60 protein-coding genes and 1 pseudogene (1 of these 61 running past the window's edge) are annotated in these 55,205 nt (G+C 67.7%); 25 read left to right on the top strand and 36 right to left on the bottom strand.

Annotation, left to right across the window (positions count from 1 at the left end; all coding sequences use genetic code 11):
- The 5 genes from H7J86_RS28960 to H7J86_RS28940 all read left to right on the top strand — a co-directional run.
- Positions 1-93: the 3' portion of a thiamine-binding protein gene (locus H7J86_RS28960; protein WP_187095590.1), read on the top strand. It extends 207 nt beyond the left edge of the window; 93 of the gene's 300 nt are visible here — the last part of the coding sequence; the start codon falls outside the window, past its left edge; the stop codon is at positions 91-93.
- A 4-nt stretch (positions 94-97) separates the two neighbouring features.
- Positions 98-706 carry a class I SAM-dependent methyltransferase gene (locus H7J86_RS28955; RefSeq protein WP_267295140.1) on the top strand — a complete coding sequence of 203 codons (609 nt, stop codon included), beginning with the start codon at positions 98-100 and terminating at the stop codon, positions 704-706.
- A gap of 151 nt (positions 707-857) precedes the next feature.
- Positions 858-1,358 carry a hypothetical protein gene (locus H7J86_RS28950; RefSeq protein WP_267295138.1) on the top strand — a complete coding sequence of 167 codons (501 nt, stop codon included), beginning with the start codon at positions 858-860 and terminating at the stop codon, positions 1,356-1,358.
- Entirely contained in the window at positions 1,355-2,350 is a 996-nt protein-coding gene (locus tag H7J86_RS28945) for an NAD(P)H-quinone oxidoreductase (protein ID WP_267295136.1), read from the top strand. The genes H7J86_RS28950 and H7J86_RS28945 overlap by 4 nt, the downstream gene beginning before the upstream one ends.
- Positions 2,351-2,481: 131 nt before the next feature.
- Positions 2,482-3,390 (top strand): MBL fold metallo-hydrolase, encoded by a 909-nt coding sequence (locus H7J86_RS28940; protein WP_090357425.1) that lies wholly within the window; start codon positions 2,482-2,484, stop codon positions 3,388-3,390.
- Positions 3,391-3,398: 8 nt separating this feature from the next.
- On the opposite strand, the gene H7J86_RS28935 is transcribed toward H7J86_RS28940, so the two are convergent.
- The gene (locus H7J86_RS28935; protein WP_090357423.1) at positions 3,399-4,091 is read right to left on the bottom strand and encodes a haloacid dehalogenase type II; all 693 of its coding nucleotides are present in this window, start codon (positions 4,089-4,091) and stop codon (positions 3,399-3,401) included.
- Positions 4,092-4,304: 213 nt separating this feature from the next.
- On the opposite strand from H7J86_RS28935, the pseudogene H7J86_RS28930 reads away from it, so the two are divergent.
- A pseudogene (locus H7J86_RS28930) lies at positions 4,305-5,054 on the top strand (L,D-transpeptidase); the annotation flags it as partial.
- A gap of 3 nt (positions 5,055-5,057) precedes the next feature.
- On the opposite strand, the gene H7J86_RS28925 reads toward H7J86_RS28930, so the two are convergent.
- From H7J86_RS28925 to H7J86_RS28910, 4 genes are all read right to left on the bottom strand, one after another.
- Complete coding sequence (locus tag H7J86_RS28925; RefSeq protein ID WP_090357419.1) at positions 5,058-5,486, bottom strand: type II toxin-antitoxin system Rv0910 family toxin; 429 nt, start codon at positions 5,484-5,486, stop codon at positions 5,058-5,060.
- A gap of 82 nt (positions 5,487-5,568) precedes the next feature.
- Positions 5,569-6,531 (bottom strand): hypothetical protein, encoded by a 963-nt coding sequence (locus tag H7J86_RS28920; protein WP_090357417.1) that lies wholly within the window; start codon positions 6,529-6,531, stop codon positions 5,569-5,571.
- A gap of 139 nt (positions 6,532-6,670) precedes the next feature.
- The gene (locus H7J86_RS28915) at positions 6,671-6,853 is read right to left on the bottom strand and encodes a hypothetical protein (RefSeq protein ID WP_139169945.1); all 183 of its coding nucleotides are present in this window, start codon (positions 6,851-6,853) and stop codon (positions 6,671-6,673) included.
- A gap of 179 nt (positions 6,854-7,032) precedes the next feature.
- A complete protein-coding gene (locus H7J86_RS28910) occupies positions 7,033-8,067 on the bottom strand; it encodes an acyl-CoA dehydrogenase family protein (RefSeq protein ID WP_267295134.1) in 1,035 nt (344 codons plus the stop codon).
- A gap of 98 nt (positions 8,068-8,165) precedes the next feature.
- Here H7J86_RS28910 and H7J86_RS28905 point away from each other — a divergent pair, with 98 nt between their 5' ends.
- Positions 8,166-8,798: an FKBP-type peptidyl-prolyl cis-trans isomerase gene (locus H7J86_RS28905; protein ID WP_170847239.1), complete on the top strand. Its 633-nt coding sequence runs from the start codon at positions 8,166-8,168 to the stop codon at positions 8,796-8,798.
- On the opposite strand, the gene H7J86_RS28900 is transcribed toward H7J86_RS28905, so the two are convergent.
- Positions 8,799-10,553 carry an MOSC and FAD-binding oxidoreductase domain-containing protein gene (locus H7J86_RS28900; RefSeq protein WP_267295131.1) on the bottom strand — a complete coding sequence of 585 codons (1,755 nt, stop codon included), beginning with the start codon at positions 10,551-10,553 and terminating at the stop codon, positions 8,799-8,801.
- A 156-nt stretch (positions 10,554-10,709) separates the two neighbouring features.
- On the opposite strand from H7J86_RS28900, the gene H7J86_RS28895 reads away from it, so the two are divergent.
- Together H7J86_RS28895 and H7J86_RS28890 are read left to right on the top strand one after the other, a co-directional pair.
- Complete coding sequence (locus tag H7J86_RS28895; protein ID WP_267295129.1) at positions 10,710-11,099, top strand: TA system antitoxin ParD family protein; 390 nt, start codon at positions 10,710-10,712, stop codon at positions 11,097-11,099.
- Between the two features lie 11 nt (positions 11,100-11,110).
- Positions 11,111-11,689 carry an ATPase gene (locus H7J86_RS28890; protein WP_267295127.1) on the top strand — a complete coding sequence of 193 codons (579 nt, stop codon included), beginning with the start codon at positions 11,111-11,113 and terminating at the stop codon, positions 11,687-11,689.
- A gap of 11 nt (positions 11,690-11,700) precedes the next feature.
- Here H7J86_RS28890 and H7J86_RS28885 read toward each other — a convergent pair whose 3' ends face one another.
- Positions 11,701-12,921 (bottom strand): oxygenase MpaB family protein, encoded by a 1,221-nt coding sequence (locus H7J86_RS28885; protein ID WP_267295125.1) that lies wholly within the window; start codon positions 12,919-12,921, stop codon positions 11,701-11,703.
- A 70-nt stretch (positions 12,922-12,991) separates the two neighbouring features.
- Here H7J86_RS28885 and H7J86_RS28880 point away from each other — a divergent pair, with 70 nt between their 5' ends.
- From H7J86_RS28880 to H7J86_RS28865, 4 genes are all read left to right on the top strand, one after another.
- Entirely contained in the window at positions 12,992-13,636 is a 645-nt protein-coding gene (locus H7J86_RS28880) for a TetR/AcrR family transcriptional regulator (RefSeq protein ID WP_090357406.1), read from the top strand.
- Positions 13,637-13,671: 35 nt separating this feature from the next.
- On the top strand, positions 13,672-14,547 hold the full coding sequence (locus H7J86_RS28875) for a sialate O-acetylesterase (protein ID WP_267295123.1): 876 nt from the start codon (positions 13,672-13,674) through the stop codon (positions 14,545-14,547).
- A 132-nt stretch (positions 14,548-14,679) separates the two neighbouring features.
- Positions 14,680-15,564 carry a cutinase family protein gene (locus H7J86_RS28870; protein ID WP_308204881.1) on the top strand — a complete coding sequence of 295 codons (885 nt, stop codon included), beginning with the start codon at positions 14,680-14,682 and terminating at the stop codon, positions 15,562-15,564.
- Between the two features lie 40 nt (positions 15,565-15,604).
- A complete protein-coding gene (locus H7J86_RS28865) occupies positions 15,605-15,970 on the top strand; it encodes an RNA-binding S4 domain-containing protein (protein WP_090357402.1) in 366 nt (121 codons plus the stop codon).
- A 10-nt stretch (positions 15,971-15,980) separates the two neighbouring features.
- On the opposite strand, the gene H7J86_RS28860 is transcribed toward H7J86_RS28865, so the two are convergent.
- From H7J86_RS28860 to H7J86_RS28825, 8 genes are all read right to left on the bottom strand, one after another.
- Entirely contained in the window at positions 15,981-17,165 is a 1,185-nt protein-coding gene (locus tag H7J86_RS28860; protein ID WP_267295121.1) for an acyltransferase family protein, read from the bottom strand.
- Positions 17,166-17,249: 84 nt separating this feature from the next.
- A complete protein-coding gene (locus H7J86_RS28855) occupies positions 17,250-18,332 on the bottom strand; it encodes a threonine aldolase family protein (protein ID WP_267295119.1) in 1,083 nt (360 codons plus the stop codon).
- 5 nt (positions 18,333-18,337) lie between these two features.
- A complete protein-coding gene (locus H7J86_RS28850) occupies positions 18,338-18,979 on the bottom strand; it encodes a hypothetical protein (RefSeq protein ID WP_267295117.1) in 642 nt (213 codons plus the stop codon).
- A gap of 111 nt (positions 18,980-19,090) precedes the next feature.
- Positions 19,091-19,972 carry a TIGR03854 family LLM class F420-dependent oxidoreductase gene (locus H7J86_RS28845; RefSeq protein WP_267295115.1) on the bottom strand — a complete coding sequence of 294 codons (882 nt, stop codon included), beginning with the start codon at positions 19,970-19,972 and terminating at the stop codon, positions 19,091-19,093.
- Positions 19,973-20,089: 117 nt separating this feature from the next.
- A complete protein-coding gene (locus tag H7J86_RS28840) occupies positions 20,090-21,148 on the bottom strand; it encodes an ABC transporter ATP-binding protein (RefSeq protein ID WP_267295113.1) in 1,059 nt (352 codons plus the stop codon).
- A complete protein-coding gene (locus tag H7J86_RS28835; protein WP_267295111.1) occupies positions 21,145-21,948 on the bottom strand; it encodes a carbohydrate ABC transporter permease in 804 nt (267 codons plus the stop codon). Before H7J86_RS28835 ends, H7J86_RS28840 begins: the two co-directional genes overlap by 4 nt.
- Complete coding sequence (locus tag H7J86_RS28830; RefSeq protein WP_090357390.1) at positions 21,945-22,817, bottom strand: carbohydrate ABC transporter permease; 873 nt, start codon at positions 22,815-22,817, stop codon at positions 21,945-21,947. The genes H7J86_RS28835 and H7J86_RS28830 overlap by 4 nt, the downstream gene beginning before the upstream one ends.
- Positions 22,814-24,163: an ABC transporter substrate-binding protein gene (locus H7J86_RS28825; RefSeq protein WP_267295109.1), complete on the bottom strand. Its 1,350-nt coding sequence runs from the start codon at positions 24,161-24,163 to the stop codon at positions 22,814-22,816. The genes H7J86_RS28830 and H7J86_RS28825 overlap by 4 nt, the downstream gene beginning before the upstream one ends.
- A gap of 114 nt (positions 24,164-24,277) precedes the next feature.
- Between H7J86_RS28825 and H7J86_RS28820 the strand changes: the two genes are divergently transcribed.
- On the top strand, positions 24,278-25,066 hold the full coding sequence (locus H7J86_RS28820; protein ID WP_308204888.1) for an MBL fold metallo-hydrolase: 789 nt from the start codon (positions 24,278-24,280) through the stop codon (positions 25,064-25,066).
- On the opposite strand, the gene H7J86_RS28815 is transcribed toward H7J86_RS28820, so the two are convergent.
- Positions 25,052-25,966 (bottom strand): extracellular catalytic domain type 1 short-chain-length polyhydroxyalkanoate depolymerase, encoded by a 915-nt coding sequence (locus tag H7J86_RS28815; protein ID WP_090357387.1) that lies wholly within the window; start codon positions 25,964-25,966, stop codon positions 25,052-25,054. The two genes, H7J86_RS28820 and H7J86_RS28815, sit on opposite strands and share 15 nt — an antisense overlap.
- A 544-nt stretch (positions 25,967-26,510) precedes the next feature.
- On the opposite strand from H7J86_RS28815, the gene H7J86_RS28810 reads away from it, so the two are divergent.
- Positions 26,511-27,344: a phytanoyl-CoA dioxygenase family protein gene (locus tag H7J86_RS28810; protein WP_267295105.1), complete on the top strand. Its 834-nt coding sequence runs from the start codon at positions 26,511-26,513 to the stop codon at positions 27,342-27,344.
- 11 nt (positions 27,345-27,355) lie between these two features.
- Here H7J86_RS28810 and H7J86_RS28805 read toward each other — a convergent pair whose 3' ends face one another.
- Positions 27,356-27,733, bottom strand: coding sequence for an NYN domain-containing protein (locus H7J86_RS28805; protein WP_090357383.1), 378 nt, complete (start codon positions 27,731-27,733; stop codon positions 27,356-27,358).
- A gap of 26 nt (positions 27,734-27,759) precedes the next feature.
- Here H7J86_RS28805 and H7J86_RS28800 point away from each other — a divergent pair, with 26 nt between their 5' ends.
- The 4 genes from H7J86_RS28800 to H7J86_RS28785 are packed head-to-tail and all read left to right on the top strand — an operon-like array spanning position 27,760 to position 31,181.
- The gene (locus H7J86_RS28800) at positions 27,760-28,209 is read left to right on the top strand and encodes a helix-turn-helix transcriptional regulator (protein ID WP_090357381.1); all 450 of its coding nucleotides are present in this window, start codon (positions 27,760-27,762) and stop codon (positions 28,207-28,209) included.
- Between the two features lie 14 nt (positions 28,210-28,223).
- Positions 28,224-28,634, top strand: coding sequence for a VOC family protein (locus tag H7J86_RS28795; RefSeq protein ID WP_220388632.1), 411 nt, complete (start codon positions 28,224-28,226; stop codon positions 28,632-28,634).
- 28 nt (positions 28,635-28,662) lie between these two features.
- A complete protein-coding gene (locus H7J86_RS28790) occupies positions 28,663-28,794 on the top strand; it encodes a hypothetical protein (protein ID WP_267295103.1) in 132 nt (43 codons plus the stop codon).
- A complete protein-coding gene (locus H7J86_RS28785; protein WP_187095609.1) occupies positions 28,791-31,181 on the top strand; it encodes an ATP-binding cassette domain-containing protein in 2,391 nt (796 codons plus the stop codon). The genes H7J86_RS28790 and H7J86_RS28785 overlap by 4 nt, the downstream gene beginning before the upstream one ends.
- On the opposite strand, the gene H7J86_RS28780 is transcribed toward H7J86_RS28785, so the two are convergent.
- On the bottom strand, positions 31,182-32,639 hold the full coding sequence (locus H7J86_RS28780; protein WP_267295101.1) for an FAD-dependent oxidoreductase: 1,458 nt from the start codon (positions 32,637-32,639) through the stop codon (positions 31,182-31,184). It lies immediately after the preceding gene.
- 68 nt (positions 32,640-32,707) lie between these two features.
- Here H7J86_RS28780 and H7J86_RS28775 point away from each other — a divergent pair, with 68 nt between their 5' ends.
- Positions 32,708-33,262 (top strand): DUF4334 domain-containing protein, encoded by a 555-nt coding sequence (locus tag H7J86_RS28775; RefSeq protein ID WP_267295099.1) that lies wholly within the window; start codon positions 32,708-32,710, stop codon positions 33,260-33,262.
- Here H7J86_RS28775 and H7J86_RS28770 read toward each other — a convergent pair.
- The 5 genes from H7J86_RS28770 to tpx all read right to left on the bottom strand — a co-directional run bounded on the left by H7J86_RS28770 (position 33,245) and on the right by tpx (position 37,443).
- A complete protein-coding gene (locus H7J86_RS28770) occupies positions 33,245-34,081 on the bottom strand; it encodes an SAM-dependent methyltransferase (protein ID WP_267295097.1) in 837 nt (278 codons plus the stop codon). The genes H7J86_RS28775 and H7J86_RS28770 overlap by 18 nt on opposite strands.
- Before the next feature lie 4 nt (positions 34,082-34,085).
- Entirely contained in the window at positions 34,086-34,943 is an 858-nt protein-coding gene (locus H7J86_RS28765; RefSeq protein ID WP_267295755.1) for a helix-turn-helix transcriptional regulator, read from the bottom strand.
- Positions 34,940-35,992 (bottom strand): M48 family metallopeptidase, encoded by a 1,053-nt coding sequence (locus tag H7J86_RS28760; RefSeq protein WP_267295095.1) that lies wholly within the window; start codon positions 35,990-35,992, stop codon positions 34,940-34,942. The genes H7J86_RS28765 and H7J86_RS28760 overlap by 4 nt, the downstream gene beginning before the upstream one ends.
- Positions 35,993-36,098: 106 nt before the next feature.
- On the bottom strand, positions 36,099-36,725 hold the full coding sequence (ripD, locus tag H7J86_RS28755; RefSeq protein ID WP_267295093.1) for an NlpC/P60 family peptidoglycan-binding protein RipD: 627 nt from the start codon (positions 36,723-36,725) through the stop codon (positions 36,099-36,101).
- Positions 36,726-36,948: 223 nt separating this feature from the next.
- Positions 36,949-37,443 (bottom strand): thiol peroxidase, encoded by a 495-nt coding sequence (gene tpx, locus H7J86_RS28750; RefSeq protein WP_090357370.1) that lies wholly within the window; start codon positions 37,441-37,443, stop codon positions 36,949-36,951.
- Positions 37,444-37,561: 118 nt separating this feature from the next.
- On the opposite strand from tpx, the gene H7J86_RS28745 reads away from it, so the two are divergent.
- Positions 37,562-38,425, top strand: coding sequence for an aminoglycoside phosphotransferase family protein (locus H7J86_RS28745; protein WP_276065909.1), 864 nt, complete (start codon positions 37,562-37,564; stop codon positions 38,423-38,425).
- A gap of 12 nt (positions 38,426-38,437) precedes the next feature.
- Here H7J86_RS28745 and H7J86_RS28740 read toward each other — a convergent pair whose 3' ends face one another.
- The 3 genes from H7J86_RS28740 to H7J86_RS28730 are packed head-to-tail and all read right to left on the bottom strand — an operon-like array spanning position 38,438 to position 41,813.
- Positions 38,438-39,694 carry a cytochrome P450 gene (locus tag H7J86_RS28740; protein ID WP_267295091.1) on the bottom strand — a complete coding sequence of 419 codons (1,257 nt, stop codon included), beginning with the start codon at positions 39,692-39,694 and terminating at the stop codon, positions 38,438-38,440.
- Positions 39,695-39,698: 4 nt separating this feature from the next.
- The gene (locus tag H7J86_RS28735; RefSeq protein ID WP_187095615.1) at positions 39,699-40,658 is read right to left on the bottom strand and encodes an enolase C-terminal domain-like protein; all 960 of its coding nucleotides are present in this window, start codon (positions 40,656-40,658) and stop codon (positions 39,699-39,701) included.
- 12 nt (positions 40,659-40,670) lie between these two features.
- Positions 40,671-41,813, bottom strand: a complete 1,143-nt coding sequence (locus H7J86_RS28730) for an alkaline phosphatase family protein (protein WP_170847236.1) — start codon at positions 41,811-41,813, stop codon at positions 40,671-40,673.
- 90 nt (positions 41,814-41,903) lie between these two features.
- Between H7J86_RS28730 and H7J86_RS28725 the strand changes: the two genes are divergently transcribed.
- The gene (locus H7J86_RS28725; RefSeq protein WP_267295089.1) at positions 41,904-42,599 is read left to right on the top strand and encodes a cutinase family protein; all 696 of its coding nucleotides are present in this window, start codon (positions 41,904-41,906) and stop codon (positions 42,597-42,599) included.
- 4 nt (positions 42,600-42,603) lie between these two features.
- Here H7J86_RS28725 and H7J86_RS28720 read toward each other — a convergent pair whose 3' ends face one another.
- From H7J86_RS28720 to H7J86_RS28690, 7 genes are read right to left on the bottom strand one after another with little or no spacing between them, the layout of a single operon-like run.
- A complete protein-coding gene (locus H7J86_RS28720) occupies positions 42,604-43,242 on the bottom strand; it encodes a hypothetical protein (RefSeq protein WP_267295087.1) in 639 nt (212 codons plus the stop codon).
- 40 nt (positions 43,243-43,282) lie between these two features.
- A complete protein-coding gene (locus H7J86_RS28715; protein WP_267295086.1) occupies positions 43,283-43,615 on the bottom strand; it encodes a 4Fe-4S dicluster domain-containing protein in 333 nt (110 codons plus the stop codon).
- Complete coding sequence (locus tag H7J86_RS28710; protein WP_267295085.1) at positions 43,612-45,204, bottom strand: FAD-dependent oxidoreductase; 1,593 nt, start codon at positions 45,202-45,204, stop codon at positions 43,612-43,614. Before H7J86_RS28710 ends, H7J86_RS28715 begins: the two co-directional genes overlap by 4 nt.
- Positions 45,205-45,257: 53 nt before the next feature.
- Positions 45,258-46,595 carry an LLM class flavin-dependent oxidoreductase gene (locus tag H7J86_RS28705; RefSeq protein ID WP_090357358.1) on the bottom strand — a complete coding sequence of 446 codons (1,338 nt, stop codon included), beginning with the start codon at positions 46,593-46,595 and terminating at the stop codon, positions 45,258-45,260.
- The gene (locus H7J86_RS28700; RefSeq protein WP_267295084.1) at positions 46,592-47,632 is read right to left on the bottom strand and encodes an ABC transporter substrate-binding protein; all 1,041 of its coding nucleotides are present in this window, start codon (positions 47,630-47,632) and stop codon (positions 46,592-46,594) included. The genes H7J86_RS28705 and H7J86_RS28700 overlap by 4 nt, the downstream gene beginning before the upstream one ends.
- 31 nt (positions 47,633-47,663) lie before the next feature.
- Positions 47,664-48,395 carry an ABC transporter ATP-binding protein gene (locus tag H7J86_RS28695; protein WP_090357354.1) on the bottom strand — a complete coding sequence of 244 codons (732 nt, stop codon included), beginning with the start codon at positions 48,393-48,395 and terminating at the stop codon, positions 47,664-47,666.
- Entirely contained in the window at positions 48,392-49,288 is an 897-nt protein-coding gene (locus H7J86_RS28690) for an ABC transporter permease (RefSeq protein ID WP_267295082.1), read from the bottom strand. Before H7J86_RS28690 ends, H7J86_RS28695 begins: the two co-directional genes overlap by 4 nt.
- A gap of 82 nt (positions 49,289-49,370) precedes the next feature.
- Between H7J86_RS28690 and H7J86_RS28685 the strand changes: the two genes are divergently transcribed.
- Complete coding sequence (locus tag H7J86_RS28685) at positions 49,371-50,036, top strand: MOSC domain-containing protein (RefSeq protein WP_267295080.1); 666 nt, start codon at positions 49,371-49,373, stop codon at positions 50,034-50,036.
- A gap of 23 nt (positions 50,037-50,059) precedes the next feature.
- On the opposite strand, the gene H7J86_RS28680 is transcribed toward H7J86_RS28685, so the two are convergent.
- The 3 genes from H7J86_RS28680 to H7J86_RS28670 form a co-directional block, all read right to left on the bottom strand.
- Positions 50,060-50,743, bottom strand: a complete 684-nt coding sequence (locus H7J86_RS28680; protein ID WP_372517347.1) for an Rv0518 family GDSL lipase — start codon at positions 50,741-50,743, stop codon at positions 50,060-50,062.
- A 109-nt stretch (positions 50,744-50,852) separates the two neighbouring features.
- A complete protein-coding gene (locus H7J86_RS28675) occupies positions 50,853-52,034 on the bottom strand; it encodes an acyltransferase family protein (RefSeq protein WP_267295078.1) in 1,182 nt (393 codons plus the stop codon).
- Positions 52,035-52,138: 104 nt separating this feature from the next.
- The gene (locus H7J86_RS28670; protein ID WP_267295076.1) at positions 52,139-52,693 is read right to left on the bottom strand and encodes an Rv1352/Rv1906c domain-containing protein; all 555 of its coding nucleotides are present in this window, start codon (positions 52,691-52,693) and stop codon (positions 52,139-52,141) included.
- Between the two features lie 321 nt (positions 52,694-53,014).
- On the opposite strand from H7J86_RS28670, the gene H7J86_RS28665 reads away from it, so the two are divergent.
- Both H7J86_RS28665 and H7J86_RS28660 read left to right on the top strand, forming a co-directional pair.
- Positions 53,015-53,443, top strand: coding sequence for an MmpS family transport accessory protein (locus tag H7J86_RS28665; protein ID WP_090357346.1), 429 nt, complete (start codon positions 53,015-53,017; stop codon positions 53,441-53,443).
- Positions 53,440-55,205, top strand: a 1,766-nt coding sequence (locus H7J86_RS28660) for an MMPL/RND family transporter (RefSeq protein ID WP_267295074.1), incomplete at its 3' end; no start/stop codon positions are given. The genes H7J86_RS28665 and H7J86_RS28660, both read left to right, overlap by 4 nt.

The following is a 55,205-nucleotide window of genomic DNA, read 5'->3' as shown; positions in this document are numbered from 1 at the left end:
GTGAGCCTGGTGTTGAAAGCGGACATCCGGCCCGGTCACGTGGGCCAGCTCACCGCGAAGGTACAACGCATCGAGGATGCGCTGCGCGAGTGAGCACATGACACAGCCGGGATACGACGCACTTGCCGCACGCTATGCGGCCGTGTTTCCCGGCCCGTATCAGGCACCGATCGAACAACACGCGGTGGCGGCCTTTGTGGACGATATTCGCACCGCGGGCGTCGTCATCGACGTGGGATGCGGGATCGGACATGTCACCGACGACCTCACGCGGCGCGGCCTCGACGTGATCGGCTGCGATCCCAGCCCCGCGATGCTGGCCATCGCCCGCCGGACCTACCCTCATCTCAGGTTCGTCGAGGACGACGCGGCCATCACCCGGGTGCAGGGACCTGTCGCGGCGATCATCGCTCGCTTCAGTCTGATCCACATTCCACCCGATCTGGTGCCCGGGATCCTCCGGCTGTGGACCCGCCGGCTCAGTCCTGGCGCACCCGTGCTGATCGCATCCCAGTCTTCCGACATACCCGGTCCGGCAACATCTTTCGACCATGCCGTGGCCCCGGCGTGGCGCTGGCATCCAGATGAACTCGCCAGTGTGCTCACCGAAGGTGGTTTCGACGAACAGTGGCGGATGGTCAGTCGGCCCGACGGTGTGCACCGCTTCCCGGAAGTCCACCTGCTTGCCCGCCGCAATGGAGGCTAGCGGTACCGCCGCGGTCACGCCAGCGTCATTGTTGCCCGCGTCGCGGGCCGACATGCTTGTCTGCATCCCCCGGCCACACCGGCCGACAGGGTTACGACAGGAGCGGTCAATGGGTAACGCGGTTCGCGACGATCTGGTTCTTTCACATGCAGTGGTCACCGCCGAGGTGGAGGCGAACTTCGATCGTGTCGATATTGCGCAATGGCTGAAAACCCTTCCCACACACGAGTATCAGCGTTGCGCGCCTGGTGATCACAAGGCTGCGGGCTACACCGTGGATGACGACGGTACGCCGATGTCGATCAACGTCGAAATGATCGGGACCGGCCTGGTGATCCAGCAATACCGTTTCGAGGTGGCCGAGGCGCATTATTGCAAGATGGTGTCGCTGTCGGACATTCTCACCCCGGCGGGATGGACGACGACGCAGGTCATCTGGGAGCTCCGGATGGAGCAGCTCGACGGCGACCGCTGCCGCTACACCAACACGGTGACCTCGCACCCCACCGAGGATTTCTTGACGTTCATCGCCAAGAACGGGCAGACGTTCGACGAGGCGGCACAAGCCCGGCAAGAGGCCTCGGGCAGGCATTGCCGGGTCGAGACACCGTTGTACGCCGAGAGCATCGCACGACGGGCCACTGCACGATGAGCTCCGCCATCGTCTTCGACCAGCCCGGCCCACCCGCTGTTCTGCAGTGGCAGGACGTACCACCGTTGCTTCCCCGCGCCCACGAAGTGGTCATCAGTGTCGAGGCGGCGGGGGTCAACAACGCCGACCTCATGCAGCGCCGCGGGCACTATCCCGTCCCGGCATGGGCGCCGCGCCCGCTTGGGCTGGAATGCGCCGGCACGATCACCGCCGTCGGAACCGACGTCGCCAGGTGGTCGGTCGGGGATCGCGTATGCGCGCTCCTGGACGGCGGCGGCTACGCGGACGAGGTGGCGGTCCCGGCCACCCAGGTCATGCCGATCCCGCGCGGTTTGACCGTGGTGCAAGCCGCGGCCGTGCCCGAGGTCGCAGCCACCGTGTACTCCAACCTCGCGATGACCGCAGGACTCACCGAAGGCCAGACCGTGCTGATCCACGGAGCGGGCGGCGGTATAGGCACCTTCGCCATCCAATGGGCCACCGCGATCGGGGCACATGTCATCACCACTGCCGGCAGCGATGCCAAGGTGCGTATCGGCTTGGAGCTCGGCGCCCATACCGCGATCAACTACCGCGACCACGACTTCGTGTCCGCCACCCTGAAAGCGACCAACGGCCGCGGGGTCGACGCGATCCTCGACGTCGTGGGTTCGGACTACCTTGCCCGCAATCTCGAATGTCTGGCCGCGGACGGGCATCTGGTGATCATCGGCGGCTCGACCACACCGACGCTGCTGGACATCGGACTGCTGATGTCCAAACGTGCCAGTGTCACCGCCACCATGCTGCGAGCTCGCCCGATTCATCAGAAGGCCGACATCATCGCCGGGGTGACCCGCGATGTCCTCCCCCTGTTCGAGAGTGGTGCTGTTCGGGTGGTCGTCGACACCATCGTTCCCATGGCCGAGGCAGCGCGGGCGCACCAACTCCTCGAGTCCAAGCAGACGGTGGGCAAGGTGATACTCGACAACCGGGGCCGTCGGGAGCTGTGAGCGGGTCCCGGCGGTGGTTCCGCGCCGGCGCACGCGATGTCGGGATGAATCCCCGCCACGGAGGGCGATCAACGCAGAGGACAGGTCACTACCACCGTGCCTTCGGGTACCGCCCTCAGGAGAACAGCAGCATGAGCTTGGACAACATTTCCCGCACCGGCGTTATCGGCGAGTTGGTCCCGTCGCGCTACGCGGTAGGCGTCGGCGATATCGAGGTGCTGGTGATCAGCGACGGCGTACTGCCGATCACTGCCTCGACGTTGGCCACCAATGTGGAATCAACAGAACTCGCCACCTGGCTGGACGACAATTTCCTGCCGCCCGAGGTGGTCGACTGGCCGCTGAACGTCGTTGTGGTGCGCAGCGGCGACCGGACCATCCTCGTCGATGCCGGGCTGGGACTGGAGTTCCCGGACTTCCCCCGGGCTGGGCAGACAGTCCAACGACTGGAAGCCGCCGGTGTCGATCTCGCCTCCGTGACCGATGTGGTACTCACCCACCTGCACATGGACCATGTAGGCGGGTTGCTCACCCAGGGACTGAAAGAACGGTTGCGTCCGGACCTGCGCGTGCACACCGCTACCGCCGAGGCCGAGTTCTGGGCGGCGCCCGACTTCTCGCACACCGTCATGCCCGCGCCCATACCGGACGTGCTTCGTCGGGTCGCCACGCAGTTCCTCGACGAATACCACGGCCGGCTGCGCACCTTCGAGACGGAATACGAAGTGGCACCAGGAGTGCTCATCAGCCGCACCGGCGGCCACACCCCAGGACACAGCGTGGTCCGTCTGGAGTCGCGCGGGGACAAGCTCACGTTCGCCGGCGATGCCGTGTTCGCGCCCGGGTTCGACAACCCGGAGTGGCAGAACGGTTTTGAGCACGATCCGCAAGAGGCGGCCCGCGTTCGAATCCAGCTTCTACGGGAGTTGGCGGCGACCGGGGAGTCGCTGGTCGCCACCCACCTTCCCTTCCCCTCGGTCTGCCACGTCGCCGTCGCCGGCGACGCCTTCCGGTGTGTGCCGGCAACCTGGGACTTCTGACCGGCGCATCACCGGATATCGCCGACGGCGCGGACGACCTGGTCGACACTCCCGGCAGCCATCTCGTGAGCGAAGTGCGGATCGCCGTACTCGTGGGGACGGCTCAGGAAGACGGTGCCCAACCCGAGCGACGTCGCCGCGTTCAAGTCATAGGGGTGACAGGCAACCATCGCCGTTTCGTGGGGCTGCACGCCGAGGTACCGCACCGCCCGCAGATAGGTTCTGGGGTCGGGTTTGAACGCGCCGACCAGTTCAGCGGTGAAGACCGCGTCGATGTCGATCGCCAGGTTCTTGAACAGCGAGACCATGGTGCTCATATCGGTATTCGACAACGTCGCGGTGAGCGCATCCCGGCGCAGACGCGCCATTCCGGCCCGCACGTCGGGCCAGGGCTCAAGCCGCTGCCAGCTGGACGCGACCGATTCCGCAGCGGCCCAGGTCGGCTCGGCCAGTCCGTGACTGACGCAGACCTCGCCGAACCCGGCGGCGTATTCGCGTTGCACCGGGTGCCACTGGTCGACGGACTGCGACAGTGTTCTCACCCGGTGGAAGTAGTTCGTCCGCCAGTCCCGGGTGAACTCCCCCGGATCCACCGTGGTGATCTGATTCGCGTCCAGGAAGTCCTTGACGGCACGGCTCACGGGCCCGAAGAAATCGAGAAGGGTGCCTTGTACATCGAAAAGGTAAGCGCGGAACCGCACACCACGACCCTACCGACCCGGGCGGCAGTCGGAGGCGTTCACAGCAACCACGGCTAGGATCCGGCTTCGACAAGCTCAGCACCGGGAGACGGAGTGTGGCCGATGGAACGTGCGCGCCGAAGTACTGCGCTGCTTGCGCTGACCGGCACGGTGCTCGCCGCCGTGCTGTACGGGCCGGCAGGGCTGTCTCGCGCCGATGATCCGCCGCCCGCCGTGTCGCTGACGTCCACCTCGGGTGCACCGGTGCAGAACGGCGGCACCTACGGAATCGGCATGGTCGTGGTGGCCCATTTCGCCGCGCCCGTGACCGATCGTGGCGCGGCCGAACAACAACTCGCGGTGACCACCGAACCTCCGGTCACCGGCGCCTGGCACTGGGTCAATGACACGACCGCACATTGGCGGCCGCCGCAGTACTACGCCCCCGGCACCGTCGTCACCGTCGGCAGGGACGCTCCGGTCACGTTCACCATCGGCGCGTCGCACGTGTCGATCGCCGATGACAAGACCAAACAGGTCACCGTGTACGACGGTGGGACGCTGGTGCGCACCATGCCGACGTCGATGGGCCGGGGCGGCACCGAAACCGTCGGCAACACGACATTGAGCTTCTGGACGCAACCGGGCGTCTACACCGTGATGGACAAGAGCAATCCGGTGATCATGGATTCGTCCACCTACGGTCTGCCGATCAACTCCCACCTCGGATACAAGGAGTCGATCCCCTATGCGGTGCGCGTCAGCACCGACGGTGTGTACCTGCACGAGCTGGATGCCACAGTGTGGGCGCAGGGCAAGACCGACACCAGCCACGGCTGCCTGAACCTCAACCACGACAATGCGCAGTGGTTCTACAACTTCTCCGTGCCCGGCGATGTCGTCGAGGTGCGCAATACCGGCGGCAAACCGTTGCAGCTCTGGCAGAACGGCGACTGGAGTGTGCCGTGGGAGCAGTGGGCCTGAGCCTCAACGCAGTTCGGCGAGGTTCTGCACCGACCGGCGGACGTCGGACTTCAATACCGCGGCGACCAGCGAGCCGACCGGCCCACCGAGAAGCCCACCGGACAGGTCGGCCACCAGATGGAACGCCGATCCAGGCTGCTCGTCGGCCACCGTCATCGCCAGGGCGATCTGCACCCCGCCACGTCCCCGACCGACAAGCCGAATTCTCTGCGGTTCTTCGTAATCGGTGACCCGCCAATGAATGGTATTGCGGAAACCTTTCACCTTGATCAGCGACGACACCTCGGTACCTGCCTCGATGGAAGCGGGCGGCGGACTGTGCCAGCCGGCAAAGATCGTCAGCCACTCCTCGAATCGCTGTAGGTCTGAGGCCAGTTTCCAGGCCTGATCCGGTGTCAGATCCGACGACACCGACACGTCGACTTTTGCCATGGCAGGTCGGTACTTTCTGTTCTGTGTGCGGACACGACACGGTGCCCCGCGGCTAGGGCACGGGGCACCGTCATCGGTCGGGTCAGCTGATCCCGACAACCTCTTGTGCGATCGCGGCCAGCCTGGTTTGCGCCGCCGAGACAACGCGTTGACGGTTCTTGTGCGCTTCCTCCCACGCCACGATGACCCGGATGTCGCTGGGATCGGTCAGTTCCTTGACGGCCGAGATCGCCTCGGCCACAGGAAGTTCGTCGTAGTCGGCGATGGGCAGCTCGGCGGGATCCAGCGCCCCGGACGCGCTGCGCAGCGCGTGCAGCGCGTCGGCGGCCTGGTCGGCGCCGTCACCTCGGGTGATGTCCTCGGCAGCGGCCAGTGCGGCATCACGCGAACCGGACAGCACTCGGCCGGCCAACTCCCCGGCGTGCGCGCCGCGGTCGATCAGCTGATCGACATTCGGGCGGATGTTGCGAAGGACCTCCAGCGCGCGGTCCACGCCGCGCGCGGTCCACAGCCCCGGCAGATTGGCCAATTTCACCGCCGCGCCGGTCGCCGCCTGCAGCGGCGTGCGACGAAGCGCGGCCGGGCCACCCAGCGCATCCTCGGCCAGCACGGTCGTCAACCACTCCACCGTCGCGGCGTGCGCGGTGATCAGCCGGTCGGCCAGCGCGATGATCTCGGGCTGTTTGGCAGCCACCGCCAGCGCCTTGATGTAACGCGAACGGTCGAGCAGTTGGTCCTCCAGCGCCAGGTCACCGAGCAGCGCCTCGTCGAACGGCTCGGCCTGCTCGGTCAGCGCCTTGACCGCAGCCGCGGCGCGGCCGAGGAACGGGCCGATGACATCGGGATAGCCGCCCAGGTCACGGATGGCCTGTTCGATGGCTGCGGCGCGATCGCGGCCGTTGGCGGCGTTCTGGGTCAGCTCACGCTTGACGGCCTCCGTGCGGGCCTGGACAACCCTGGTCTCGGCGATCTGGACCTCGGTGTTGGTCAGGTCCAATACGGTGCGCAGCTGTGCAAGCAGTGTGGTGGTGTCAGCGATAGACATGGAGTTCGCCCCTTTACGTTGGCGGATGTGTCGGCGCAAGTGCACCTTGATCTCCGGGTACCCGGCCGTATCGGGCCGTTACGCGCCCAACCGGAAATTGACCCCATGACATGGGTCACACAACCCGGACACCACCGGTTCAGTGGTGCAGCACGTCACCACGGCCGACCTCGACCTGAAAGTGCTTGTCACCCCAGGCGTCGGCCACCACGAACTGCACGCGCTTGGGCCGCCCGAAGACTGAGGTCGACACGACCGTACCCGTGGAACCGGCCGGCACCGCCGGAACATCCATGCCCTCGATCCGCCTGCGGGCAGTCACCACATCACCTTTTCGGCACGCCATTTTTGCAGTCCCCCCGGTTTCCCCTGACCGACACGGAAGCGGAGCATCCCCATGCTTCACCCGACTCCCGATTGCATCATGACCGATCGCTCACCGGGAGCGCAACCAATATTGTTGCGGCGCTTCGCTTCGCGCGGGCCATGTCCGAACCGAGGTCAGAACGAAAACCGGCCCACCAGAAGTTCTTTGAGCTCGGGACGACTTGCCGCGACCACGGTGAAGGTGGCGTTCCTGGCCAGCAGCTGCGCGGGTGAGGAGATGGTCAGCGCCGGTCCGCCGGTGGCGGCCACCAAAGCGCCGGCCGCCCGTACCGCCAACTCGGCCCCTTCGGCCCTCGCCGCCAGCAGCTCAGCCGAGTCGGTCATACCGGCATCCAGACGCGCGCGGACGGCCTCGGCCTTGGCCTGCAACGCCATTGCGGCATCACCATGGCCCAGCGCGTCGATCAGTCGGGTGCACCGCCCGGCGATACCCAGCGGTAACGTGCCGTTCAGGCGTGAGCCGAAGTTCTGATTCGCCATGAAATCTGGGCGACTGACCCGGCTCACGATGCGATCATCGCGAATCAGCAGGCCGTCGATGTCCAGCGACACCGTCCGCGTCGCGTCGGCGACGAACAGCGGAACGGCGCTCACGTTGGTGATTCCGGCTTGCGGTTTCGCCGGAATCACCCCCGCGACGATATCGCCGGTGGTGATATCGCCCGCGGATATCTGAAGCAGATCGATGATGCCCCAGCCACTCACGAACGGCGCATGACCAGACAGCCGCCATCCGCCGTCGACGCGCTCGGCGCGCACCCGCGGAGGAACGGGGACCGCACCGGCGTAGGCCACGCCACCCCGGATCCGCCCGGCCACGACCTCCGGCAGCACCTCGTCGCGCAGCGCGGTGTTCGGGGAGGCGGCCAGCGCCGCAACCATGCCGTGATGCTGAACCCAGGTGAACGTGGTGGCCAGGCATGCCCCGGCCAGCGTCTCGAGGATCTCCACCAGCTGTGGCAGCCCCAGGCCCGGTCCGCCCAGCTGGGCGGGCGCCGCGACGCCGTACAACCCGGACTCGGCAAGCCGCTGCCAGTGGCCCGTCGGCACGGTTCCCGTCCGGTCCACCTCCACCGATGCGGGAAACAACACGCCATCGGCGATATCGTGGGCCGCCGCGACCAGACGTGCCGTGTCGGTATCGGTCACGACGCCGACGGTAACCCAGCGGTGCCCGCGATGGTGGTCCACGCTCCGCGGCCGGGGCCAGCAGCAAGCCCGTGTCGCGCGGTTGTAGCGTGGCGGTCGTGAACTCTTCCCGTGTCTCTGCCTCTGTCGCACTCCTGGCCGGTGCCGCTTCCCTGGTCATGACGCTTTCCGCATGCGGCTCGGACTCGGACAAGTCGTCGAAACCCTCGGCGAGCTCGCCGTCGATCGCTCAGGTCGGGTCCTCGATTCCCGAGGCACCCCCGGCGACCCCCGGCTGCCCCACCGCGGCGCCTGCGAGCGTCGGGACACCCGAGTGGACGTTGGCAGGCACGACCGGCAACGTCGAGGTCAGTGGCTCCACCGACACGACGGCGCCGTATGTGAAGGTCGGCGGACCGTTCAGCGTCACCGAGACCCAGGTGCACACCCTCAAAGCCGGCGACGGACCTGTCGTGTCCCCGACGGCCACCGTGCTGGTCTGCTACATGGGCGTCAACGGTCGCGACGGCTCGGTGTTCGACAGCAGCTACGAGCGGGGCACCCCGGCCGATTTCCCGCTGAACGGCGTGGTGCCCGGCTTCCAGAAGGCCATCGCGGGCCAGAAGGTCGGGTCGACCGTCGCGGTCGCGATGAACTCGGCCGACGGCTACCCCAACGGGCAGCCGGCTGCCGGAATCCAGGCCGGTGACAGCCTCGTGTTCGCGATCAAGATCCTGGACGCGACCGCCTGATCACAGGTCGATGACCACGTCGTTCCGGGGCGTGGACACACACAACAGCACGTTTCCCGCCGCCGGTGGATCCAGCGGCTCGAGGGTGTAGTCGACGTCGCCGGCGAGCAGGGCTGTTTCGCAGTTGTGGCAGACGCCGGTGCGGCATGACCAACGGGTCGGCACATCACATGCCTCCGCGAACTCGAGCATGCTGCCGTACCCGGCGCCCCACGGCGCCGACAGCGCGCTGCGTGCGAATTGCACCATGGGTCCCGCACCGACGGGGCCGCGCGGCGGATGCGGTGCAACGGTCGCGGTTGGAATCAGCCCCGGCGTGAGTGCGGTATGGGCACCGAAAATCTCGGTGTTGATCTTGGTGGCATCGATACCGCACTCGACAAGCGCCTCGCCGACATCCCGCATGAACGCCTCCGGACCACAGACGAACACGGATGCGTCAACCGGGAGATCGAGCCGGCGCAGCGCATCCACCGATATCCGGCCCGGCTCGTCATAGTCGACGCCGATTCGGTCGGACTCCGCGGGCGCACTGAAGTAGACCCGAGATACGCTGCGCGGCAGCGTCTTCAACAGGTCACGTACTTCCGCGGCGAAGGCCTGCCGGGCACCGTCGCGCGCCCCGTGCAGCCACCACACCGAACGATCCCGGTGGGCGGCGGCGAGGGCGTGCAACATCGACAGCATCGGGGTCACTCCGACCCCGGCCGAGATCAGGATCACCGGGCCGGTATCGGTCCCGAGAACGAAAGTCCCACGCGGCGCGGCGATATCGAGTGCGGCGCCGACGGCGACGTGCTCGTGTATCCACCGGCTGACCGCGCCCTGCGATTCGCGTTTGACGCCGATGCGATATCTGCCCGAGGTGGGATCATTCGACAGCGAATAGTTCCGAATGAGACTGCCCGTGCCACCGTCGTCGGGTACCCGCACCGCAATCGACTGCCCCGCCTGCCATTCGGGCAGCGGCTGCGCGTCGGCCAGCGTGAACGAGGTGACCTCCAAGCCCTCGCGTTCGACCTCGACCACCCGCAGCGCGCGCCACCCGGACCACGCCGGCGGGCCCGCGGATGTCCCCGTCAACCCGCGATTCCCGGCTGCGGCAACGCTTTCCCCGGCATCGTCGAGCAGGGCGCGCAGCGAGGTCTTCCATCCCGGGCTCAACGCGTCGATACGCAGTGCGCGTTGCAGACCTGCGCGGGGATGGCCCGGCAGATAGAGCAACGCGTCGATCTCGGCCACGGTCACACCTTCCGGGCCGTCGGCGACCTTCACGATGTCATCGCCGGCCTGGACATGCCCTTCACGCAATACCCGGCAATAGAATCCGGGCCGACGGTGCGAGACCAGGAGGGCGGCCATACGCGGCTCGTCAAGGCGCAGACCCAGTCGATAGCACGTGACTCTGGGCTGCGTCACCTCGAGAAGGGTCTCGCCGATCTGGTACCGGTCACCGATACACACCTCGTCGTCGGGCAGTCCGTCGACGGTGAAGTTCTCCCCGAAGTCACCAGGGTGCAGGTCGCGATCGAGTTCGGTCATCCAATGCCGGTACGAGTCGAGTTGATAAACCAGCACCGCGCGGTTCTCTCCGCCGTGGCCGCCCAGATCGCCCTGGCCGTCGCCGTCGATATTGAGCCGGCGAACCATCCGCGGGCCCTCGACCGGCGTTTTCCAGGCGCCCGTATAGACGATGCGGTCCTTCCAGGACACCTCTGCCGGCAAGCCGACATTCACCGATGCGAGTGTCGCCATGGCCGTCGAGCCTAGTTCCACCAGACACTTTCCGGAGGGGTGTCGGCCACCGAACCCCGGCCAGCGCATCCGGCCGGGCTACGGCCGTTGGCGGAACCCCACCCAGCGCTGTAGCATATTGCTACATATCGTTGCACTCTGCTACAGGAGCCTATCGTGACTGACGTCGCCGACAAGCCGACCCGTATTGCCGCCGACCTGTTCGACAGCGCGGCAGCTGAAGGCCGCAGGCAGAGCCGCTCAGCCAAGCAGCAGCTCGACCACTGGGCCCGCGTGGGGCGGGCGGTGTCCGCACAGCAGACCGCCCCCCGCCGCCGGGTCGAGGCCGCCCTGTCCGGAACCCTGCCCCTGGCCGACCTCTGCGAAGAAGAAGGCGTGGTGTTCAACGCCGAGATCAGCGCCGCCATCGAAGAGAAGTTGGCACGCTCCGACTACGGTGCCGCCCTGGCGGCGCGCGGCATCACCACGGTGGCCATCGACGAGGAGGGCCGGCTGATCGAGTACCACCCCGACGGCACCTCCGTGGCGCTGGGCCCGGCGTCCTGACCTGAGCGGCGGTGAAACGTCTCGACCTCGTCGTCGGCCCCAACGGAGCGGGTAAATCCACCTTCGTCGAACTGACCCTCGCTCCCCTGCTGCCCGGCAGTGCCTTCGTCAACGCCGATGAGATCGCCAAGCGGCGCTGGCCCGACGATCCTACGGCGCATTCCTACGAGGCGGCGCGGATCGCCGCAACCACCCGCTCCGCATTGATCACGCGGGGCGACTCGTTCATCGCCGAGACCGTCTTCTCCCACCCGTCGAAACTCGATCTGCTCACCGAAGCCGCAACTGCCGGATACGTTGTCGCGCTTCATATCCTGATCATCCCCGAGGAGTTGGCCGTTCATCGGGTGCGGCTGCGTGTGTCGGCCGGCGGGCACAGCGTTCCCGAGGACAAGATCCGCGAACGCCACCGGCGGCTGTGGACCCTGGTCACGCGGGCCGCCCGAATCGCCGACACCACCACCGTGTACGACAATTCGGGCGTCCGGGGGCCACGTGTCGTGGCACAGATCAGTTCCGGCTTGCTGATCGGACAACCCGGTTGGCCGGACTGGGCCGCCGACGAGTTGACACGCCAGTGGCCGCAGTGATCGCGGGGCGGCTATGCCACCCGGCTCACGTGTACGGCGGATTCGCCGATGGCCGCCTCGCCGTCACCGATCATCGTCCGTAGCAACGCGAGCTGTTCCCGCTGTCCACGCAGGGCGGCGCGCTCCATCCCACCGGGAGCCGCCATGGCGATGACACTGCGAATCACATTGACCGGCAACCGCATCAGCGGGTACCACGGCGGCACGTGAGCGGGCAGCCCCAGCATTCTCATCCCGCGGGGGCCGAGGAACGCACTGGTCACCGACAGGTGCTGAAGTCGCGCCAGCCGCCTCCGTAGCCCACGCAGGCTGTCGTAGTGCCACCCCAGCGGGTCGTCCGCCATGGGCACGGCCAGCTGGCGGGTCGACTCGTCGGGGGTCGACAACGCCGTGAGCGTGTGGAACAGGATCCGGATGGCGTCACGGAAACTGTTCGGCAACCATTCGTCCTCGACACCGATGAGCCACCCCACGTAGCGCGTCAGGTGGGCGATGGCCTCCAGATCCTCTGGTGCGTTGAGGATTCCCATCCCGAGTCCACCCACCGGTGGCGCGATGAGCGCACCGACCAGCGTCGCCGCCATATCGGTCTGGTTGACCGGCACACCCCAGGCCTCGGCCTGCCAATCCGGCATCTGTCCGACATGCCTGCGTACGAAGGAGTGGATGAGCCGCACGCGGATCGTGGATCGGTACCCGATTCCCTGCGGTTGCAGCCCGTCCTCGGAGATGACGTCCATGGCCCACTGCATGGTCTCGGCGAAGCGCTTGTTGGAACCCTTCTCCAGCGCCCCGGTACGCAACAGCGTCTTGTTGAAACCGGCGAACTGATACCCGCCCAGCAGGGATACATCCCGCGCGACATACATGCCGTCCGCGCCGCCCCGGCATAACGCCCGCTGGCCGCGCCGCAGCACCGCGGGATCCACCCAGGCGGGTACCGCCTCGACCGTGAGGAAGAAATCGCGCAGCGGTTGCGGCGCCTCGGGAACGCTGGCGATGCCCTCGGCGAGAGCCCGGTCGAACAAGGGTCGGGTCTGCGCCAGGCCGGTGTCGATCATCCAGTCCAGCAGCCGATCCATGGGCTCGTCACCGACGGTGAGGCGCTCCCCCAGCCTGCGCCACTGGTCCGCGGATGGGGTGCGGATCCCGAGTGCGAGCGCCAGCAGCTTGATCATCCCGGGTACCGGACGGGGCGACTCGGGGTGGCGAGTCGGAATATGCGCGGACATCGGTGCTCCCCTTTGAGCCTTTTGGACTACATCTGTGATCAAAAATAGGCTCGGGGGTAAGGTGCTGTCAATGAAACGCGCGGAAGTGGTGCGCGACTACGGCGGCATCTCGGCAGCGGACCGTCGCGCCGAACGTCGCCGCAAGCTGATATCCGCCGGCCGAACGATCTGGGGTGAATCCGGCCTCAACGAGGTCACCGTGCGCGGCGTCTGCGCGTCCGCGGGCTTGATCACCCGCTATTTCTACGAACAGTTCGACAGCCGCGAGGCCCTCCTCTTCGCGATCGTCGATGAGGTGCGCGTGCAGCTGCTCGAAGCCATGCTCGTAGCGGGCATCGGCGAGAGCGGGGACCTGCGGGACAAACTCCGCGCGGCGCTGACGGCGTTCCTGAACATCGTCGCCGCGGACCCGCACCTGCACCGGATCGTCTCCGGCGACGTGACGGGTGTGCCCGGTCTACTCGAACACCGGATGCAGCTGCTCGACATGATCGTCGCCTCGATCATCGAACAGGCCCCCTCGGTACTGGGCGCGCGGCTGCCCGAACCGGCGATCCTGCGCCGCGGCGCCGTGTTCATGGTCGGCGGCGTCAACCAGATCATCGCGGAGTGGTTGCGCAATCCGTCGAACCCCGACACCGAGACGGTCGAGGAACTGGCCAACGCCTGCGCCCGCCTGTGCGTCGCGGTCGTTCAGGACACCGTCGAGCGGTAGCCGGCGCCCCGCGCCGCGGTTGTACTGTGCAAGGCATGCCGAACCGCCGGAACCCCGACGGCGATGTCCCCTTGTGGAAACGGGCGGCACGCGAACTCAAGAGCGCGGTCAAACGCCTCCTCGCCCCGAAGGGTATTTCCGTGACGCCTCCGGATGAGCCCTATCTGATCGTCCCGATCCTGGGGCAGTCGAACGCATTCGGCATGGGGTTGCCGCTCGACGCGGCCGACACACCCCACCCGCTGGTGCACCAGTGGGCCAACTGTGGGCGAGCCAAGAACACGGCGATCCTCGCCGTCGACCCGCTCCTGCATGAGACTCCTTCGCGGCGTGTCGGTTTCGGCGTGACATTCGGCAAGGCGCTTGCGGAGGCGACCAACCGCCCCGTACTCCTGGTGCCCTGCGCACGCGGCGACACCTCGTTCCACCCGAAGAACGGCTACACCTGGGATATCGGGAACACCACGACTCGGCGCAATCTGTACCGGGAAGCGGTGGCCTCGATCAACGCGGCGCTCGCTCGCTTTCCGGATGCCACTGTGGCCGTGGTGCTGTGGCACCAGGGCGAGTCCGATGTCCCGCTCCTGACAGCGCCGGACTATCAGCGCAGACTCGACGCGCTGTTCGAGGATCTGCGCGCCCGATACGGCCCCGGACTGCCGATCATCGTGGGCGGCATGGTTCCCGAGGAGATGGAGCACAGCGGCAAGGACTACCGGCCGATCAACGCCGTGCACGAGGACACCCCGCGCCGACTCCCGCGGACTGCCTTCGTCCCAGGCCACCGGAACGCGTTCAACAGCGACACCGATCGGCACTACAACGCCTCCGGTGTCCGCGCCATGGGCAGCGATATGTGGGACGCCTACCGGCAACTCGACGCCGACAGACTCGATAGCTACCGGCGCTGAGGGGGCGACCGCGGTCGGATGCCGGAGGCGGCGCCGCGGATGACCCCCAATTTCTAAAAAGACGTTGTGGCTTCGGTGATAGGACTCTGGCGGTACGACGCAGTCGGCCTCGCGCTGTGTCAGCATGAGTCCGTGACCTCCTGGCGCAACGTTGCTGCGGTCGGTGTCGCCGCCGCCGCAACAGCGATTCTGCAGAATGCGGCAATCCCGGCCGCCCACGCGGTGGGCTGCCCGGACGCCGAGGTGATCTTCGCCCGAGGGACCACCGAAGACCCCGGTCCCGGTCCCACCGGCGCCGACTTCATCGCCGCGCTCCGTGACCGGCTTCCGGGTAAGTCCGTGGGGACCTACGCGGTGGACTATCCGGCCACCCTCGATTTCGCCACCGCCGTCAGCGGTATCTCCGACGCGCGGGCGCGCATCCTGTCAACCGCAGCCACCTGCCCGGACACCAAGATGGTGCTGGGCGGGTTCTCCCAGGGCGCCGCGGTGATGGGATTCGTCACCTCCAGCACCATCCCCGACGGTGTGGACCCCGCCGCCGTGCCCGCACCGATGCCGCCCGAGATCGCCAATCACGTTGCCGCAGTTACCCTTTTCGGAAAACCTTCGGCCCGTTTCATGCGCGCCATCAACGATCCCACCGTTAACGTCGGCCCCAACTACCTGGCCAAGACCGTCGATCTGTGCGTCGACAACGATCTGGTGTGCGATCCGGCCGGGCGCAGTTTCTCCGCTCACAACACCTACTTCGACGCCGGGATGGTCGACCAGGCGGCGGCTTTCGCCGCCAATGCCCTGCAGGCAAGTTGGGCCGCCACGGCCCCCACGGCGCCGTCCACCGGGCCGGCCCCCGCGGCGCCGATTCCCGTGACCGCGCACCTGGGTGGCACGCCGCCCCCGGTCACCCTCACCCCCGCCGCCCCGCTCGGGCCGCCTCCCGGTCCCGTGATGGCGGCGGCGCCGGCGCCGGGTATCGCCCCGGGGACGGGCGCACCCACCGCACCGGTCCTCTAGTCCGAGCCGCACTGCGACACCGGCGGGTCATGATGGACCCATGGAGTCGACGCGCGTAGATCGCTGGCTGTGGGCCGTGCGATTGACCAAGACCCGACCGGACGCCGCGGAAGCCTGCCGCGCGGGACACGTGCGGGTCAACGACCGGACGGCGAAACCCGCCACCACGGTGGTCCCCGGTGACACGGTCCGCGCCCGCGTAGGCGACACCACCCGGACCGTCGAAGTGGTACGGGTGATCCAGAAGCGGGTCGGCGCCGCCGATGCCGTGACCTGCTACCTCGACCGGACACCTGCCGCGCCACCAGCCGTCGCCGCACCGGTGGCCATCCGCGACCGCGGGGCCGGCCGTCCGACCAAACGGGATCGGCGCGTCCTGGACAAATGGCGGGCCGGCCGGCTGTGACACCGTGGATTCAGGCGGCCCTGGTCCGGGTGCCGTCCTGTGCACCGGCGGAACCGGCGAGCGGCAGGACGGCGGCCTTCCGCCGAACCTCCCAGCGGTTCAGGGCCATTCGGCAGGGTTCCTCGATGAGGGCGTAGCTCACCGCGGCCATCGCCAGGCCGAAGAACAAGGTCAGCACGAGAACCCCGACGAACCCGCCGTCCGACGGATGCCGGTCCAGCATCGGAAACACCAGGCTCAACGCCGCCAGATGCCAGATGAACAAGCCGTAGGACCATTCACCCAAGGTGACCATCACCGGGCTGGCCAGCACCCGATGCGACGCCGACGGCCGGTCCAGAACCAGCGGCGCCAGCAGTGCCCAGGCGATGATGGCACCCATCGCCGTTCTGAAGACGAACTGCTCGACACTGGCATGTACCCCCACCGCCGGAATCGCCAGCGGCGACGCCGACAGCACATAGGCGACGAGTGCGAGGCCCGCCATGGGCACCGGGCGGCGGGCGAGCCGGTGCACACGGCCCTCGGGACGGCAGGTCAACTCGGCGAGCAGCATGCCGACGGCGAACCACGAGGCGTACGCAGGCGCCCAATTGAGCGGATTCGCCTCATAGGGAGCCGGGATGGGCAGGTAACCCCAGCCGAGGCTGGCCACCGCGACCGCCACGATGGCGGGCACCCGCATCCTGACCGGAAGTTTCGCCGCAGCCAACGCCAGCAATGGCAGCGCCAGATAGAACGTCACCTCGACCGACAGGCTCCACATCTGGGTCAGTCCGGCGACGAGCGTCTGCGGGACGTAGACCTGGGTGAGGGTCAGGTTGGCCAGCCACACCGAAAGGTCGGCGAAATGGACGTCGGGCAGCAACGCCAGGATGAGGACCACCGCGACCAGATAAGCGGGCATGATCCGCACCAGCCGCGAGCGCAGGTACGGTCCGGTGGCAGGCGCCGGCCGCAACCCGTGGGCCGCGGCGGCATGGCCGCGCCAGAGCAGGAACCCCGACAACGCGAAGAACACCGCCACCGCGAGATCCAGCCGGATCAGCAGGCGCCCGTGCAGTCCGTGGAACTCTCCGGTCTGCACCGCGACATGGGTGACCACGACCGCAAGCGCAGCGGCCGCGCGCAGGCCCTGCAGCGCCGGCAGGAACGTTCGCGTCCCGCCGGCGGGTTCCGGTAGCGAATCCCCCACAACTCCTCAGTGTGCCCGACCGGCACTACCCATGGTGCGCAGCGATCTGAATCCGATCCCCGCGGGCGTCGTCGACAGCAATGGTCACAGCGATGCGCGCGCGAATTCCTCTTCGATGACGGTGACGAAGTGGTCGACATCGGATTCGGTGGTGTCCCATGCGGCCATCCACCGCACCTCGCCTCGCGCCCGGTCCCAGTCGTAGAACCGCACCCGCTCACGGATCCGATCGGCGATCGCGATGGGCAAGGTGGCGAACACCGCGTTCGCCGATGTCTGCTGGGTGAACGACAGCCCCGGCAAGGTGCCCTCGGCGACGCCGGCCGCCAGTGCCGCCCGCAGCCTGGCCGCCATGGCGTTGGCATGGCCGGCACTGCGGATACCCAATCCACCATCGAACAGAGCCAGCAATTGCGCCGAGGCGAAACGCATCTTGCTCGCCAGTTGCATCGTCAGCTTGCGCAGATACACCAGGCCGACGGCACGATCGGGGTTGAGCACCACCACCGCTTCCGCACCGAGCAGACCGTTCTTCGTACCGCCGAGGCTCACGATGTCGATACCCGCGTCGGTGGTGAACGCACGCAACGGCACGTCGAGCGCCGCAGCCGCGTTCCACAACCGGGAACCGTCCATGTGCACCGTCATCCCGCGTGCGTGGGCGAAGTCGGTGAGGGCCCGCACCTCGTCCACGGTGTACACGGTGCCCATCTCGGTGGCTTGGGTGATGCTCACGGCCAACGGCTGGGCCCGGTGCTCGTCGCCCCAGCCCCACGCCTCACGGGCGGCCAGCTCGGGGTCGAGTTTGCCGTCCGCCGTCGGCACCGTCAGCAGCTTGATGCCGGTCATGCGCTCCGGGGCGCCGGCTTCGTCGGTGTTGATGTGAGCGGTGGACGCCGTGACCACCGCGCCCCAGCGCGGCAGCACACTGGTCAACGCGACGACGTTCGCGCCGGTGCCGTTGAAGATCGGGAACACCTCGGCCTGTGCACCAAAATGCTCCCGGATCACCTCTTGCAGGCGTGCGGTGTACACATCGCCTCCGTAGGCGACCTGGTGACCGCCATTGACGACGGCGATGGCCTCGAGGACCTCCGGGTGCACCCCGGCATAGTTGTCACTTGCGAACCCGCGCCAGGACGGGTCGTGCAGACGCGTTACCGGCACACCGGTTACGGCGTCGGCGCGCCGGGCGGAACGATCGGCGGTGCGGCCGGATCGGCCGGTGCCGCGGGGGCGGCGCCCGGAGCCGGATCGGTCACCCACGCCGGCGGGTGCGGATCGCTGAGCGCGACATATCCCGGCGGCAGCGCCGGGCCGCCGCCCGGGGTCCCGGCCGGCGGAAGAGCCACCGGCAGTGCGGGCGTCGACGAACTCGGATCGGTCAGCGACGTGTAGCCGGGCGGCAGCTTGGGCGCGGGGCCAGCGCCGGGAGGCGCTCCGGTCCCGACTCCTGCGTCTTCGGGCGCCATCGTCAGCTCGTCGATGGGGTTCGCGCTGTGGAAGGTGTGCCAGATATCGCGGAGGTAGCCGAGCTGCCCGGGCGTCTGGCCCTGGCCGTACTGCTGATTGGACACCTCGGGCACCGGCGGGGCGCCGGGCGGCGGCGGGGGCTGCGCACCGGCGGGTTCGCCGGCCACCAATACCGGTTGACCGGGGGCGGGCGCGGCGACCGCGTCGGGTGCCCCGGGAGCCGGGGTCGGAATCAGCGGCTCGGGATCGGCGCAGGCTTGACCGGCACCGGCCAATGCGCCGCCCACGAGGAAACCGCCGACGAGCGCGGCCTTCACCGCAGTGGAGATCCGCTCAAACATCACTACAGGTTGTCCTCTCCTAGACACGTGCCCGTAATCCTCCACGTCCGCCCGCTCCCGCGTCAACGCGAACGCACAGGGTCGGCCGGTCGGCGCACCCGGGTGAGGACCTCAGTTCTGCCGCGGAAGCAACTCCTTGGCGAATCTGTCCAGGAACTTCGCGTCATCGGAGGCATCGAGTGGCCGGACCACGAACTTCGTCAACCCGGCGGCGATGTACTCGTCGAGACGCCGGTGCAGGGTGGGCCAGTCGGGTGCGACCAGCTCGGACGGATCGAGGTCGGGCCGCCGCGCCCGGATCGCGTCGGCGATCGTAGGTGGCAGTTCGCCGTCACCGACCGCCAGGTTGATCCCGTAGTGGTCGGGTTCGATCGCCCGCCCGGCCCGCTCGGCGGCTTCGATGATGGCCACCCGCGCCCGGCCGGCTTCCTGCGGCGTCAGAAAGCTGCCCAGCCAACCGTCGGCCAGGGTGCCGATCCGCCGAAACGCCGCCGGCGATGATCCACCCACCCAGATGTCAAGCGGGACATTCGGTTTCGGGACGATGATGGCGTCGCGAACTCGGTGATAGTCCCCGGTGAACGTCACCTCATCCTCGCGGAGCACCCTCCGCAGCAGCCGCAGAGCTTCGTCGAACACCGCGGCGCGGCGACCGTCGGGCACCGGAAAGAGATCCCGTTCGGCCGGCGACGCCGAGCGCAGACCGAACACCGGAAGAACCCGTTTGGGCGCAAGCGCCGCCAGCGATACCAGCTCCTTGGCCACCAGCACCGGATGCCGGCCCGGCAGCACGGCCACGGAGGTGCCGACCTTGAGCCGCTTCGTCCGAGCCAGCGCGAACGCCATCCCGACGACCGGGTCGACGGCGGGCGAGTACACCAGCTCGGAGAACCAGAGCGAGTCGATGCCCGCACTCTCGAGATGGTCGACGATCGCCGGCAACCGCTCCGGGCCGACATCTGCTCCCAGCCCCACGCCGAATCGGATCTTCACAGGCACCACCCTTCGGCTGTCACAACACCACGGGGCGCGGTTTTGTGCCGGTCTTCGTCGCCGCCTGCGTGATTTGGGCGTGCTTACCCGCGCTGAGCGCGGGTAAGCACGCCCAAATCACAGGCGGGCTCCGGTGGCGGCGTCGAAGAGATGCTCGCGGCCGGGCCGCACCTGTACCCGCACCCGATCACCGGGCTGCGGCACGGCCGGCCAGGCGGCCACCACCGACGCCTCGATGACCGCGGTGAGCCTGCGCTCGCCCACCTTCACGATCACCACGTAACGCGGACCGAGCAGCTCGACCAGATCCACCCGCGCGTGCCCATCGGCATCGGGTGCCACGATCAGATCCTCGGGCCGCACCCCGAAGGTCACCGCGCCCGCGACCGCCGCCGGCACCGGCCACGACAGCCCATCGACTTCGAAGACCCCGTCGCGAGTTGTTCCGTCGACGAGATTGGTACCCGGTGATCCGATGAAGCCGGCGACGAACGTGTCGGCCGGCGTGCGGTACAACTCTTCGGGTGTCCCCCGCTGAGCGATTCTGCCGGCGTTGAGCACCACCAACTGGTCGGCGATCGTCATCGCTTCCTCTTGGTCGTGTGTCACGTACAGCGCGGTGATGCCGAGTTCCTGCTGTAGCCGCCGGATTTCGGAGCGCAACTCGACGCGCAGTTTCGCGTCCAGGTTGCTCAGCGGTTCGTCGAACAGGAACACCGACGGGGTGCGCACCAACGCTCTGGCGATGGCCACCCGCTGCTGCTGGCCTCCGGACAGCTGTCGCGGCTTGCGCGTCAACAGATCCTCGATCCCGACGCGGACGGCTGCGGCCCGAGCCCGCTGCGCGGCTTCGGCCTTGCCGACGCCGGCATTGCGCAACGGGAACGCGATATTGCCTGCCACGCTCAGCTGTGGGTACAGCGCATAGTTCTGGAAGACCATGGCCACATCGCGCTCCCGCGGCGCCGCACCGGTGACGTCGCGACCGTCGATACGGACCGTCCCGCCGTCGGCAGTCTCCAAACCGGCCGTGATGCGCAGGGTGGTGGACTTACCGCAGCCGGAGGGCCCGACGAGCACGGTCAGCGATCCATCCGGCAGCGTGAGATCGAGGCCGTCGACGACCGCCGTGCCGCCGTAGGTCTTGGTGATCCCGCTGAGCTCGACCGTGCTCATTTGGTGGCCCCGGCGGTGAGACCGCCGACCAGGAATCGCTGTGCGACCAGAGCCAGCACGTACACCGGCGCGATGCCCAGCAGACCCGCGGCGGCCTGCTGGCCGAACTGGACGTTGCGGTCCCCTTGGAACAGTGACAAACCGACGGTCAACGTCTGACTCTCCTTGGTGACGGCGAGATATACGGCGAACAGAAAATCGTTGTAGCTCAGGAAGAACACCACCAGCAGCGCGGCGATGATGCCCGGCCACAGCAGCGGCAGCACCGCCTTGCGGAAGGCCCCCGCAACGGTCAGCCCGTCGATCACCGCGGCCTCATCGATCTCGACCGGGATGCGCCGCACGAATCCGTCGAGCAGCCAGGCCGCCACGGGCACGTTCGCCACCCCGTTGACGACGACCAAGCCCAGCACGTGGTTGGTCAGGCCGAAGTCGCGCAGCAGGAAGAACAGCGGGATGATCGCCACCACCGGTGGCGCGCAGTAGCTCGCCAACAGCGCGGTCAGCAGGCGTTCGCCGTTGAACCGGCGCGCCGTGAAATACGCTGCAGGCGTGGCGATCGACACCGCGAGGAGGGCAGCGCCGACGGCCGAGATCCAGGAGTTCTGCAGCATCGATCCCAGCGAAATGGTGTCGAACACCGAGGTGAAGTTCGCCGACGTCCACTGGCTCGGTAACAGGCTGGAGTTCAGCACATCCCCGGGTGGCCGCAGCGACAGTGACACCAGATACCCGATCGGCACCAGGGCGACGATGACCGCGGCAACCACAGCGGCCGAAGCGATCCAACGCGTTCTCATGTCTGCTCAACCTTCACCACTCGGGCACGGGCCTTGGTGAGTACGGTCGCCACCGCTCCCACGACGACCGCGAACACGAGGGTCTGCGCGGCTGCGGTGCCCATGTCGAAACTGCCCCGCAGACCTGTCTGATAGATGACGTACGGCGTGAGCGTGGTCGCGAAACCCGGTCCCCCCGAAGTGATCACGACGATCAGATCGAACACCTTGTAGCCGATGACGAGTTCGAGGGTCGACACCGCCAATGCGGTCGGGGCGATGGCCGGCCAGGTCACCGTCGTGAAGGTGCGCCACCCACCGGCACCGTCGACGCGTGCGGACTCGAGCAGGTCTTGGCGTACCACGCCGAGCGCGGCGAACAGAATCAATACGGCGAACGGCGTCCATTGCCACACATGGATGATGAGCAGCACCGCGAACGCTCCGGGTCCGGAACCCAGTGGGTTGAATCCTCCCAACCCGACCGCGGCGAACGCAGCGGCCAGCCCGCCACCGACGGGTGCCAGTAACAGTTTCCATGACACGCCGATCAAGACCGGCGCCGTTACCAGGGGTAGCAGCAACAACGCGCCCACCGCGCCGAAGCGGGTGCCCCTGGCGCGAAGCAGCAGCGCCAGAGCCAGGCCCAGACCGGTGGTCAGTACCGTCGCGACCGCGGCGAACAGCGTCGACCGCCACAGCGACGGCGTGAATGATGGTGCGGCGAAAGCGGTCTGGAAGTTGTCGACGCCGGTGAACGCGCGCAACGGGTGCGCCAGCGACGAATCCGTGAGTGCCAGCGCCAGCAGATACCCGGTCGGATAGACCAGGAACAACACCAGTCCGGCGATGGCGGGCAGGGCCAGCCAGAGCGGGACGCGTCGCGTCATGTCGCGGCGCTCTCCCAGCTCTTCTGTGCATTCTCCAGTGACTGCTCCACGGTCTGGGTGCCCGCGATGGCCAAGGCCAGCTGGTCGACCAGGTCCTGCAGCAGCTTGGGTGCGCCCTTCTCCTTGGGCCACACCAGCGGATTGCCACCCAGTCCTTCGCGAATGGGGGCAATGGCCTTGGTCACCACCTTGGCGTAACCGTCCGAATTCAGGACATCGCCGCGCACCGGGTCGATACCCGCACCCGCCGTTGAGGACACTTTGAGGTTCTGGGCCGCCGCAGTGGCCCAATTCAGGAACGCGGCGGCAGCATCCTGGTGCTTGGAAGCCGCCGAGATGCCCAGGCCGAAGCCGGCGTCCAACGCGGCCCGCGGCGTGGTGTTGGCACCACCGACGGGCAGCGAGACCGCGCCCCATCGGCCGGCGATCTTGGACGCCGACGGATCTTCGGCACGCAACGCCATATCGGTCCAGGTGTCCAACAGCGCGCCCTGTCCGCTGAGGAACGCCGTGTTCGCCTGGTCGAAGCCGACCTGCAAGGGCGTCGGTAAAGCCACCGGTGCGACATCGACGAGATGCGTGAGTGCGGCGACCGACGCGTCGGAGGTCAGCGCGGGTTTACCACTGCCATCGACCAATTCGCCGCCGTACCCGGTCAGCCGGTTGATGTACGAGCAGCCGAGGATCATCGGGACCTGCTGGCCGGACACGATGGCGCCGTAGGCGGCACCGTGGGAATCCCTGGTGATCTTGGCAGCGATCGTGTCGTACTCGTCCCAGGTCTTGGGCGGCTCGAGTCCGTACCGCTCGAGCAGTTCGGCGTTGTAGAACAGGATGTGCACGTCGCCGTCGTAGGGCAGTCCGTAGCGTTTGCCGCCCAGCAGCGTGTACGGGTCGTAGATGGATTTCAGGTAGCCGTCCACACCGATCGCGGATTTGTTGGTGTTGATCCAGTCCGTCAGATCGACCAGTGCGCCGGCATCCACCAGGTCGCCCAGACCGAAGTAGAAGTAGTCGAATACGTCGAATTCACCGGTGCCGCTTTGCACGTCGAGGATCTGCTTGCTGGTCAGCTGGTCGTACGGCGCCGCCGTCACCTCCAGCGTGCCACCGGTCTGCTGCTTCCACGCCGGGGCCAGCACATCGCGGAAGGAAGTCACATGCGGCTGGTTGACCAACAATTTCAGCGTCACACCGTCGAACTTGCCCGACACCGCGGTGTTGGCGGCCAGTGCATTTCCGCCACCGGAGGAACCGCAGGCAGCGAGTGCGGGGGCCAGCAGTGCGGCTCCCCCGGCGAGTCCGAACAGTTGCAGCGCACGGCGGCGCGAGAGGGCAGAAGACATCACGCGGTGTGACGGTACGAAGAGGACCGGGGTCCGCGCGAGGGAAAAACTCACGGCGATCTTGAACGAGCACCTACCGGCACGCGGCTACGCTGACGTCTCGTGCCGGACTACATCGACGAACAGCGCCGCGAATTCGCCTTCAGCGTGCTCGGCGGGCCGACGACCGTCGTCGACATCGCCGGGCAGCGCATCGTCATCGACCCGACATTCGATCCACCCGGTGCGCACGCCTACCTCACCAAGACCGCCGGTCCCGCCGTGCCGACCGAGGCCCTCGGCCGGATCGATATCGTGCTGGTCAGCCACGACGAACATCCGGACAATCTGGACACCACAGGCCGGCAGCTGGCCCGCGACGCTCCCCTGGTGCTGAGTCACCCGCGTGCTGCGCCACGCCTCGGACCGTCCGCCCGCGGCCTGGCGGCCTGGGAGTCCGTGGAGTCGAAGGGCCTCACCATCCAGGCGGTGCCCGCGGTACACGGCCCGGCCGACGGGCAGCGCGACGAGCATGGCTTCGTCAATTGTGAGGTGACCGGATTCGTGCTCAGCGGTCCAGAGGTTCCCACCGTGTACCTCAGTGGCGACAACGCCTCACTCGACGCGGTACGGGCGATCAGGGACCGGGTCGGTGCGGTCGACATCGCCGTGCTGTTCGCCGGCGCAGCCCGGGTACCGACCAAGGAACGCAACCGCCCGCTGACGCTGACCGGCCAGCGTGCCGCGGCCGCCGCGGAAGTGCTGGGCGCCAAGGTCGTCATTCCCGCCCATCTGGACAGCTGGGCGCATTTCAGTGAAGGGCTGGACGAGTTCGTGGCGGCATTCGACGAAGCCGGACTGGGTCATCTGGTGGCCACCGCCCCGCACGGCCAGTGGATCGTGCCCGGCTCAGCGGCTGTGTGAGTCGAAGAACTGCCATGACTCCTCCGAGGCGTCGAACCCGCGGCTCGCCAAGCCCACGGCGTGCGCGGGCAACACCTCGGGTGCGCCGGGCCAGGTGTGCCCACCGCCGTTGACCCGCATGAACACCACCTCGCCGCCGGGTGCGCAGGGCGCGAAGTCGATCCGATCGGTCTGCGTTCCGTCGCCGCTGGGTGCGAGCTGCTGCTGCGCGGGCGTACCGGCACAGCCGTTGAGCCGGCCCCACCGTTGCACCATCGCCGGCGCCGACACGATGTCGCTGGCACCGCCGCGGCCCATCATCGGGCCGCCACCGAACGGGACGATCGGGTCGGCCGTGCCGTAGGTCGCCATCACCGCGACGGGGCGTGACGGCGCGCAACCCACATTCGAGCCGAGGGTGCCCGCGACGGGCGCGATGGCGGCGAACAGGTCGGCGCGGTCACAGGCCAGCCGATTGGCCATGAAGGCGCCGGCCGACAGCCCGGTGAGGAACACACGACCGGGGCTGATCCCATAGTCGGACACCAGCTTTGACACCAGTGTGGTGATGAAACCGACGTCGTCGACACCCTGGCGGTCCGGTTCGGAGGCACCACGACCGTCGGCCCAGCTCATATCGATGCCGTCGGGATAGACGACGGCGAAGCCGTGTGCGTCCGCCACGGCGTTGTAGTGGGTGAGCGCGGCCTGTTCGCGCCCGGACACACCCGCGGCGTGCAAATTCACCACCAATGCCGACGGATGAGTCACCCCGGCCGGCACGTGTATCTCATACGTCCTAGACAGTCCCCCGACGTCGATTGCCGCCGCTCGGGCCGGCACCGCTGAGACCGTCGCGGCACCGAACATCACGGTCGCCGCGGCGCACATCGCGCCGGCCCGTTTCAGGACGCTATGCATGGGCGCACCGTAGAGCGGTCCGGCGAACGTTTGCCGAACAGCAGGTGACCGGGGCCGGCCACAGCGTGCGCACAATGGGATCCAATATCGTGCTCAGAATTCGCGACACCTTTCCTGTTTAGCAAAATTCACAGCTTCTCGTTGCGCAATTTGCCGATACCGCCGAGGTTATTAACGCGAACGTCGGACGTGTTGACTTCACATGCACATTCGCCATCGATCGGCAGCGTTCGTCGATGCACGGCGAATTAACCTTGATTTGCGGGATAATTCGCGCCGCGCGGCGGGCGCCCGAACGTGCGGACCCGGGGCCACCGCGGTGTGCACGGCCCTGAACGCGGATCGTATGATGGTTTCGCACAACATTTTTCAGTACTTCACCGGCAGTACGCCGGCGACGTCTGTGCCGACAGAGAAGGGTTTGAGATTGAGTCGGTCACGACGCCGAGGGGATACTTGGCACGACCAATTCGCCGGCGGTATCAGGCTTCGCATTTCGGATATCACAGCCCGTCTGCTCAATTCACCGCCGTTCAATTCCATGGTGACGCGGAATTACGAATCGCGTCTGGCGCAATACCGTTCGGCACTTCCGCCGGTCAGTGCCGCAGATGCCGCGGTCGCCGCCGCGCTGAAATCGGGTCATATCGCCGGCCGCCGGGTTCGCCTGGACACCGACACCCAGGCCGCCGCCCAGCGCGCCGTCGACTGGCTGCGCGAACGCAGCCTCGCCGAGGCCGTCGAATACCTGCCGCTGCACCTGCTCGAGGACGACCCGGCCCTGTTTCTGTGGGGCCTGAGCGAGGAGAACCTCGACATCGCCGAGCGGCACATCGGACTCCCGGTGCGCTATCACGGGTTGGAGGTGAGGGCCGAACGGGCCGCGTCCCCCGATCCCCGACACCTGGTCCGCCACTGGCACTTCGATCTCGAAGACCGCCGGATGCTCAAGATCATCGTGTATCTGAGCGACGTCGATGAGAGCACCGGACCGTTCGAGTTCCTTCCGCTGGCCGCCAGCGACCTGACCCGGCAGACCCTGCGGGTGCGTCCCGGCCTCACCTTTCTGCCGGACGCGGATGTCACGGCGGCGGTGCCTTCATCGCTTTGGCAACGGGTGACCGGTCCGGCCGGGACGGCGGTGTACGCCGACACGGCGCGGCTGTTGCACCGGGTCAAAGCCCCGACGGGCGGTGACCGATATTCGGTCACCTTCGTCTACTCCAGTGATCGGCCCCGTCACGCGCTGGCCCGGTTCATGCCCCCCGCGCGCATCGTCGAGTCCGTGCTGGAGGATCTGACACCACGCCAGCGGCGGGCCCTGGCAGTACCCGATCGCGCGAGCGGAGAATTCGGCCGAAAGACGTTGCAGCCCTGATCGGTGACGGATCACCGGACCGACCCGTCGAGCAGATCGCGGAACCGCGACGCCGGGTACACCCGCGCACCGGTCGCGTGCACACGTTCGGCCAGGACGCGATCCGAGGTGACGACCGTGATCGCATCCGGGGCGGGATCGGCATGCAGCAGCCGGACGATCTCGTCATCGGCCGAATTCGGCGCGGCTGCCGGAGCGTGCGCGATCTCGATCAGGGTGGAACGGATCGGCGGTGAGGGCCGCCGTTCCAGAACGACGGTCACCCGATGTCCGTCGGCCGCCCAGCCCTCGAGCTTGGTCACCAGCGCGACCATGGCCGCGTGGCGGTCCTTCCACCAGCCGTCCGGGCGCGCGCCGATGACGTTCATCGCGTCGATGATCCAGCGCACGGATGCGACGTTAGTAGAGTCCGGATATGGACTCCTCGGAGCAGCGGCTACGTGATCTCAAGCTGCTGCGCCGGGTCCGGGACCGGATGGACCGCGAGTATGCCCAGCCGTTGGACGTCGAGGCGCTGGCCAGGGGTGTGAACATGTCGGCCGGGCATCTCTCGCGGCAGTTCAAGCTCGCGTTCGGCGAGTCGCCGTATTCGTATCTGATGACCCGCCGGATCGAGCGGGCGATGGCGCTGCTGCGCCGTGGCGATCTGACCGTCACCGAAGTCTGTTTCGCGGTGGGCTGCTCATCGCTGGGGACCTTCAGCACCCGGTTCACCGAGTTGGTCGGCATGCCACCCAGCGCCTACCGCGAGCAGACGGCCGCTGCGGCGGCGGGTTCGGTGGGGCTGCCGTCGTGTATGGAGAAGAACGTGACCAAACCGATCAGGAATCGAGAAGCCCCGGCTGTAGGCCTGCACCTAGCGTGAATCGCATGGCGAACATCGATATCACCATCCACAACACCTTCCTGCCCCATGACGACCCCGAGGAATCGCTGGCGTTCTACCGGGACACGCTGGGTTTCGAGGTCCGCCTCGACGTCGGCTCCGGCAAGATGCGCTGGATCACCGTCGGACCGCCCAACCAACCCGCCACCTCCATCGTGCTGCACCCACCGGCCGTCGGCCCCGGCACCACCGACCAGGAGCGGCGCACCATCGCCGAGATGATGGCCAAGGGCACCTACGCGATCGTCGTGCTCGCGACCAGCGACCTCGACGCCACCTTCGAGCGGCTGCAGGGCACCGACGCGGACATCGTGCAGGAGCCCACCGAGCAGCCCTACGGCGTGCGTGACTTCGCCGTTCGCGACCCCGCGGGCACCATGGTCCGCATCCAGGAAGTGCGATGAACACCGGAGAAGGAAAGGACTCTCACCGATGACCGCGAAATCCGGGAACGACTCCCCCACCGCCCTGATCGATGCGCGCATCCGCGAGGACGACACGATCGACGAGTCGGCGCTGACCGCCCTGGTGCGCGAGGCGATCGAGCTGAACACCGCGCGATGACCCCGGTTGCCGACAGCCACGACCGGATCCGGGTGACCGGCGCGCGGGAGAACAACCTCAAGGACATCAGTCTCGAACTGCCCAAGCGCCGCCTGACGGTGTTCACCGGGGTGTCCGGTTCCGGCAAGAGCTCGCTGGTGTTCGACACGATAGCCGCCGAATCTCAGCGCCTGATCAACGAGACGTACAGTGCTTTTGTCCAGGGTTTCATGCCGACGCTGGCGCGCCCGGACGTCGACGTGCTCGACGGACTGACCACCGCGATCATCGTCGACCAGCAACGTCTGGGCACCGACCCCCGCTCGACGGTCGGTACCGTCACCGATACCGGGGCGATGCTGCGCATTTTGTTCAGCAGGCTGGGCGCCCCGCATATCGGTTCACCACAGGCATTTTCGTTCAATGTGGCCTCGATCAGCGGTGCCGGGGCGGTGACGATGGAACGGGGCGGCAAGACCGTCAAGGAGCGCCGCGAGTTCAGCATCACCGGCGGGATGTGCCCGCGCTGCGAGGGCCGCGGCACGGTCAACGATATCGACCTGAGCGCACTGTACGACGACACCAAGTCCCTCAATGAGGGGGCACTGTCCATTCCCGGCTACAGCATGGACGGCTGGTACGGCCGGATCTTCCGGGGCTGTGGGTTCTTCGATCCGGACAAGCCGATCCGCAAGTACACCAAGAAGGAACTGGACGCGCTGCTGCACAAGGAGCCCACCAAGATCCAGGTGGACGGGATCAATCTGACCTACGCCGGTCTGATCCCGACCATCGGAAAGTCCTTCCTGTCCAAGGATATCGACGCGATGCAGCCGCATATCCGAGCCTTCGTCGAGCGCGCGGTCACCTTCACGGTCTGCCCGGAGTGCGACGGCACCAGGCTCTCGGAGCTGGCCCGCTCGTCGAAAATCCAGGGCCGCAACATCGCCGAGGTCAGCGCGATGCAGATCAGTGACCTCGCCGACTGGATCACCGGGGTCGACGACCCCACCGTCGCACCCTTGCTGACCGCGTTGCGCGCAACCCTGGATTCCTTCGTCGAGATCGGGCTGGGCTACCTTTCCCTGGACCGGCCGTCGGCTACCTTGTCGGGCGGGGAAGCCCAGCGGGTCAAGATGATTCGCCAGCTCGGCTCGTCACTGACCGATGTCACCTACGTGTTCGACGAACCCACCGTGGGCCTGCATCCGCACGATATCGCGCGGATGAACGAGCTGCTGCTTCGACTGCGCGACAAGGGCAATACCGTGCTGGTGGTCGAACACAAGCCGGAGACGATCGCGGTGGCCGACCACGTGGTCGACCTGGGCCCGGGCGCAGGCGCCGCGGGTGGCGAGGTGGTGTTCGAGGGCACTGTCGCCCAGCTCCGCAAGAGCGGCACGCTGACCGGACGCCATCTCGATGACCGGGCCGCGTTGAAGGACACCGTGCGCGAATCCACCGGGGCCATGGAGATCCGCGGCGCCGACATGCACAACCTCGCGGGAGTGGATGTCGATATCCCACTCGGCGTGCTGGTGGTGGTGACCGGGGTCGCAGGCTCGGGGAAGAGTTCGCTGATCCACGGCTCGGTCGCCGGACGCGAGGGTGTGGTGGCCGTCGACCAGTCCCCCATCCGCGGCTCCCGGCGCAGCAATCCCGCCACCTACACCGGTCTGCTCGAGCCGATCCGCAAGGCCTTCGCCAAGGCCAATGGGGTGAAACCGGCGCTGTTCAGCGCCAATTCGGACGGCGCCTGCCCGGCCTGTAAGGGCGCGGGGATCATCTACACCGATCTGGCGATCATGGCGGGGGTGTCGACGACATGCGAGGAGTGCGAGGGCAGGCGGTTCGATTCGTCCGTACTGGCGTACACCTTCGGTGGCCGCAACATCAGCGAGGTGTTGGCCATGCCGGTGACCGAGGCGCGGGAGTTCTTCGGCGCCGCCGGCGGGCAGGAGCGCAGCGACTCGGGGAATCGAACAGGGCAGGAGATCCCCGCAGCGCAGAAGATCCTGCAGCGGCTGGCCGATGTGGGGTTGGGTTACGTGACGCTGGGCCAGCCGTTGACCACCCTGTCCGGCGGTGAGCGGCAACGGTTGAAACTGGCCTCCCAGCTGGCGGAGAAGGCCGACGTCTACGTGCTGGACGAGCCGACATCGGGACTGCATCTGGCCGATGTCGACCAGCTCCTGGCCCTGCTGGACCACATCGTCGACTCGGGCAAATCGGTCATCGTCATCGAGCACCACCAGGCCGTGATGGCGCACGCGGACTGGATCATCGATCTGGGCCCCGGCGCGGGGCACGACGGCGGCCGGGTGGTCTTCGAGGGGCCGCCACGCACGCTGGTCGATGATCGCGGCACACTGACCGGCGATCATCTGGCCGCCTATGTCGGCGCGTGATCAGGTCAGGGCCGAGTACATCAACCCGGACGGGTCGTACCGGCGGCGCACCGCTGCCCACCGCTCCAGGTTGGTGCCGAAGTAGCGGGCCGGCGCCACCCCTGGCTCCACGTAATTGACATAGGCCCCAACCGAATCCGGATGGACCGCCGCGTGTGCATCGGCCAGCCACGCCGTCGCCGCGGCGATGTCCGGCGCCTCGGTGTACCACTGCACACACGCCGCCTGGCGGCGCCACGGGAACGCGGTGTCGCCGGGCTGCTGATCGCCGATCGCCCCGTCCAGTGACTCCACGACGGCGGTCGCGGCACCCGAGGTCACCGGCCAAGCCGACATGGCGGACACCAGCTTTTCCGCCGTGGCCGGTGTCAGCGCCCCGAGGACGTCGGATCCGGCCACGAAGGCCCGCGGCCTGGTGGCGTCCGATCCGCCCGCGAAATAGTGCACCAGGTCCAGATGGCCGAAGGTCTTGACGGTGCTGCGCTGCGGCGCCACCCCGATCGCCGCACGCACGTCGGCGGCCGCGGCCGGGCCGGCACCCGCGGGTGTCGCCAGCACCACCGAGCAGCGCAGCCCGGGGTCCGGGCCCGCGGTGAGGTTCACCATGCCCCAGGTCGATCGCCCGGCAGCACCCAGCCAGCTGTGCCAGCCGGAGATCATCTGCACCGCAGCGGATTCCGGGAATGCCATGGTGACGACATCGCGATCGGCGGTGGCGAAGGTCCGGAAGTGCAACGAGATCACGACACCGCAACTGCCCCCACCGCCGCCGCGTAACGCCCAGTACAGGTCGGCCTCCCGGTCGGCTGATGCGGTGACCATGTCCCCGCCCGGCAACGCCACCACCGCGGAGACCAGCGCATCGCAGCTCAGACCGAAGCGCCGCGCGCCGGACCCGAGACCACCACCCAGGGTGAGGCCGGAGACCCCGACGCTCGGACAGCTGCCGGTCGGGATGGCGCGTCCGAAGGCAGCCAAGGCGGTCTGGACCGACGCCAGATCGGCCCCGGCTGCAATGGTCGCCACGCCGGTTGCCGGGTCATAGCTCACCCCGCCGGGCAGTCCACGCAGATCGAGCACGAGCGCAGAGTCGGCGGCAGACGCGCCGATATAGGAGTGCCCGCCGCACCGCGGTGTCACTTTCAGCGCATGGTCGGCGGCAAAGCGCATCGCCTTCTGCACGTCGCCTGTCGAGGAGACCGAGACGACGGCCGCCGGCGTGGCATCGTCGTACCGGGCGTTGAAGATGCGCTTGGCCGAACCGTAGGCACCGTCGGCCGGGAGGATGACGGCTCCGTCGATACCCTCGGCCAGGGCGCGCCAGTCCGGGCGACCTGCGGCGGTCGATGCGGGGCTCACCCCTGGCTGCGATGTCGCGGGCGCGCAGGCGCCCAGTGCCGCACCGGCGAGCAACCCGAGCGCACCGCGCACGAACGTCTGCCGTGCCAGCTCGACCATGGGATCAGGATGCCAGAGACCGAACACCGCATTGCCGTACTTGACACCTGTCAAGTATGGTGTCGGGCATGCTCGCCCAGGACGTGCTCACCACCGTGCCCACCACCACCGCCGAGGCACTGGAGGTGTTCGACGCCGCCCCTGCGGTGGAGCCGGAGTTCATGCTCGGCACCTGGCGCGGCGCGGAGGTGCCCACCGGGCATCCGCTGGACGGTCTGCTGGCCGTCAGCGGATGGTGGGGCAAGCAGTTCCTGAGCGCGGAGAAGGTGCATCCGTTGCTCTTCCCCACCAGGGACGGCAATGCGCTGTGGGCGATGAACCCCGTGTTGGCGTTCGGCAGCCTCGGTGTCGCCACCAAACTGCCTTTCATCAAGCATCTTTCGCTCACCCGGCCCGTCACCGCCCTGCGGCCGGTGTTGCGGACCTCAGCGCCGAAGGCGAGGCTGCGCACCACCCGCTACCGCGGGGTCGACACCGCGACGATGATCTACGACCAACTGCCCATCAACGACGTCTTCCGCAAGCTGTCCGAGGACGAGGTGATCGGGGCGATGGATCTGCGCGGCGTGCCACGCCCCTATTTCTTCGTGCTACGCCGCGACACCTCACTGCCCGTCCTGTGATTTGACCGCCTCGACGAAGTAGCCGCGCGGCACACCCGGCACCTCCATCGGCACGACGGGCGCGGACCATCGCTCCCACGCATTGCCCGGGACCGCGATGTCGGTGACGACCGCCGTCCAGCCATGGCGCTCGGCCAACTCGCCCGGGCTGTCGGAACCGAACAACCACGGCGAGCCTTGTGCGGCCATCGATTCCAGCAGGCCGGCCATCGTCGGCGAATCCAGCAAGGCCTGCCCCACCACCTCGTACAGCAACACCGAAGCGGGTGCCGACAGCGCATCGATGCGAGCGAACAGCGCCCGGACCTCGGCCGCCTCCAGGTACTGCAGCAGCCCCTCGATCAGCCACACCGACGGCGCACCCGTATCGAAGCCCGACGACGTCAGCGCGGCCGGCCAGTCGTCGGCCAGGTCGACTCCGACTGCCACCCGGTGGCAGCGCGGGGCATCTCCGGACAGCAACCGGTCCTTGGCCGCGATGACCGCCGGCTGGTCGAGTTCGTAGACGCGCACTCCGTCCGACCAGTCCAGGCGGTACGCCCGGGCATCCATCCCGGCGGCCAGGATCACCACCTGGCCCACGGTCGCCGTGGCGCGCAGCAGCGCCTCGTCCCAGAACCGCGTCCGCACCACGATCTGAGCGCCTGCCTGCTCACCGGCGGCGGCGATCGCCGCGTCCAGGTTGCGGCGACCGGTCTCACCGGCAAGTTTCTCCGCGAACGGATCCGTGAACAGCCGGTCCTCCCGCACCGATTCTCTGGCCCGGATGGCCGCTACCAGCAGAGCTGTGCCGGCCACCGCTTCTCGCGTCTTGTGCATGGAGTCATCCTTGCCCGTGCCGGCCCGCGTGACTTGGATATTTCTGCCCGAGCTCGACATGGCTTGGCAGCCAGGACCGGCGGTCGGCGTACTGCGACGGCGTCATGCCGGTGAACTCCCGGAATTCACGGACGAAATGTGACTGGTCGAAATACCCGAGATCGGCCGCGATATCCGCGCCCCGCCCGGCGTTTCCGTCGAGTCTGCGCAGCGCGCCCTGCAACCGCCGCACCCGCTGATAGGCCTTGGGCGTCAGTCCCACTTCCGCCCGGAACCGGTCGGCCAGCCGCCGCGCTGACCAGCCCATCTCCGCGCGGACCTGCGAGATCCGCACCGAGGGGTCCGATTCCACCGATCGCAGCACCGCCATGATCTCGGCGCTCGGACGGCGTTGGTGCAGCCGGCGCCGTTCCCGCAGAAATGCCTCGACGAGCGTGATTCGGTCGCGGGCAGTGCGCGCATCCAGGAGCTGTTCGTGCAACTGCGCAGCCGGCCGGCCGCAGACATCGACCAGACCCGCGCACACATTCTCCAGCGCACCCATCCCGGTGCCCAGGAATCCCAGCGCGCCGGCGGGTTTGAAGTGGACGGTCATCACGGTCTGCGCCGCGTCGATACCGGTGATGTACGAGTTGGTTCCGGCGCCGACAATGAACGCGGACGGCACCTCGAGCCGGGTGCACCCGTCGCCGGCATAGAAGTCGACCTGCGCCCGCCCGCTCACGTCGATGACGACCGTCGCCGCGCCACGTGGCAGCGCGCGGCTGCGATGCGGTTCGCCCGCCGCACGCTCCCAGTAGCCGTAGTAGTCGACGACTTCGGCGAGCGCCGGGCCCGGCCGGTACAGCCGCGGACCCGTCACCGGTCCCCGCCGTGGTGCTGCCGCCACTGGGAGATCCTGCGGCCCACCGCATCCGCCGCTGTCGTCGCCGCCTGGCCGACACCGTCGGCGATGCCGCCGAGACCGTCGCGAATACCGCGGATCAGCGGATCGTCCGACTGGTCGAAACCATCCTTGTAATGCCGGGCCGTCTCGGTCACGTCATCGACCCAGCCGGACGTGTCCTCGGACCGCCGCGGGTAGTCGCCCGCCAGCACCGCGCCGTAGCCGCCGGTGTCCACCCACGCCGTCAGCGCCGCGGCCCGCAGCACCGAGAACGGGTGGGTCTGCAACTCGAGATTGAGCAACTTGAGCAGTCCGTCGCGCATGTCGCCGGTGCGTTCGTACTCCTGCGCCTGCGCCAGGAAGGCCTGCGAATCCAGCTTGTCCAGGTGCCCGCCGCCGGCGAGTTTGAGTTCCACCCGGATGGCCACGTCGACATCCTGGGCACACAGCAGTCCGGCGCGGTCCCCCGAAAGTTCAGATTTGCGTTGCCATTCCAGCAAGGCGGCCACAATGGCGCGCAGGGCCCAGCCGCCGATGGGGATGAAACCGAACGACGAGGCCAGCCGCATCAGATGCATGACCATCGTGCGGTACACCGCGTGCCCGGATAGTGCATGGCCGAGCTCGTGGCCGATCACGAAACGCATCTCGTCGTGCGACATCAGGTCGTAGAGCCCCGAGGTGATCACGATGAACGGGGTGTCCATACCGATCGTGTAGGCGTTGGCCAGCGGTGACTGCGTGACGAACAGCTCCGGCTTGGCCGGGGCGTCGAGTACCTGCACGCATTCGTCGAGCAGGGCATCGAGATCGGCGAACTGCCGCGGCCCCACCCGCGCTGCGGACGCCAGGTACAGCAGCCGGTGCTGACGCTCGCGCAGCGCGCCGGACAGTACCTTGAGCACCTGGTCGAAACCCTTGAGGCGGCGCAACGCCGTCAGCGCCGTGCGATCGGCCGGGTGCTCCCACGCGCGCGAGCTGATATCGGGGAAGACGGTTCGTGCCGTCGCCGGTGTGTGCTCCATACAGCTGCCTCCCTCGGTCGGCAGCTCAACCCTACGCAATCAGCGATTTGTGCACGCCTACCGGCGCTTACCGCCGGAGAACGTGCACAAATCGCGAGGGGGGGCGTCAGGCGATGATGCGTCCCAGATACGGCGTCATGGTGTCGGTGCGCACCGGCGAGACTGCGACGCCCTGGCTGGTGGTCTCCACCATCTGGCCGTTGCCGATGAACAGCGCCACGCTCTGGGTGCCGTCCGGGCCGTAGAAGATCAGGTCGCCCGGCAGCGCCTGCGCGGGCAGCACCTTCTGGGCCACCTTGTACTGCTCACCGGAGGACCTGGGCAGTTTGAGGCCGACGCCGGCGAACGCGTAGACCATGAGGCCGGAGGCGTCGAACCCGACGACGTTGGCGGACGGGTCGGCTACAGGAGATGCCGCCGTGGGCGCGGCCAGTCCCGGGAAGTTCAGCCCGGGCACCAGACCAGGGGTGCCGGCGGCCACCTGCGGGGTGCCGAATCCGGTCGCGGGGTCGGCGGCCAGTGGTGTGACCGCTTGCGGCACACCGACACTCGGGCCGTTGGCGTTTCCGCCGCCGTAGGTGAAAGGAACCCCGCGCTGGGACAGCGCGCGCTGGATCACGAAATCGATCGCCTGCTGGTTGCGCGCGGGCCGGCCGAACGGGTCCGCCGCGGCGATACCGGGGGTGGCCAGCAGCACTGCCAAGCCGATCAACAAGGCACAGATGCGCTTCATCCGAACCTCAACTCTCTGCAACTCACGCGGGATTCACGGTGTGACGTCGAAATTGACGGCCACTGAAGACAGTTCTACCGGCTTTTAGGGCAACCGCCCAAACTCAGTGCGGCACAACGCTGATGAGATGCAATACCGTGACACAAAAGTGACCGTGACACGAAAAAGCACCGGCCGGTCGCGCGAATCCGCACGACCGGCCGGTGCCGTCGAACTGGGCGATCTACTGAGCGGCGGACAGTGCGGCGTCGTAGTCCGGCTCGCTGCCGATCTCCGGGACCAGCTGGGTGTAGGCGACGTTACCGTCGGCACCGATCACCACGATGGCGCGTCCGAGCAGGCCGGCCATCGGTCCGTCGACGATGGTGATGCCGTAGTCCTCGCCGAAGCTGTCGCGGAAGGCCGACGCGGTGGTGACGTTCTCGATACCTTCCGCACCGCAAAAGCGCTTCTGCGCGAACGGCAGGTCCTTGGATACGTTGACCACGGTGGCACCACCCGCGGCGGCCCGCTCGTTGAAGGTCCGGACGCTGACCGCACACACCGGCGTGTCCACCGACGGGAAGATGTTCAGCACGACGGGCTTGCCGCTGAACTGCTCATTGCTGACGACACCGAGGTCGGTGCCGGTCAGAGCGAAGCCGGGGGCCGGAGCGCCCACAGCAGGAAGCTCGCCAATGGTGTTGATGGGGTTCCCACGCAAGGTTATCTGTGCCATGGCGACCAGTCTGTCAAAGACCGGGTCCGGCGTGCAGGCCAGGGGCGCGATTGCGGGTACGGGCCGGACAAGCTGGCAGGATGGCACGGTGTTCGTCCTTCCCCACGCGGTGGCCGCCATGGCGGCGCGGGGCCCGCAGTGGCAGGCGTGGGTGGACCGGCTGCCCGCGATCGTGACCGGACAGCTGAGGGACTGGAGCCTGACCCCCGACGGCGTCCCGGCGCACGGATTCTGCTCGGTCGTGCTGCCGGTGCGCGCCGATGACGGCAGTGCCGCGGTGCTGAAGGTGGCCTTTCCCGACGACGAGTCCGAACACGAACACCTGGCGCTGCGACGGTGGGGTGGCGCGGGTGCTGTACGGCTGCTGCGTGCGGACCCGCACCGGCGGGCCATGTTGCTCGAACGGCTGCACGAACGAAACCTCAACGAGCTCTGGGATATCGAGGCATGCGAGGTGGTCGCCGGGCTCTACGCCCGGATACACGTCGCCGCGCTACCGCAACTGCGACCACTGACCGGATTCATCCGGGAATGGACGGCCGAACTGCGGAAGCTTCCCCGCAGCGCCGCGGTGCCGCGCCGGTTGGTGGAGCAGGCGATCAGTCTGGGCACCGACCTCGCCGAGGACCCTGCCAGCGGGGGCACACTCATCCACGGCGACCTGCACTACGAGAACGTGCTCGCCGCCGACCGGGAACCGTGGCTGGTGATCGACCCGAAACCGATGAGCGGCGATCCGCATTACGAGATCGCGCCCATGCTGTTCGACCGCTTCGACGAGTTGGAGGGGTACGTCCGGGAAGGGGTGCGCCGCCGGTTCCACACGATGGTCGACGCCGCCGGGTTCGACGCCGACCGGGCCCGGGCGTGGGTGATCGTGCGGATGATGCACGACGCGATGTGGGAGCTCACCGAGAACGACGTACCCGACGCGCACTATCTGACCACCTGCGTGGCGATCGCCAAGGCGGTTCAGGACTGATCCGCTGGGCCCTCAGATTCGCACCGGCAGCGACGAGATGCCACGCAGCGTCACATTGGGCTTGTAGACGGGCTCGCCGCCGAGGCGGGCATCCGGGAACCGGGCGGTGACCGCCGACAAGGCGATCGATGCCTCCAACCGCACCAGTGCGGCGCCCAGGCAGAAATGAGTGCCGTGGCCGAAACCCAAGTGCCGGATGACTTTTCGGTCCGGATCGAACTCGTCGGGTCGCTCGTTGGCGGCAGGGTCGCGATGCCCGGCGGCCAGCAGCACGATCATCGTGTCGCCCTTGGGCACCGTCACGTCCGGTAAGACGATGTCCTCGGCGGCGATGCGGCCGAGCAGCTGGGCCGGCGGATCGAAGCGCAGCGTCTCCTCCACCACGCGCCCGGCCCGGTGCCGGTCGGCGCCGAGTGCGATCCATTGCGCCCGGTCGCGAAGCATCACCAGGATCGCCGTCGTGATGAGGCTGACCGTGGACTCGTGTCCCGCGATCAGCAGCAGGTTGCAGGTGGAGATGATCTCGTCCTCGGTGAGCTGATCGCCGGACTCCTCGACGGCGATCAGCGCCGAGATCAGGTCATCGCCCGGATCGCGACGTCGGCGCTGGATCAAGTCCCGGAAGTACGAGCGCAGCCACTTGCCCGCCTCGATCCGTTCGTGGAAGCCCTCGGGTTTTCCGGTGGCGGCCAGAAACGGGTCCACGGTCTGCCCGAGCAGCGTCGAGGCGTGGCCGAACTGCGGCTCGTCCTCGACGGGCACCCCGAGCAGGCGGCAGATCACCGCAACCGCGAGCGGGTAGGCCAGCCCGGTGACGGCATCGAATTCACCGTTGCGCTGCGCGGTGTCGAGCAGCCCGTCCACCACCGCGGTGATCTCGGCCTGCATCGCGCTGATCACCCGCGGTGCGAAGGCCTTGACCACCAGTTTGCGCAGCCGGGTGTGATCGGGCGGGTCCAGGAACAGGAACGCCGGGGTGCGCCGCTGGTCGACCAGGCCGGCCAGACCGAACGGCCGGGGCTGCTTGCCCTCGGCGATCTGGCGCTGCGCGATGGTCGATTTGTCGCGGTCGCTGGCCGAGGCCGGGTGTCGCAGTACGGCGTCGCAGTGGGCGAACGACGTGAGGACCATGAGATTGACTTCGGGCAGGTGCAACGGGCCGTGCTCACGCAGCTGCTGGTACACCGGATACGGATCCACGCGGTTCGCCGGTGCCAGCGCCTGCGCCAGCAGAAGGTGGGGGTCCGCCCCCGATTGCGATGCCGTCATTTGCTCATTCTGCAATCGCCGCCCGCAGCCGTTCACGCCACCTTTGTGTTCGGTCCCGATCGGTCACCGTGTACTGCGCCAGAAACTCGGCCGCCGGAGCGGCCGGCATGGGTGCCACCGGCAAGAAGCCGTCGACGGGAATCAACGACCGGACCGGTGCGACCAGGTCCCCGGCGAACAGCAGGCGGGTGCCCAGCGCGCAGGCGAACGGCAACTTCGGCAATGCTCCGGCCAGGGCGACGCCCGCCGCGACACCGATACTGCTGACGGCGTCGGAGACCACCACACACGGCAGACCGGACAACTCGGCGATGCGCAGCGCCCGGCGCGCCCCACCCAGCCGACCACAGCGCAAGACGGCGATATCGGCGGCCCCCCGCACGACCTCCAGGTCGGCTGCGTCGTCGGCGTCGGCCGCAATCGGGACGGCCACCCGGGCCCGGACCCAGGCCGTCTGCTCCAGGTCGGCGCAGGGTTGCGCGACGAATTCGAGGGCCCCGGCCGCCTGTTCGAGCGCGGCGATCGCATTCACCGCGGACGCCGGATCCCAGCTGCCCCCGGCGTCGCAGCGGATGACACCCGAGGAGCCCAGCGCGTCCCGCACCGCCGCCACCCGCGCGATATCGTCGGCGAGCAGCCCCGCGGGACCACCGACCGTCACGTCTGCGGTGCCACAGCCGGCGGCCTGCACGATCGCGCGGGCCCGCGCGGCCCCGACGGCCGGCACGCTGACCGCGACGGGAACCCGCCCGCGCACCGGATCGGGCCAGCCGATGGTGCCCGGCTCCGTGGCCGCGGTCAGCCAGCGGCCCAGTGCTGCGGCCTCGGCATCCGGTGGCGGGCTGAACTCCCCCCAGCCCTGCGGTCCTTCGATGAGCATGCCCTCGGCCACCGCCGCACCCACCGGATCGAGGACCGGGAGCGCGAAGACGGGCGCGTCGTCGAAGTCGATCAGAGTCTGCACAATCAAGCGACGCTAGCGGACCACGTATAGCGGGACCAGCATCTCGGCCGCGGTCAGCGACCCGTGATGGCCGACCAGAGTCGACTGCAGTGGTTCGGCACCCGACCGGATGACGGCCCGGTTTCCGGTCGGCACCGCGATGACATCACCGATGCGGGGCGCCACCTGCGCGGCGACCTCCGGGCCGAACCAGCCTTCACCGATCACCTCCTGCCGGGTGAGCACCGTGAAGTCGTCGCTCAACAGTTCCCGCCAGGCCGCGGCGACATCGGACGCCGCCCCAGGCTCGGTGTAGACGTGGCGCGCCCGGGGCTCACCGCCGAGTCCACGCACCCCGGCCTGCAAGAGCGGCTCCCGGTCGAAGTCCACCGGTGAATCGACCGCCACCATGCCGTGGTCCGCGGTGACGATCAGGGCGGCGTCCGCGGGCAGCCGCTCGGCGATGGCCCGGATCGTGAGGTCGACATGGGCCAGCTCGAGCGCCCAGGCCTCCGAATCCGGCCCCCGCACGTGCCCGGTCATGTCCAGGTCGCCGTGATACGCATAGACCAGCGCGCGGTCGCTGCCGCCGAGAGCGGTGAGCACGCCGTCGACCAGATCACCGCAGGAGAAGTTCGGCCGGAACTCGCCACCTCGCAACGCGGCGCGCGTCAATCCAGAACCAGCCTGGTACATCGGCGCCACCTGAGTGACGACGACACCGTCGGCGACGGCCCGCTCGAACATTGTCGTCACCGGCTGAAACTGTTCCGGCACAATCTCTTTCAACAGGTCGACCTTGGGCCCCTGGCCCATCAGTCGCCATTTGAGCGGGTTCATCATGCGCTCGTGACCGGGCACGGCCAGCAGGTAGCCGACGATGCCGTGCTCACCGGCGGGCACCCCGGTACCCAGCGATGCCAGGCTCGCGGCTGTGGTGCTGGGGAAGCCCGCGGTCAGTGTCCTGCCGGTCATCCCGTCCAGGAACGGTGCGGCATCGCGGCGGGCGGCCACCAGTTCGGCACCCATCCCGTCGACCAGCAGGACCGCAACGCGGCGGACACGGTCCAGACCCAGCCCGACCCGGTCGCGCTCCCCCGCCACGCCCAGCGCACCCAGGACGGACGGCAGAAGATCGGCCAGGGCGCCGTCGCCGTAGCGGGGAGTGATGAACATGAGGTCAGGGTAGGCGGCGGGCAGCCTGCCCACGGGAGACGCATCCGCGCCACTACCATGACCGCTGAGCGAGGATTTGGGAGCAACGGTATGAGCACCAGCGCCAGAGCGCGGCGGTTGTCGACGGGAATCGGGGCATTGCTGGGCGTCGCGGCCGCGGTGTTCACGCTGTGTGTGGGTGCACCCACCGCGACGGCCGAGTCCTGCGCCGACGTGGATGTCACCTTCGCTCGCGGGACAACCGAACCGCCCGGACTCGGGGCCGTCGGGCAAGCCTTCGTCGATGAGGTCCGGGCCCGCGCAGGTACCCGGACGGTCAGCGACTACGCGGTCAACTATCCGGCGAGCAATGACTTCCCCACCGCCTCCGACGGTGTCGTCGACGCCATCAGCCACATCAACACCATGGCTGCGAACTGCCCCAAGACCAAGCTGGTGTTGGGCGGCAGCTCACAGGGTGCGGCCGTCATCGGATATGTGACCGGTCCGGCGATCCCACCCGGCTACATCGTGCCCGCGGGGATCAACGGACCGATGTCGGCACAAACGGCCGAGCACATCGCCGCGGTGGCCTTGTTCGGCACGCCGTCGGACGGCGTCGTCGCCACGCTGGGCGCGCCGCCGGTGGTGATCGGCCCGCTGGTGGCGGACAAGACCATCGACATCTGTCTGCCCGGCGACGTGATCTGCGCGGGTGGCGGCGGTATCAGTCTCGTACATGGCAACTACGCGCACACCCAGGCACCGGCCGAAGCGGCCGACTTCGTCGCGCAGCGCGTCTTCTAGAGCCTCACCAGAATCCCCAGCCGCCGGGCTCATCGCCGGGTGTGGACGAATTGCGACCCGTCGTCGGGGGTGCCGGTGGGACGGCGCTGATCGGCTTGCGGGTCACCGGGGTGCGGGTGACCCCGATCTCCGGTTTGCGACGCTGCGTCGGCTCGGTGTCCCGCGGCACGTGATAGGTGGGTTGCTCGGTCTGGGTGGGGAGCTCCTGCGCCGGGTCCGGGTCCGGCAGCGGTGGTGCCGGTGCGGCGCTGGGTGCCAGGGGCGAGCTCGTCGCGGCGGTGGTGACCGGAACCGGCACCGGCTCCGGTCGATCCGGTGCCGGTTCCGGTGCGCGCATCGCCACCACGGTGACCGGAATGGCGACGGCGAGCGCCGCCACTGCGGGGATGACCGCGCGGGTGCGATACCAGGGGTCCGGACGGCGTGGCTGAAAGAGCCACCCCGCGGCGACCGGGGTCTCGGGCGCGGCGTGCCGGGGGCCGGTGGATGCCGGTGCGATATCGAATGTCGGGGCCGCCCCCTCCGCACGGGCGTGCCTGCCCACGTGTTCCGGCGCGGTAGCAGCTGCCCCGAACCAGCCGTCGTCAACGTGGTCCGGCGGGTTGCCGAAATCCGCATTACGGCGAGCGGTCCGCTCGATCATCGGCTAATGCTAGGTGACGGCGGGAACAGCCGGGAAACCCCTAGTCGGGGAACGCCGGCCCGACCGCGGTACGGGCGCCGAGCGAACGTCCGCCGCCCCAACCCAGTTCACGGCGGTAGGTACCGAGCAGCTCGTGGTCGGCCAGATAGCCGATATCGCGGAACCGGGAGTCGGCCGGTTCCGGGGTCGCACGCGGGGCCACGAACAGCGCATCGACGGGGCAGTATGCCTCGCACTGGAAGCAGGTCTGGCAGCTGTCCTGGCGGGCGATCACAGGGATTCCCTCCCGGCCCCGGTCGAAGATGCGGGTCGGGCACACGTCGATGCACCGGTCGCAGGCGATGCATCGCTCGGCGGCCACGACCTCGATCATGCGGCCCGGCCCCTCGAGGTCAGTTCTGGCTTGCTCCATACGTCATCGAGGCCACCCGTCAGCAGACGGTGGTGCTGAGCCGGATCCAGCCCGGGGCGGTCCCGGCGCTTGTGCATGCCACGGCTCTCCGTACGCGCCAGCGCGGCATGGAACATCCACCGGCCGTGTGCGACCATCGCCGCCGCCTCGCGAGCCCGGAAGATGTCCTCTCCGGTACCCCCAAGGCCCTGCCGGACGGCGGCCCACGCGTGATCCAGTGAGTCCAGGGCCGGCCGCAACCGGTCCCCGTGCCGTAGATAGTTCACCTCGTAGGGCAGCACCTGGCGTTGTACCTCCGCGACGACGGCGCGGTAGTCGAGGGCGATCGGCCCGTGCGGCCGCCGCCCAGCCGTTCCGGCGGGTCGAAGCCCGGCGGGTCCCGGTGCCCGGGCCGTTCTACGACTGATGGCGAACGCGGCCGCACCGTGGCCGGCCCAGCTACCCGACGACGCCGCCCACGCCGCGTTGTGGCTGCCTCCGCCGCTGAATCCACCACAGATCAATTCCCGGGTCGCGGTATCGCCCGCCACGTAGAGCCCCGGTACGTCGCTGGCGCAGTCGTATCCGGCCACCCGCACTCCCCCGGTACCGCGGACCGTGCCCTCAGCCAGCAGAGTGATCTCGAAGAATTCGGTGAACGGGTCGATGCCAAGCCTGTCGAAGACCAGGAAGAAGTTGGGCTGTCCCCTGCGCATCGCTGTCTGTTCGGCCGGACTCGCGCGGTCGATCCGCGCGAAAACCGGTTCCGTCAACAGAGTTTTGGCGATCACGGACCGGCCGCCGTAGCTGGCCGCACCCTCGAGCACTGTCTTGTCGGCGCGGTAGAAGGTGGCCCAGGAGTAGTAGGCGGTCTTGGTCAGCGACGTGCCCTTGACCGCGATGGCATAGGCGCTGGAGAACTCCATCCCCGACAACACGGCTCCGACCTCCACCGCCATCAGGGCTCCGTCACCGGTATTCACGTCACACCCGAGGGTCTTGGACTGGAATGCGCAGCCACCCGTCGCGAGCACCACCGCGCCGGCCTGGATGTGCACCGTGGCGCCGGTGCGCCGATCGAGTGCGACCGCGCCGGAGACCACACCGTCGTCATCCAGGAGCAGTTCCAGCGCCGGTGTGTGATCGAGGATCCGCACACCGAGTCGGGACACCCGGGAGCGTTGGCGTCGCATGTACTCCGGGCCCTGTAAGTCGCCACGGATGGGCTTGCCGTCGTCGTCCACCGGAAAGGGGTAGCGCTGGATCCGGGCGAGTTCGTCGACCCTGGCATAGGTTTCGTCGAGTACCCGCGCCATCCAGTCCCGGTCGGCGAGATGGCCACCGAGCGCCTCGCGACTGGCCATCGCCGCCTCACGCAGTTCCGGGACGTCCTCGACATACCAGATGCCCGTTCCGACCGATGCCGTCGCACCGCTGGCCCCGGTGTAGCCCTTGTCCGCGAGGACAACCTCCGCGCCGGCCTGCGCCGCCTTGATGGCGGCCCAGGTACCTGCCGGTCCACCACCGACGACCAGCACGTCGGTGCGAATCTGCTCTTGATGTTCAGACATCCATCCTCCGTGAGGATTTCAGACGCTCGGCCCCGAAGATCGGGGCCGGGACATCACCCATTTCTGCGGAACTGATTGTCCGGGACGGCCAGACCGTAATGCTCGCGCAGCGTCTCGCCGCGGTACTCCTCCCGGAACAGTCCCTTGCGTTGCAGGATCGGCAGCACGTGTTCGACGAAGGTCTCCAGGCCCGACGGCAGCGCAGGTGCCATGATGTTGAACCCGTCGGCCGCGCCGCCCTCGAACCAGGCGACGATGGTGTCGGCGGCCTGCTCGGGTGTCCCGACAAAGGTGAAGTGTCCCCGCCCACCGCCAAGGCGCGACAGGATCTCCCGCACCGTCAGGTTCTCGCGCTGCGCCAGTTCGATGATCAGATCCGTCCGGCTCTGCGAGCCTTGCAGTTTCGGTCGGGCCAGGATGAAGTCGGGCAGCGGACCGTCGAGCTCGAACACCGACGGATCCGTCTCGAAGTTCCAGGCCAGCTGTGTCAGCCCGTATTCGGGGACCCGCAGATCATCGAAGCGCCGAGCCAGGTCGCGCGCCTCGGCCTCGGTCGAGCCGAGGAACGGCACGATCCCGGGCAGCACGAGGACACCGTCGGGGTCCCTGCCTGCTGAACGCACCCGGGCCTTGATGTCGGAGTAGAAGTCTGCGGCCCGCTCGTAGGTCTGGTGCGCGGTGAAGATGGCCTCCGCGTGCCGGGCCGCGAAACTCCGGCCGTCCTCTGACGACCCGGCCTGCACCAGCACCGGATGGCCCTGCGGCGGGCGTTCGACGTTCAGCGGACCGGCAACCCGGAAATGGTCACCTCGATAGTCGATCTGGTGCAGCCGGGTCGGGTCGGCGTACCGGCCGGCCGCCTTGTCACCCAGGATCGCGTCACTCTCCCAGCTGTCCCAGAGCGCCTTGGCAGCCTGCAGGAACTCGTCGGCCCTGGCGTAACGCTGCGCGTGGGTGGGACGGTCGGCAAGTCCGAAGTTGGCCGCCTCGTCGGCACCGGCCGAGGTGACGATGTTCCAGCCCGCGCGGCCCGCGCTCACATGGTCGACCGACGCCAGCCGTCGGGCCAGGTTGTAAGGCTCGTTGTAGGTGGACGAGACGGTGGCGATCAACCCGATCCGGCTGGTGTGCTGGGCGAGTGCGGTCAGCAGGGTGAGCGGCTCGAGCTGCCCGGGCGGGCGGAACTCACCGGTTCCGGTGAGCGCCGGTCCGTCGGCCAGGAACACCGCGTCGAGTTTGGCGTCCTCGGCGATCTTGGCCAGCGAAATCCAGTGCGCCAGATCGAAATCGGCACGCGGGTTGCTCTCCGGCAGCCGCCACGCGGCCTCATGGTGGCCCGCCTCCATGACGAAGGCGTTGAGATGCAGCTCCCTTCTACCCGTGTCTGTCATGACACCTTGGTGCTGTCGAAGTCGGCCGGGAGCAGATTGTCGGTGAGCTGGGTGACGTCGACCTTTTTGGTGATCTCACCCGCCTCGAAGAATGCGTCGCCGAGGTCTTGTTCGGCCTTGATATCCGCGGGCTGCACCGCAGTGATCGTGAAGGGATAGGAATCGACGGTGGTACGCGCATCATCCAGGGACACGCCGGTCTCCTTTGCGATGGCCTTGGCGTACTCATCGGGATGCTGCTGGGCCCAGGTGAAGATCTTCGCGACCCGGGTGAGCACGTCGGCAAGTGCTGCCCGCCGGCCGGGGTCGTTGAGCGATTTCTCGGTGGCCACGTAGTAGTTGTTCACCTGGTCGATCGGCGGGAGGCCCTTGGCGATGATGCGAGCACCGTCCTTGACGGCAATCGCGGACGGGGGATTCCAGATGGACCAGGCGTCCACCTTGCCGCTGTTGAAGGCGGTCGCCCCGGCGGCCGGGCTCAGATAGACGAGTTCGACGTCCTTGGGGGTCAGGCCCACGCTCTTGAGGGCGAGCAGGGCCAAGCCGTGCGCCGAGCTGCCCTGCGGAATCGCAATTTTCTTGCCCTTGAGATCGGCCAAGGTCTGGATCGGTGAGTCCTTGGGCACGATGATGTTCTCGGCGGCCTTGGTGAGATCGGCACCGTGCTGGGTCGCGACGATCTTGAAGCCGAACTGTTTCGCGGCGCCGGTGATCGGCGGGACCGTGCCGACATAGCCGAGATCGATGTCACCGGTGGCGGTGGCCTGGACCAGCGGTGGTCCGTAGTCGAACCGGGCGAACTTGATCTTGTACGGCGCGTCATCGAAAGCGCCGGTGACCCTGGCCAGTTCCTCGCTGCCGTCACCGCCGTTGTCGCCGAGCGTGAACGTGTACTGGCTCCACTCCGGATGACTTGCACTGCCCGACTTGCTCAGCGGCGCCTCGCTGCCCTTCGACGATGATCCGCAAGCGGTGGCCGCACTCGCGAGCGCGAGGACCGCCGCGGCAGCCGCGAAGCGGAAAGTCTTGCTGGGCATCAATTCTCCTGTTGTCGTCGTGATTCGAGGTTCACTGCTGGCTGGCCAGGCCGAGTTCGGTCAGCAGGGCCGCACGCAGTTCTTCACGGGCGATGCCGGCTTCGCGGTCGTCGGCGGACAAGTGCACCCGGTGCTCGGCGCCGATGCGGCCGCCGCTCATCACCAGAATGCGGTCCGCGAGCGCGATGGCTTCGTCGACGTCATGGGTGACCAGCAGCATCGACGCCTCGTGCACGCGGCGCAGTTCGCGAACCAGGTCGTGCATCCGCACCCGGGTGATGGCATCCAACGCGGCAAAAGGCTCGTCGAGCAGCACCAGCTCCGGTTCGGAGACCAGGGCCCTGGCCAGCGCGACGCGTTGCGCCTCGCCGCCGGAAAGTTCTTTGGGCCAAGCTTTTTCGCGGCCCGCGAGGTTCACCTCGCGCAGCGCACGCCGAGCTCGATCATTCGCGTCGGGGCCGCGCAGCCCGAGGGTCACATTGCGGAGGACACGTTGCCAGGGCAGCAACCGGTCGGCCTGAAACACGACAGCACGTGTGGCGGGTACCTCGATGCGGCCGCCGTCCGGCTTGTCCAAACCGGCGAGCAGACGCAACAGTGTGCTCTTGCCGCACCCGGACGGGCCGAGCAGCGCAACCAGTTCCTGACTGCCGATCTGCAGGTCGAGACGGTCCAGGACCACGCGATCGCCGAACGCACGGACGACCTGTTCGACCAGGACGCCGGTCTGCTGCCGCGGTGCGGTCAGCGCGGGGCGGCTCACACCGCCTCGAAACTGGGCCGCCAGCGCAGCAGCACCCGTTCGAGCGTGCGGACCACCTGATCGGCAGCCAGACCGAGCAGTGAGTAGATCACCAGGCCCACAAAGACCTTGTTGGTCTGCAGATAGGTCTGCGCCTGGGTGATCAGGAAGCCCAGTCCTGCATCGGCGTTGACGGTTTCCGCGGCGACCAACCCCAGGATGCTGTAGGCAAGTGAGAAGCGCAGGCCCACAAGGAAACCCGGGAGCGATCCGGGAAGGAGCACTCGGATGACCAGCCGCCACAGGCCGGCACCGGTGGTCCGGGTCATCTCGATCAGGCGCTGGTCGACACCCCGGATGGCCGCGAACAGATTGAGGTACATGGGCACACCCGCGCCGAACGCGATCAGCAGCACCTTCGTCAGCTCGTCGATACCGAACCACACGACGAACAACGGCAGCACCGCGAGCAGCGGGACGGTGTTGAGGATCTGCGCCACACCGTTGAACACGTACTCACCGCTGCGCAACAACCCGCCCAAGACCCCCGCGACGATGCCGACCGCCAGCCCGATCGCCAACCCCAGACCGGCCCGCTGCAACGAGATCACCAGATCAGGGCCGAGGATGCCATCACGCCAGAGCTCGACGGTGGTGGCCACGATATCGCTGGGCGCGGGCGCATAGGCCGGCGCAAGAACCCCTGTCCTGGCCAGGATCTCCCACGCGACCAGGATGAGCACCGGAGTGGTGTAGATGCCGAGGGGCCAGTGCAGCGCCCGTCGCACCCGGCCCAGTCTGGTGCGGGGCCCACCATCGACGGGGACGAAGACATCCCGCCGCCGCGCAGGGCTGACGGCCGCGGAAGGCAATTCTGCGGCAGCCGGCGCGCCGATCGCACTGAGGGTGCTCATGCCTTGTCACGATGACGGCTCGGGTGTCATTGCGGGACCCATCAAATCGGTCCGATTCTTTCCAGCCCATTAATCTGAGTCCATGTCCCATGTGCTCACGGTCAACATCGCCGAACCCCGGACGAGTCCCGACGACGACCGGCTGCAGACCGGCATCGACAAGCGGCCGACAGCGCTGCGGGTCGAGGTGCGCTCCCCCGGGCCGATGCAGGGCGGGCTGGGCAGCGGGTTGGTGGGCGATCTGATCGGCAATCAGGCCTTCCACGGTGGTGACGATCAGGCGGTGTACGCCTACGCGCGAGAGGATCTCGATGCCTGGGAGGGCAGGCTGGAACGCGAGATCGCCAACGGAGTGTTCGGCGAGAACCTCACCACCAGCGGTGTGGACGTGACGAATGCCTTGGTCGGCGAGCGGTGGCGGGTCGGTTCCGAAGGCTTGGAACTGGAGGTGTCGCGCCCGCGAATTCCCTGCCGCACGTTCGCGCTTTGGCTGGAGATCAACGGCTGGGTCAAGTCTTTCACCACGACCGCGGTCCCGGGTGCGTATCTGCGCGTGGTGACACCCGGCGCGGTGCGCGCCGGCGACCGCATCGAGGTCATCGAGCGCCCCGACCACGACATCACCGTCGGGGTGGTGTTCCGCGCCCTCACCCTTGAAGCCGGCATGCTGCCGTCGATACTCGCCGCCGACGCGCTACCCGAGGACATCAAGCAGAAGGCACGGCGCCGCGCGGACCGGGCCGGGTAACCACCACCGCGGGCACGTGCGGCTCAGGGGGTGAGGGGCAGCTGGTCGCCGACCAGCGAGGCGATCCGGTCGGCCAGGTAGGTGTGTCCGGCATCGTTGGGGTGCACACCGTCGGGCGCGATCAGGTCCGGACGCCCGACGAACCACCGCTCGGCGATCGGGTCGATGAAGACCGCTCCGGCGGCACGGGCGGCGTTGCCCAGCGCGTCGCGGTTCTGCAGCACCTTGTCGGGTACGTCGGCGGTGGGCCACGGCGGGCCGATCACGAGCAGCTTGGCCGCCGGCGCGGTCCGGCGGGCGGAATCGAAGGCACTCCAGGCCATCCCGGCCAGCGCCAGCGGATCGACGGGTTCGTCGTTGCGGGATCCGAAGAACACCACCAGGACGTCATCGGGCCGTACCGCGCGCGCCGTGAGATCTCCGAACACGCTGCCGTGATCGCCGCGGACCCCGTATCCGGCGCGGCCCTCGGACGCGACGTCCGCGGTCACCGGCTTCCCCTGTCGGGCCAGCACCTGCCAGGCCCGAGCCGGCCACCCCTTGCCGCCCAGACCGCCGAAGTTGGTCCCGGTGGTGTACGAGTCGCCGATCACCGCGATATGACTGAGCGGCGCCTCGCGGCTGACGGTCATCACCTCGACCGGACGGGTGCTGACAAGTCCAGCCGTCACAGCCAGCGACATCACGAGCACGACAACGCGGTGCAACGGATTCCCCCTCCGGTGGTCCAGGATCGATACCGCCGACAGCCTACTGGTTGACTTCAGATAGTTTGCCGCGCAGGGTGATTCGGCACACCGAATGCACAGCGAACCCTCAGGCGGACAGCTTGCGGTCATCGCGGTCCAGCGACTGAACGGACGGGGTCGCGTCCTTGACGTCGACCATTCTGCGCATCCACCGCCGGGCGGGTTCCTCGACGAAGTGATACAGCGCGGCCGCTGCGGCGAATGCGACGGCGAACACACCCAGCAGCATCCACGTGCCGGCGGGGCCGGCGAGGGTGAGCTCGAACTGCAACACCGCCCAGTTCCACGCGGTGTGCACGATCTCGTGCACCATGTACAGGCTGAACGAGATCTGCCCGCCGTAGGTGAGCACCCGTAGCGACAACAGACTCGGCAACGTGCCGGTGCCGATCGCCAGCGTCACCACCAGCGGGACGAACAACAGGTCGAGCACACCGCCGCTGTCGATCACATCCGGAATCGGGTGTGCGTCGAACCAGTAGAGAGCGCCGACCATCGCCACGACCAGCACGACGCCCGCGATGCCGGCCAGGGTGCGGGTCCGATCGGACGGGTTCAGTCGGCGTACCGCGGCGCACGCGATGGCGCCGGCGGTGAACTGCAGCAGAATGCGCGGGAGCCAGCTCCACGGCGTGTAGAAGTGCCCGGTGGCCAGCAGGAACATGACCGGCGGCAGCGTCACCGCGAACGCCAGCCACAGCAGGGTGCGGGCCCGGGTGGCCCTGGCCATCCGGAAGATGATCAGCACCAGCCCGCCGAACAGCAGATAAGCCAGCCATTCCGCGCTGATCGACCACGCCGGTCCATCCCAGCTGGAGCCGTCGAAGAACGGCTGGAACCACAGCTGCACCAGGAACAACTGGCGGATGTAACTGATGGCGTTGAGGGTGCCGACGTTCTCCGAGGGAACGTGGCCGACGTAGAGCGTGAAGATGATCCAGAGCGCGGCCAGATGCAGGGTCACCAGGTAGACCGGCCACACCCGGGCCAGCCGCATCCACAGGAAGTGCAACGTGGCCCGGGTGGACCAGTTCTTACCCATCTTGTCGATGTAGGTCCAGGTCAGGACGAATCCGCTGAGGATGAAGAACAGGTCGACGCCTTGCGCGCCGACATTGAGGATCGGGGCCAGCGCCTCGCTGAAATTCGGGGCGGCCTCATGTAGCAACGGCCGGAAGTGGAAGAGCACCACCCAGACCGCGGCAAAGATGCGAAGACCCGTGAGGGCCTTGATCTCTCCGCTGCGCACAACACTCTTTCCGTGGCCGTATCCGTTGGGAGAATATCAGCGCAACGGGTCAGTGGCCGCGAAGCGAACGCTGAGCGATTCCTGTCAACGACGGATGAACGCGATCAGGGCGTGGGCGTGGGAGCCGGTCCCGGTGCAGGTCCGGTTCCTTGCGGAGGCGAAACGGGCGCCGCAGGTGCATCGGGATTGCCCGCGTTGTACTGCGCGGCGTTGCGGTTGAGCGTGTCGAGGTAGGCCTTGAGTTTCAGGCCCTGCAGCACCGGCGGCAGTCCCGGCCCGGGCGGCGCCTGGTCGGTCAGCTGCCAGGTCTGGCATCCGGTGGTTTTGAAGGTGCCATCGGAGGCGTCGATCTGCACCACCTGCGCCTCGTGGGTGAATGCGCGGTCGATGGTGTCACCGGTCTGGCCGGCCGGCGCGGCGGCGATCCGGCGCCAGGAGCACGTGCCGTCGCCGACCGGACCTGCCGAGGCGTACACCCCCGGCGCGATATCGGTGCCCACCACGAAGGCACCGTCGTGGTCGATCACGGTCTTGGGTGCCGCCGGCGGCGCCGGGGCCGGCGCGGGCGCGGGGTCGGCGCCGGCCGGGGACGCCACCGCCCAGGCCATGGCTGCGACGGCGGCGAAGGCGGCAGGCAGTGCCCACAAATTCGACCTCATGGGTATCAGGGTAGGCCCGTGCCAGCGGTGCACAGTAACCCTTAAGGCTGCCTGAGTGGCTCCCGATGCCCCGGAACGCGGCCGGTGCGCGCATCCGGCGACTCCGCTCTAGACTGCGGTCTCAGCCACTAACATGCAGGTAGAAGGCGTCGGCATGGGCCCGGTGACCATTGGCAGAGCAGCCCGTCGGCGTTGCAAAATATGTACGACACGTCACTCTGTTATATGGGCTAAGCTCTCAGTTACATGAGCTAACCTGTGGCGATCATAAGACGCCTGGTAGCGGCGGCGAATCAAGCTGACGGGGGAAATCGGTACTCGATGAACGTGCTCAAGCGCATCTGGATTCCGCTGGTCATCGTGGTCGTGGTCGCCGTCGCCACGTTCACCGTGATGCGGGTCCGCACGTTCTTCGGCACCGGTCCCGGCTATATCGCCACCGAGAACAGCGCCGGCGACGACACCAAGCCGTTCAACCCCAAAGTGGTCAAGTACGAGATCTGGGGCACCGGCGCCACCGCCAACATCAACTACATGGACCTGGACGCCAAACCGCAGCGCGCCGACAACGCGCCGCTGCCCTGGACGCTCACGTTGAGCACCACCGCGCCGTCGGTGTTCCCCACCATCTCCGCGCAGGGCGACGGCAACAGCCTGTCCTGCCGTATCACCGTCGATGACGAGGTCAAGGACGAGCGGACCGTGGACGGCGTGGGTGCGCACACGTACTGCCTGGTGAAGTCGGCATGACCACCCTGCCCGGTGCCACCCCAACCGATCCGCCGACCGACGCCATCCCCGCGGTGAAGCAACCGAACCGCACCGTCATTCCGCGCACCATCCGGACCTTGGCCCTGCCGATCATCCTCGGCTGGATCGCCATCATGGTGGTGCTCAACGTGATCGTCCCGCAGCTCGAAGAGGTCGGGAAGCTCCGCTCGGTGTCGATGAGTCCCGAGACCGCCCCGTCGATGATCTCGATGAAGCGCATCGGCGCCGACTTCGGCGAGTTCAAATCGGACAGCTCGGCCATGGTGGTGTTGGAGAGCGACCACCAACTCGGCGACGCCGAGCACAAGTTCTACGACGAGATGATCAAGAAACTGGAAGCCGACACCAAACATGTCGAGCACATCCAGGACATGTGGGGCGATCCGCTGACGGCGGCCGGTGCGCAGAGCGCCGACGGCAAGGCCACCTACGTGCAGGTGTACCTGGCCGGGAATCAGGGCGAGTCGCTGGCCAACGAATCCGTCGAGGCCACTCAGAAGATCATCGACGGTATGACCCCGCCGCCGGGTCTGAAGGTGTTCGTCACCGGCCCCTCGGCGTTGATGGCCGATCAGCACATCGCAGGCGACCGCAGCATGCAGATGATCACCATGCTGACGTTCGGCGTCATCCTCGTGATGTTGCTGCTGATCTACCGATCGGTGGTCACGGTTTTCCTGGTGCTGGCCATGGTTGCCGTCGAGCTCGGTATCACCCGCGGATTCATCGCCTTTCTCGGCTACTACGACATCATCGGGCTCTCGACATTCGCGACGAACCTGTTGGTGACATTAGCCATCGCCGCGTCGACGGACTATGCCATCTTCCTGATCGGCCGTTATCAGGAAGCCCGCAGCGTCGGTGAGGACCGCGAGTCGGCGTACTACACGATGTATCACGGCACAGCCCACGTGATCCTCGGCTCGGGCATGACGATCGCGGGTGCGACGTTCTGCCTGCACTTCACCAAGCTGCCCTATTTCGTCTCTCTCGGTATCCCGCTGGCCATCGGCATGATGGTCGCGGTCTTCGCTGCCCTGACGCTGGGCCCCGCCGTTGTCACCGTGGCGTCGCGCTTCGGCAAGACTCTGGAACCCAAGCGCGCGATGCGCACCCGGGGCTGGCGCAAGATCGGCGCGATCATCGTGCGCTGGCCGGGTCCGGTACTCGTGGGCACGATCGCGCTGTCGATGGTGGGGCTGCTGACCTTGCCCGGGTACCGCGCCGGCTACAACGACCGCAATTACCTGCCCGCCGACATTCCGGCCAACATCGGCTATGCGGCGGCGGATCGGCATTTCAACCAGGCCCGGATGAACCCGGAACTGTTGATGATCGAGAGCGATCACGATCTGCGTAACTCGGCGGACTTCCTGGTGATCGACAAGATCGCCAAGGCGGTCTTCCGCACCCCGGGTATCGGGCGGGTGCAGGCCATCACCCGGCCGCAGGGAACCCCGATCGAGCACACCTCGATCCCGTTCCAGATCAGCATGCAGGGCACCTCGCAGAAGATGAACGAGAAGTACCAGCAGGACATGATGGCCAACATGCTCAAGCAGGCCGATGACATGCAGGTCACGATCGACAACATGACCAAGATGTCCAACATCACGGCCCAGATGGCCGCCACCACGCATTCGATGGTCACCAAGATGAAGAACATGACCCTCGATGTGGCCGAATTGCGGGACCATATCGCCGATTTCGACGATTTCTTCCGCCCGATCCGTAATTACCT

The sequence above is a fragment of the Mycobacterium hackensackense genome, from assembly GCF_025822555.1.
Classification (GTDB): domain Bacteria; phylum Actinomycetota; class Actinomycetes; order Mycobacteriales; family Mycobacteriaceae; genus Mycobacterium; species Mycobacterium fluoranthenivorans.
The sequence above is the reverse complement of the archived record's forward strand: the minus strand, read 5'-3'. Positions and strand labels throughout refer to the sequence as shown.

What these genes read in the sequence shown, in the direction of transcription:
- H7J86_RS28690 (WP_267295082.1), bottom strand. Translation starts at nt 49,288, where the DNA reads ATGAGCACCCTCAGTGCGATCGGCGCGCCGGCTGCCGCAGAATTGCCT.
- H7J86_RS28775 (WP_267295099.1), top strand. Translation starts at nt 32,708, where the DNA reads ATGCTCGCCCAGGACGTGCTCACCACCGTGCCCACCACCACCGCCGAG.
- H7J86_RS28900 (WP_267295131.1), bottom strand. Translation starts at nt 10,553, where the DNA reads ATGGCGACACTCGCATCGGTGAATGTCGGCTTGCCGGCAGAGGTGTCC.
- ripD (WP_267295093.1), bottom strand. Translation starts at nt 36,725, where the DNA reads ATGAAGCGCATCTGTGCCTTGTTGATCGGCTTGGCAGTGCTGCTGGCC.
- H7J86_RS28815 (WP_090357387.1), bottom strand. Translation starts at nt 25,966, where the DNA reads ATGCATAGCGTCCTGAAACGGGCCGGCGCGATGTGCGCCGCGGCGACC.
- H7J86_RS28865 (WP_090357402.1), top strand. Translation starts at nt 15,605, where the DNA reads ATGGAGTCGACGCGCGTAGATCGCTGGCTGTGGGCCGTGCGATTGACC.
- H7J86_RS28770 (WP_267295097.1), bottom strand. Translation starts at nt 34,081, where the DNA reads ATGCACAAGACGCGAGAAGCGGTGGCCGGCACAGCTCTGCTGGTAGCG.
- H7J86_RS28720 (WP_267295087.1), bottom strand. Translation starts at nt 43,242, where the DNA reads ATGATCGAGCGGACCGCTCGCCGTAATGCGGATTTCGGCAACCCGCCG.
- H7J86_RS28925 (WP_090357419.1), bottom strand. Translation starts at nt 5,486, where the DNA reads ATGGCAAAAGTCGACGTGTCGGTGTCGTCGGATCTGACACCGGATCAG.
- H7J86_RS28725 (WP_267295089.1), top strand. Translation starts at nt 41,904, where the DNA reads ATGAGCACCAGCGCCAGAGCGCGGCGGTTGTCGACGGGAATCGGGGCA.
- H7J86_RS28730 (WP_170847236.1), bottom strand. Translation starts at nt 41,813, where the DNA reads ATGTTCATCACTCCCCGCTACGGCGACGGCGCCCTGGCCGATCTTCTG.
- H7J86_RS28940 (WP_090357425.1), top strand. Translation starts at nt 2,482, where the DNA reads ATGAGCTTGGACAACATTTCCCGCACCGGCGTTATCGGCGAGTTGGTC.
- H7J86_RS28705 (WP_090357358.1), bottom strand. Translation starts at nt 46,595, where the DNA reads ATGACAGACACGGGTAGAAGGGAGCTGCATCTCAACGCCTTCGTCATG.
- H7J86_RS28955 (WP_267295140.1), top strand. Translation starts at nt 98, where the DNA reads ATGACACAGCCGGGATACGACGCACTTGCCGCACGCTATGCGGCCGTG.
- H7J86_RS28830 (WP_090357390.1), bottom strand. Translation starts at nt 22,817, where the DNA reads ATGACGCGACGCGTCCCGCTCTGGCTGGCCCTGCCCGCCATCGCCGGA.
- H7J86_RS28665 (WP_090357346.1), top strand. Translation starts at nt 53,015, where the DNA reads ATGAACGTGCTCAAGCGCATCTGGATTCCGCTGGTCATCGTGGTCGTG.
- H7J86_RS28945 (WP_267295136.1), top strand. Translation starts at nt 1,355, where the DNA reads ATGAGCTCCGCCATCGTCTTCGACCAGCCCGGCCCACCCGCTGTTCTG.
- H7J86_RS28850 (WP_267295117.1), bottom strand. Translation starts at nt 18,979, where the DNA reads ATGTTTGAGCGGATCTCCACTGCGGTGAAGGCCGCGCTCGTCGGCGGT.
- H7J86_RS28740 (WP_267295091.1), bottom strand. Translation starts at nt 39,694, where the DNA reads ATGACGGCATCGCAATCGGGGGCGGACCCCCACCTTCTGCTGGCGCAG.
- H7J86_RS28780 (WP_267295101.1), bottom strand. Translation starts at nt 32,639, where the DNA reads ATGGTCGAGCTGGCACGGCAGACGTTCGTGCGCGGTGCGCTCGGGTTG.
- H7J86_RS28685 (WP_267295080.1), top strand. Translation starts at nt 49,371, where the DNA reads ATGTCCCATGTGCTCACGGTCAACATCGCCGAACCCCGGACGAGTCCC.
- H7J86_RS28920 (WP_090357417.1), bottom strand. Translation starts at nt 6,531, where the DNA reads ATGTCTATCGCTGACACCACCACACTGCTTGCACAGCTGCGCACCGTA.
- H7J86_RS28790 (WP_267295103.1), top strand. Translation starts at nt 28,663, where the DNA reads ATGACCGCGAAATCCGGGAACGACTCCCCCACCGCCCTGATCGATGCG.
- tpx (WP_090357370.1), bottom strand. Translation starts at nt 37,443, where the DNA reads ATGGCACAGATAACCTTGCGTGGGAACCCCATCAACACCATTGGCGAG.
- H7J86_RS28710 (WP_267295085.1), bottom strand. Translation starts at nt 45,204, where the DNA reads ATGTCTGAACATCAAGAGCAGATTCGCACCGACGTGCTGGTCGTCGGT.
- H7J86_RS28840 (WP_267295113.1), bottom strand. Translation starts at nt 21,148, where the DNA reads ATGAGCACGGTCGAGCTCAGCGGGATCACCAAGACCTACGGCGGCACG.
- H7J86_RS28825 (WP_267295109.1), bottom strand. Translation starts at nt 24,163, where the DNA reads ATGTCTTCTGCCCTCTCGCGCCGCCGTGCGCTGCAACTGTTCGGACTC.
- H7J86_RS28670 (WP_267295076.1), bottom strand. Translation starts at nt 52,693, where the DNA reads ATGAGGTCGAATTTGTGGGCACTGCCTGCCGCCTTCGCCGCCGTCGCA.
- H7J86_RS28835 (WP_267295111.1), bottom strand. Translation starts at nt 21,948, where the DNA reads ATGAGAACGCGTTGGATCGCTTCGGCCGCTGTGGTTGCCGCGGTCATC.
- H7J86_RS28800 (WP_090357381.1), top strand. Translation starts at nt 27,760, where the DNA reads ATGGACTCCTCGGAGCAGCGGCTACGTGATCTCAAGCTGCTGCGCCGG.
- H7J86_RS28715 (WP_267295086.1), bottom strand. Translation starts at nt 43,615, where the DNA reads ATGATCGAGGTCGTGGCCGCCGAGCGATGCATCGCCTGCGACCGGTGC.
- H7J86_RS28745 (WP_276065909.1), top strand. Translation starts at nt 37,562, where the DNA reads ATGGCGGCGCGGGGCCCGCAGTGGCAGGCGTGGGTGGACCGGCTGCCC.
- H7J86_RS28785 (WP_187095609.1), top strand. Translation starts at nt 28,791, where the DNA reads ATGACCCCGGTTGCCGACAGCCACGACCGGATCCGGGTGACCGGCGCG.
- H7J86_RS28875 (WP_267295123.1), top strand. Translation starts at nt 13,672, where the DNA reads ATGCCGAACCGCCGGAACCCCGACGGCGATGTCCCCTTGTGGAAACGG.
- H7J86_RS28700 (WP_267295084.1), bottom strand. Translation starts at nt 47,632, where the DNA reads ATGCCCAGCAAGACTTTCCGCTTCGCGGCTGCCGCGGCGGTCCTCGCG.
- H7J86_RS28760 (WP_267295095.1), bottom strand. Translation starts at nt 35,992, where the DNA reads ATGGAGCACACACCGGCGACGGCACGAACCGTCTTCCCCGATATCAGC.
- H7J86_RS28885 (WP_267295125.1), bottom strand. Translation starts at nt 12,921, where the DNA reads ATGTCCGCGCATATTCCGACTCGCCACCCCGAGTCGCCCCGTCCGGTA.
- H7J86_RS28880 (WP_090357406.1), top strand. Translation starts at nt 12,992, where the DNA reads ATGAAACGCGCGGAAGTGGTGCGCGACTACGGCGGCATCTCGGCAGCG.